The following is a 56445-nucleotide window of genomic DNA, read 5'->3' as shown; positions in this document are numbered from 1 at the left end:
CCGGTTCGCCTCGGCGGCGATCGGTGCCACCCGCAGTGCCGCCGGGGCGCTGCCGCTGGCGCGCTACCGGGCCGACCTGCAGGTTCCCGACCTGGTGCGCGCCGAGGTCGCGGTGCTCAAAACGTTGGCGGTGCAGTTCATCATGTCCGACGCCGGCCACCGCAACACCCAGGCCGAACAGCGTGCCCGCATCGCGGCGGTGGCCACCTGGCTGCTCGCCGGCGCGCCGGGCACCCTGGACCCGATCTTCGTCCCGGCGTTCGACGCCGCCGGCGACGACAGTGCGCGACTGCGGGTGATCATCGACCAGATCGCTTCCTACACCGAAAGCCGGCTGGAACAGATCGCGGCCGCAGTCGACTAGGTCACAACGGCGAGGCGCCGGGTGGGGCTGTGGATAGCCGGCACCGCGGCGCGCCGCGCGCTCTAGACTGGCCGGGTGGCTGGGCGCATCTCCGATCGTGACATCGCCGCCATCCGTGACAAGGTCCGCATCGACGACGTCGTCGGCGACTACGTGCAGCTGCGGCGCGCCGGGGCGGACTCGCTCAAAGGGCTCTGCCCGTTCCACGACGAGAAGAGCCCGTCGTTTCACGTCCGGCCCAACCACGGGCATTTCCACTGCTTCGGCTGCGGTGAGGGCGGTGACGTCTACGCGTTCCTGCAGAAGATCGAGCACGTCAGCTTCGTCGAGTCGGTGGAACTGCTCGCCGACCGGGTGGGCCACACGCTGACCTACACCGGCGCGACCAGCCGGGTGCAACGCGACCGGGGCAGCCGCAGCCGGCTGATCGCCGCCACCACAGCGGCATACGAATTTTACTGTGGGGCACTCGAATCGGCCGAGGCCGCCCCGGCCCGCAAGTACCTGACCGACCGTAACTTCGACGCCGCGGCGGCGGCGCAGTTCGGGTGCGGGTTCGCCCCGTCCGGCTGGGACACCCTGACCCGCCATCTGCAGCGCAAAGGCTTCGAGTTCAAAGAGCTCGAGGCCGCCGGGCTCTCCCGTGAAGGCCGGCGCGGGCCGATGGACCGCTTCCACCGTCGGTTGCTGTGGCCGATCCGCACCACCTCCGGAGAGGTCATCGGATTCGGGGCCCGCCGCGTCTTCGACGACGACCCGATCACCGCTAAGTACGTCAACACCCCCGAGACGGTGCTGTACAAGAAGTCCCACGTGCTGTTCGGTATCGATCAGGCCAAACGCAGCATCGCCCGCGGACATCAGGCGGTGGTGGTGGAGGGCTACACCGACGTGATGGCGATGCACCTGGCCGGTGTGACCACCGCCGTGGCATCGTGCGGCACCGCCTTCGGCGACGAGCATCTGGCGATGCTGCGCCGACTGATGATGGACGACAACTTTTTTCGCGGTGAACTGATTTACGTGTTCGACGGTGACGAGGCGGGTCGTGCCGCAGCGCTCAAGGCCTTCGGCGGGGATCAGAACCTGGCGGGTCAATCGTTCGTCGCGGTCGCCGACGACAACATGGATCCGTGCGACCTGCGGCTGGCACACGGCGACGCCGCCCTGCGTGACCTGGTGGCCCGGCGAAGCCCGTTGTTCGAGTTCGCGATTCGTACCGCGCTGGCCGAGATGGACCTCGACACCGCTGAGGGGCGGGTGGCTGCGCTGCGCCGCTGCGTGCCGATGGTGGTGCAGATCAAAGACCCCACGCTGCGCGACGAATACGCGCGCCAGCTGGCCGGTTGGGTCGGCTGGGACGACGTGGCCCAGGTGCTGCGCCGGGTGCGCGAACAGGCCCGCGGGGCTCCGCGGACGTCGCGACCGCGGCGCGGGCCGGCCGAACGTGCCGGCGACGACCCGGTGGACGCTCGGCCAAAGCGCCCCGACCCGCGGGATCCGACGTTGTGGCCGCAACGTGAGGCGCTCAAGGCCGCGCTGCAGTTCCCGGCGCTCGCCGGCCCGGTCTTCGACACCCTCACCGTCGACAGCTTCACCCACCCGGGCTACGCGGCGGTGCACGCGGCGATCGAGGCGGCCGGGGGGCTGGGCTCCGGGGTGGTCGGCGGCGCCTGGATCGACCTGGTCCGTCAGCACGCCACCACCGACGCCGCCGCCGGGTTGATCAACGAGCTCGGCGTCGAGGGCATCCAGGTCGACGAGGACCGGCTGCCGCGCTACATCGGCGGGGTGCTGGCCCGGCTGCAGGAGGTCTGGGTGGGCCGTCAGATCGCCGAGGTGAAATCCAAGCTGCAGCGCATGTCACCGATCGACGACGGCGACGAATACCACGCGTTGTTCTCGGACCTGGTCGCGATGGAGGCCTACCGGCGCAGCCTGCTCGCCCAGGCCAGCGGCGACGACCTGACCGCCTGAGCGGGTGCCGCTCAGTCGGCGCGTTGCGGTTCCGGCGCGACCACCGCGGTGGTCGGGTCGATCTGGGTCAACGTGACCATCCCGGTGTCCGGGGAGACCCGGTTGGCGATCTTGCGGCGGCTCGCCTCGATCACCGACCGGGTCACCGGCGAACCGGTGATGCCCCGATAGGTGCCGACGAGCTGCTCGTAGCGGCGGCGGCCGGCCTTGGTGCCGAAGACGTATCCGACGGCCAGCACGGCGAGATACCGGATCACGAAGGTCCCTCCCGAAAACGACGGTTGTGTCCATCCTGCCTCACGTCCGGCCATCCGTCGCGCGGGCCGCCGCGGGGGCACCGCCTCGCGGGCCGCCACGGTGGCCGCCGAAGGGGGTCGGCTTTGGCACGAAGCACCCCCGGTAGGCTAGAGTCAACCCCCGTGCCGCGGCCGCGCCGCGGGTGGGCAGTCCCCTGTAGCTCAATTGGCAGAGCATTCGGCTGTTAACCGAAGGGTTGCTGGTTCGAGTCCAGCCGGGGGAGCGTAAAACCCTACTGACCGGGAAAGTTCTGTCCCGGTTGCGGGATCGTCATCCCGATCGTGGTCGGCCCCGATTTGCGGGTCTGCTGCTGTTTGGCGGCCTGAGCGACCGCGTTGATCAGCGGGTTGGAGGCGATCATCTCGCGGCGCTCCTCCTCGCTCATCTCGTAGAACGCCCACACCCCCCACACCGCGGGACGCACGTACAAGGTGACCTTCTGGCGGCGCGGCGGCAGCACGGCGGGGACCTCCACGACGCGGTCGGCGACCACCCCGGCGCTCATGTCGCGGGCGATTTGGTCGGTGTCGGCCGATTCGTGCAGCTCGTAGGTGAGCGACTGGCCGCCCTTGCTGGGCGCCCCCTGTAAGGCCAGGAACCACGCCATCGGTTACTCCTTCGGTTGGCGGTCAACCACGCCAGCCTAAAGGGCGGCTGTTCAGTAGACGTCGCGAACATAGCGTTTCTGCGTCGCCAGCGTGCGGATGTAGTCGGCGGCGGCGCCGTCGTCGAGGCGCCCGTGCTCGACGACGATGTCGTGGAGGGTTTGCTGGACCTGGGGGGCCATCGATCGTGCGTCGCCGCAGACATACAGGTGGGCTCCGTTCTGCAGCCAGCGCCAGATCTCGGCCCCACGGTCGCGCATCCGGTGCTGGACGTAGATCCGTTCGGGCTGATCGCGGGAGAACGCCAGGTCGAGTTCGGTGAGGAACCCGTCGGCGTGCATCGCGGCGAATTCGTCGCCGTAGTAGAAATCGGTCGCAGCGTGACGCTCCCCGAAGAAGAGCCAGTTCGGTGCCGTGTGCCCGAGGGCCCGGCGGCGGCGCAGGAAGCTGCGGAACGGGGCCACCCCGGTTCCGGGACCGACCATGATCATCGGCGCGTCCGGGTCGACGGGCGGACGGAAGTGTCGGGTCGGATGCACGAAGATGCCGACAGCGGCGTCCTCGGCGTGATCGGCCAGATAGCTCGAACACACGCCCCCGCGCGCGACACCGTCGACGTCGTAACGCACCACGCCGACGGTGACGTGCACCTCGCCGGGGTCGTCCGCCGAGCTCGACGAGATCGAGTAGAGCCGCGGCCGCAGCGCGCTGGTGACGGCGAGCCACTCCTGAACCGGGGCCCGCACCGGCGTGCGGGCCACGACGTCGAGCGCCTGGCGTCCCCGCATCCATTCGGCGAGCGCGGCGGTGTTCGCCGGATGCGCCAACTCGGTCAGCTCGGCGTCGCTGCTGTGGTGTGCGAGGAACCGAACCAGATCCGCTGTGATGCGGGTGATTTCCAACCGTTCGGTCGCGGCCCTCCGCAGTGACATGGGGCCGGCGTCGCCGATCTGCACGGTGGCCGAACCGGACAAGCCGGTGGCCGCCAGCCACTCGTCGACCCGCGCGGCGGGGTTCTGCGGCCAGATTCCCAACGCATCGCCGGAATCGTAGGCGAAGGTGGCCTCCGGCACGGCGAAGGTGAACTGGCGTACCTCCTTGGTCGATCCCGGCCCGGTGAGCACCCTGTTGCCCACCAGGCGTGTCCGCAGCGGGGCGCCCCTTCGGTAGCGCGCCGGGGCCGCCGGGGCCGAGACCGGGGTGCCGGCGATCTGCAGTGCCGCACCGACGGCGCTCAGCCAGTCCGAGGCGGCCTGCTCGTAGTCGGGTTCGCAGTCGACCCGGTCGAGCAGGCGGGTGGCGCCGAGTTCGGCCAGTCGCGCGTCGAGGCTGCGGCCGTGACCGCAGAACGCGCCGTAGCTGGAGTCGCCGAACGCCAGCACCGCGTAACGGGTGCGATCCAACCGGGGAGCGTCCCGACGTTGCAGTGCGGCCCACAGCGCCGCCCCGTTGTCCGGCGGTTCCCCGTCCCCGGTGGTGCTGGTGATGACCAGCACGTCGCTCACCGCGGCCAGGGCGGCCGGGCTGAACTCGTCCATCGCGTGCAGGCCCACCGCCAGACCGGCCGCGGCGAGGTGGGCGGCACACGAGGCGGCGACTGTTTCGGCGGTGCCGGTCTGCGACGCCCACAACACCACGGTGGTGGGCGGGCTGGTCGGGGAATCCGCGGTGAGCCCGGACGGTTCGGCGGGCTCGGGCCCGGCGGCGACCGTCGCGGCGGGCACCGCGGGGCCGCCGGTGTCGGGGGCCGGGGCGGCCATCACCTTCGTCACGGTGACGGCGCAGACCTTGTACTCCGGTTGTTGGGACAGCGGGTCGACGGCGTCGTTGGTGACGGCGTTGATCGCCAGGTACTCGCCGAACGCGTCGTTCCAGTGGAAGGGGGCGAAGCAGTGACCGGGCTGCACCCGGTCGGTGGGCACCGCGGGCAGCACCGCGCGCCCGCGCCGGGACGCGACCTCGACGCGGTCGCCGGCGGTGATCTGCAGGCGCTTCGCGTCGTCGGGATGGATCTCGACGAACGGGTCCGGGTTGAGTTTGTTGAGCGTGGCGATCTTGCCGGTCTTGGTCATGGTGTGCCACTGGTGGGGGAGCCGGCCGGTGTTGAGCAGGAACGGATAGTCGCGATCGGGCAGTTCGTCGGGCGGCATGTGCGGGCGGGCATGGAACACAGCCCGCCCGGAGGCGGTCGGAAACGCCAACCGCGGAACACTGCCGTCGGCGCGGACCCGCCGGGTCTGGCTCGCCCCGTCGTTGAGGTAGCGGATCGGATGACGATCGGCGCCGTCGCCGGGCGGGCACGGCCATTGGATCGCGGCGGTGCGCAGCCGTGCGTAGTCCACGCCACGCAGGTCATATCCGGTGCGTGGATTGTGGAAGCGGGTGATCTCGGCGAACACCTCCTCGGCGCTGTCGTAGGCGAACGCGTCGGCGTAGCCCATGGCCGCGGCGACCCGCGCGATGAGCTGCCAGTCCGGAAGCGCGTCGCCGGGGGGATCGAGCGCCTTCTGCGTGAGGGTCAGGGTGCGCTCGGAGTTGACCATCACGCCCTCGCTCTCCGCGCCCAGGGCCGCCGGCAGCAGGACATCGGCGTAGGTGTTGGTCTCGGTCGCCGTGAACGCATCCTGGGCGATCACCAGCTCGGCGGCCTCCAAGCCGGCGAGCACCGTCTTGCGGTTGGCGACCGACGCCACCGGATTGGTACAGATGATCCAGCAGGCCTTGATCTGGCCGCGGCCCATCCGGCGGAACATCTCGATGGTGCCGCCGCCCGCTTCGGTGGGCAAGCGACCGCGGGGGAGCCCCCAGACGTCCTCGACGAAGGCACGGTCGTCGGGGTCGGTGGTGCTGCGCTGCCCCGGCAGGCCCGCCCCCAGATAGCCCATCTCGCGGCCACCCATCGCGTTGGGCTGCCCGGTCAGCGAAAAGGGTCCGCTACCGGGCCGACAGATCGCCCCGGTGGCCAAATGCAGGTTGCAGACGGCGTTGACGTTCCAAGTGGCGTGCGTGCTCTGGTTCAACCCCATCGTCCAGCAGCTCATCCAGTTGTCGGCCTCGCCGATCCAGCGGGCCGCGGTGCGCAGGTCGCCCTCGCCGATTCCGGTGATCGCGGCGACTCGCGCGGGCGGATACTGCTGGACGAAGTCGCCAATCACCTCCCAGCCGTCGGTGAATTCGGCGATGAACGCGTCGTCGGTGTGCCCGTTGTCGATGATCAACGCCAACAAGCCGTTGAGCAGCGCCAGGTCGGTGCCCGGGGCGATCTGCAGGAACAGATCGGCCTTTTCCGCGGTGGCGGTGCGGCGCGGGTCGACGACGATCAGCTTGGCTCCCGCCTTGACCCGGTCCATCATCCGCAGGAACAGGACGGGGTGACAGTCGGCCATGTTGGCGCCGATGACGAAGAACACGTCGGCGTGGTCGAAGTCCTCGTAGGAGCCCGGCGGCCCGTCGGCGCCCAGCGACAGTTGGTAGCCGCTGCTCACGCTGGCCATGCACAGCCGCGAGTTGGACTCGATCTCCCGGGTGCCGATGAATCCCTTGGCGAGTTTGTTCGCCAGATACTGTGCCTCCAGCGACATCTGCCCCGACACGTACAGGGCCACCGCGTCGGGGCCGTGCTCGGCGACGATCGCCCGCAGGCGCTGCGCGCAGTGGCTGATCGCGGTGTCGAGGTCGACCGGTTCGGTCGGTTCACCGCGGGCAGGTCGTAGCTGGGCGGTGGTCATCCTGCCGTCCGCGGACAGCAGCTCCGCGGTGGTCGCGCCCTTGGTGCACAGGCGCCCGAAGTTGGCGGGGTGGCCCGCGTCGCCACGGGACCGGTGCACCCGGTCACTGCCGGTGACCGGATCGGTGCCGACGGTCAACACCACGCCGCAGCCGACCGCGCAATACGTGCACACCGTCGAGACGGTGCGTGGCCCGCGCACCACCGACACGCCTTGATCCCCGCAGGGTTTCGTTCCGGTCACCACGGCTCATAGGATGTCGGCGGAAAATGTCGAGGCCGTTTCCGACGATGTCGCGTTCGTTTCCAATCGCTAAGCATTCGGGCGCCCGGCGGGGCGCGGGGCCGGGTCGTAGACTCGGGCGGATGAGATGGGCCATGCGATGGGGGATAACGGCGCTCCTGCTGGCCACGGCCGCGTGCGGTTGGCAGCCCGGCGGCACGGTCGCCCAGTCCCCGGACACCTGCGCCGCCGACGCCGGGCCGACCGCACAGACCGTCGCCGACGCGGTGGCCGCTGCGCCGCCGGTGGGTTCGCCGTGGACCGAGACCGGCCGCGATCACACCGGTGACTGCCGGCTGTACTGGGTGCAGTTCGCCCCCGCCGGGGCGACCGCCGCCAGCCCCGAACTGCTGTTGTTCTTCGACCGCAACACCGCGTTGGGATCACCCACCGACATCCCGCGGCCCTACACCTCGGTGGTCTCCAGCGGCGAGCACGTCGTCACCGTCCAATACCAGTGGATCGTCGGCGCGGAGCCCAACTGCTGTCCCACCGGCATCGGCACCGTGCGCTACCAGATCGGCGCCGACGGGGCGCTGGAGGCGCTCGACCCCATCCCGCAGCCGTAGCGGCCGCGGCCGCTCAGGCGTCGAGCATCGTGGCCGAGCGCAGCTGCTCGGGCACCCCGAACGCGTCGACGAGCGTTTCGGCGTGCGGACGCAGCTTGCGGCAGCGGTCGTTGATCCCGCGGGTCACCGCCTTGGCCCGCTCGGTGGACAGATACCGGTGCTCGATGTACCACGCCTTGTCGTCCTCGATGACGCTGAGCGCGTAGAGGTCGCACATCCACTCCAGGATCTCGCGGGCCGACTCGTCGGTGCAGGCGTCGATGCCGGCGATGAACGCCTCGAGAACGATACGGTCGATGTGCGCCGACGCCGCGTGCAGCACGTGATCCTGCACGGCGTTGAACGCCTCGAACTCCGACATCTCCTTGGCCTTGGACTGCAGCCGGCGCGCCACCGACGACAGCAGGTACTCCTCGCGGTCTTCGAACATGTGCATCTGGGTGCCCCGGTTGAACAGGCTGCCCTCCTCGTCGCTGTCCTGGCGCGAATCGAGGATCGTCTGCATGATCGTCTCGGCGGCAGTGCGTTTGAGCACCCGCTCACCGACGGTCTCGGCGGCGAACCGCACCCAGTCCACCGGGCTCATGCTGTCGATGTCGTCGGCGTAGGCGGTGAGCAGCTGCTTGGCGACCAGCTGGGTGAGCACATGGTTGTCGCCCTCGAACGTGGTGAACACGTCGGTGTCGGCGCGCAGCGCGATCAACCGGTTCTCGGCCATGTACCCGGCGCCGCCGCACGCCTCCCGCGACTCCTGGATCGCGCGGCTCGCGTGCCAGGTGTTGGCCGCCTTCAACCCGGCGGCGCGGGCCTCCAGCTCGCGCTGCTCCTCGGGGTCGGGCTCATCGCTGCTCTGCAGGTCGTGGCAGCGCGACACCAGCTCGTTCTGCGCGAACTGCAGCGCATAGGAGCGGGCGATCAGCGGGAACAACCGGCGCTGATGCACCAGATAGTCCATGATCAGCACCTCGTGGCCGTCGGCGGGGTCGCTGAACTGGCGGCGCTGCAACCCGTACCGGGTGGCGATGTCCAGAGCCACCCGGGCGGCCGCCGCGGCGCTGCCGCCGACGGTGACCCGCCCGCGGATCAGCGTGCCCAGCATGGTGAAGAAGCGGCGGCTGCGGCTCTCGATCGGCGAGTGGTAGGTGCCGTCGACGTCGACGTCGCCGTATTTGTTGAGCAGGTTCTCCCGCGGCACCCGCACCTTGTCGAACAGGATGCGGCCGTTGTCCACCCCGGGCAGGCCGCCCTTGTACTCGCAGTCGGAGGTGGTGACCCCGGGCAGGTCGTTGCCGTCGCCGTCACGGATCGGCACCAGCAGACAGTGCACGCCGTGGTCGACGGGCTCACCGTCCTCGTGGGTGATCAGCTGCGCGAACACCGCGGCGACGGTGGCGGTTTCGGCAGCCCCGCCGATGTAGTCCTTGCGGGCGCTGTCGGTGGGGGAGTCGATGACGAACTCGTGTGTCTGCGCGTCGTAGGTGGCGGTGGTCTCCAGCGACTGCACATCGCTGCCGTGGCCGGTCTCGGTCATCGCGAAACAGCCCAGCAACTTCAGATCGATCGTCGGTTTGACGTAGAGCTCGTGGTGGCGGGCCGTGCCGAGGTTCTCGATGGCCCCGCCGAACAGCCCCCACTGCACGCCGGCCTTGACCATCAGCGACAGATCCGACATCGCCAGCATCTCGATCATCGTGATCGCCGCGCCGACATCGCCGGTGCCGCCGTGCTCGGTGCGGAACCCGTCGCTGGCCGCCCCCTCGGCGGCCATCAGGTTCATCTGTTCGGCCACCTTCGCCCGGGCGATGGCTGTGGTCGGGGTGTAATGCGGGCGGAACACGTCGTCTTGCAGGCGCCGGCGCATCGCGTTCTTGGTGTCGCGCCACCGCCCGTCGAGGACGTCGCGCAGTGCATCGGTGGTGGTTGCCATGCCCGACCGTAACGTGCCGGACGCCCCGCGTGCAGCGGTCTGGGCCGCACCGGATTGAATGAAACCGGTGAGGCCCTTGGTGTCCCTGGCTCGGGTTGCGGTGCTGCTGGGCGCCGCCGCCCTCGCCGGCGGGCCGGCGCTGCTCGGCTGCACGCCGGTGGCCGGTCCCACCGGCCCCGCCGCGCTGCACTACCTCGGCCAGCGGCGGGTGTGGCCGGGAGCCACCGTCGCCGGCACCGTGGTGGGGGGCCTCTCGGCGATCAGCTACGACGCCGACCGCGACCGGTTCTACGTGCTCAGCGACGACCGCTCCCAGCACGACCCGGCGCGCTTCTACACCGTGCGACTCGGCCTGTCCGGCGCCGGCATCGACGCGGTCGAGTTCACCGGCGTGCAGGCACTGCGCGACGAGGACGGCCGGCCGTTCCCCGCGCCCGCCCTCGACGCCGACCCGCCGGTGGTGCCGCCGGACCCCGAGGGCCTCGCCTTCGACCCGCGACGCCGGCAGCTGTACTGGAGTTCCGAGGGGGAGCGCCGTCCGCCGGTCCTCGCCGACCCGTGGGTCCGGGTCGCCGGGCTCGACGGGGCCTACCGCGGGGCGTTTGAGCTGCCGCCGATGCTGGCGATGAGCTCGAAGCAGCGCGGCCCACGGCGCAACGCCGCCCTGGAGGGGTTGACGCTGAGCCCCGACGGCCGGTGGCTCTACGCCGCGATGGAGCGGCCCGGCTACGACGACGGCGATCCCCCCGACCGTCACCACGGCGCCCTGACCCGCATCACCCGGCTCGCCGTCGACAGCGGCCGACCGGTCGCCCAGTTCGCCTACCCGCTGGAACCCGCCACCGCCCCGGCGAACAGCAACGGGCTGACCAACCTGGTGGCCCTGTCCGACGAGTCGTTCCTGGTCCTGGAACGGGCGGGCTCGCGCCGCCCGGTGGTGCGGATCTTCTACGCCGAGATCGCCGACGCCACCGACACCCTGGCGGCGCCGTCACTGAGCGACCCGGCGGTCGTCCCGATGCGCAAAACGCTGGCCCTGGACCTCACCGCGGTGCCCGGGCTGAGTCCCCTGGACAACGTCGAGGGCATCACCGTGGGGCCGCCGCTGCCCGACGGGCGCCGCAGCGTCGTTCTGGTCAGCGACGACAACTTCTCCCCGCTGCAAATCACCCAGTTCCTGCTGCTGGCGCTGGACCCGCCGGACCGCTAGCGCCGGGGTTCAGTCCCGCCGCGGCGGCGCGGCGTGGTCGAGCACCCGGTGCAGCACCGCCACCGCCTCCCCGAGCACCCGACGCTCCTCGGGGTCGAGGTGGGCCAGGTGCGGGTCGATCGCGGCGGCCCGGTCGGCGCGCACCCGGTGCAGCGTGCGCAACCCGGCCTCGGTGATCTGGATGCGCACCGCGCGCCCATCGTCGGGATCGGTGGTGCGGGTGACCAGCCCGGCGTCCTCCAACCGGCGCACGTGAGTGGTCATCGTCGGCTGCGAGCAGTGGTCGGCGGCGGCCAGGTCACCGATGCGGGCGTCGCCGAGCGTCTCGATCGCCGCCAACAACCGGGCCTGCGCGCCGGAGAGCGGCATCGTGACCAACTGGGTGGCCAGCCGGTTGAGCCGGAAGATCACCGCCAGCAGATCGGCGCCGAGGCTGGTGTCGATGTCGGGAGAGCCCATGACTCCATATTGCATAGCTTTTCTAAATAAATCAATGGGGGTCGCCCTGGTCGGTGGGTCGGCGGCGGCTGGCACAATCGGGCAATGCACGAAACCGGCCGGGCGGCTGGGCCAGCACGGGCCGGATCGCTGCGCCCGGGCGAACTCGCCCAGGCTGCGGTGATGGCTGCGTTGTGCGCGGCGACCGCGGTGATCGCGGTGGTCGTGCCGTTCGCCGCCGGGCTGTCGCTGCTGGGGACCGTACCGACCGGGCTGCTGGCCTACCGGTACCGGTTGCGGGCGCTTCTGGCCGCCACCGTCGCCGCCGGGCTGATCGCGTTCCTCATCGCCGGACTCGGCGGGTTGATGACGGTGATCACCACCTCCTACATCGGCGGACTGACCGGCACCATCAAACGTCGCCGTCGGGGCACCCCCACGGTGGTCGCGGTCGCGCTGGTGGCCGGGGTGCTGTTCGGGGCCGCCGCGGTGGCCGCGTTGGCGGTGCTCTCCCGGCTGCGAAATCTGGTGTTCGCCGCGATCATGGCCAACGTCGACGGGCTCGCCTCGGCGATGCGCTGGTCGGCCGAACGCGCCGATTCGCTGGCCGAGGTCTCCTGGCTGCACTGGCTCAAGCCGCTGTGGGCCCTGGGCATGGGCCTGGAACCGGCCGCCGGTGGGCTGCAGCGGTTCTTCACCGTCGCGCTGGAATACTGGCCGGTGCTGCTGCTCGTGCACGGGGTGATCAGCATCGTGGGGGTCTCGCTGGTCGGCTGGTGGGCGCTGTCGCGGGTGCTGGAGCGCCTGCGTGGCGTGCCCGACGTGCACAAACTCGACGCGCCGGCCGAGAGCGGGCCGATCGGGCCGGTGCCGGTGCGCTTCACCGACGTGCGCTACCGGTATCCGCACACCGACCGCGACGCGTTGCGTCCGGTGAGCCTGTCGATCGACCCGGGTGATCACCTCGCGGTCACCGGACCCAACGGGGCCGGCAAGACCACCCTGATGCTGATCCTGGCCGGGCGCCAACCCACCGCCGGGCAGGTGGACCGGCCCGGCGCGGTCGGCCTGGGTAAACCCGGCGGCACCGCGGTGGTGCTGCAGCACCCGGAGAGCCAGGTGCTGGGCACCCGGGTCGGCGACGACGTGGTGTGGGGGCTGCCGCCCGGCACCCACACCGACGTCGAGCGGCTGCTGGCCGAGGTGGGGCTGGCGGGGCTGGCCGAACGCGACACCGCCAGCCTCTCCGGGGGCGAGCTGCAGCGGCTGGCGGTGGCCGCCGCGCTGGCCCGCGAGCCGGCGCTGCTCATCGCCGACGAGGTCACCAGCATGGTCGACCAGCAGGGCCGCGACGGCCTGCTGGGGGTGCTCGCCGGGCTGACCGACCGTCACGACACCGCCCTGGTGCACATCACCCACTTCGACACCGAAGCCGCCTCCGCCGACCGGATCCTGGCGCTGAGCCCGTCGCGCGACAGCACCGGCGCGCCGGTCGGGGACCTGATCGACACCACGCCGTCCCCGGGTGGGCCGCCGGTGTTGGAACTGCGCGGTGTCGGCCACGAGTACGGCAGCGGCACCCCGTGGGCCAACGTCGCCCTGCGTGATGTCAACCTGACCATCCACGACGGCGACGGGGTGCTCATCCACGGCGGCAACGGCTCCGGCAAATCCACCCTGGCCTGGATCATGGCCGGGCTGACCACCCCGACCACCGGCAGCTGCCTGCTCGACGGTGAGCCGGTCGGCGACCAGGTCGGGGCGGTGGGGTTGTCGTTCCAGGCCGCCCGGCTGCAGCTGATGCGCGGACGCGTCGGCGGCGAGGTGGCCGCCGCCGCCGGGTTCCCCGCCGACGACCGCGACCGGGTGGCCGCCGCGCTGGCCACCGTGGGACTGGACGCGTCGCTGGCCGACCGCAGGATCAACCAGCTCAGCGGCGGACAGATGCGCCGGGTGGTGCTCGCCGGGCTGCTGGCCCGCTCACCGCGGGCGCTGATCCTCGACGAGCCGCTGGCCGGGCTCGACACCGACAGTCAGCGTGGCCTGCAGAACCTGCTGGCGGGGCTGCGCCGGGACACCGGGCTGACCGTCGTGGTGATCTCCCACGACGCCGCCGGCATGGAGGGGCTGTGCCCGCGCACGGTCCACCTCGTCGACGGCACCGTCCACCCGGCGCCCGCCCACCAGGGCGGTGCGGCATGAGCGCGCGGACATCGCGCCCGCCCCGCCCGGTGGTGCTGCTGCGCCCGGTGCCGGGCACCTCCGTCGTCCACGAACTGTGGGCCGGAACCAAACTGCTGGTGGTCTCGGCGATCTCGGTGCTGCTGACGTTCTACCCGGGCTGGGTGCCGATCGCGGCGGTGGCGGCGCTGGTGCTGCTCGGGGCGCGTCTGGCGCACATCCCCGCCGGGGCGCTGCCCACGATCCCGAGACTGCTGTGGATCCTGTTGCTGATCGGCGGCGGGATGGCCGCTCTGGCCGGCGGCAGCCCGCAACTGGGGCCGCTGGAACTGGGTGGGCTGCTGCACTTTCTGCGGATCACCGCGCTGTCGCTGGTGCTTCTCGGGCTCGGCGGCATGGTGTCGTGGACGACGAACGTGGCCGAAATCGCACCCGCGGTGGCCACCCTGGGCCGGCCCCTGCGTCTCCTTCGGGTCCCGATCGACGACTGGGCGGTCACCCTGGCGTTGGCGTTGCGGGCGTTCCCGATGCTCATCGACGAATTCCGGGTGCTCTACGCCGCCCGGCGACTGCGGCCCACCCAGACACCGCGAACACGCCGGGAGCGCCGTCGCCGCCGCGCCACCGAGGTGGTCGACCTGCTGGCCGCGGCGATGACGGTCACGTTGCGCCGCGCCGACGAGATGGGTGATGCGATCACCGCCCGCGGCGGCACGGGGCAGATCTCGGCGCACCCGTCGGGGCCGACGAGGGCCGACTGGGTGGCGTTGGCGGTCGTGGCGACCGTCTGCGGCGCCGCCCTCGCGCTTGAGCTCACCGTCCTGGCCACCAGCAAGATGTAGGCGCACCTCAGCGCGACCCGGCGGCATTGGCGGCCCGCTGGGCGAGCGCCAGCGTGGCCGCCACGTCGGCCCGCCCCAGGAACATCTCGTCGAGATACGGGCCGAGCGCGGCGAACCCGGCGGCGAATCCCGCCCCGCCGGGTGCGGGGATGCGGGGGCCGTCGAGGACCGCGAAGAACGGGTCGACGTCCACGCCCCGGGCCGCCCAGTGCGCGAAGTACTCCCGCTGTGCCGCGGTCACCGCCGGGATCGCGGTGCCGTCGAGCCCCAGATAGCGGTTGCCCTCCCGGCTGCCGAGCCACCCCAGCACCGCCCGCACCGCGTCCGGGTGGGCGGTGGCGGCGTTGGCGGCCGCGGCGATGCCGTTGGTGACGCTGACCCGGCCGGCCGGACCGGCCGGCAGCAGCGCCACCCCCCAGTCGAAGTCGGCCTGCTCGGCGACGGCGGCCAGGTTGTAGGTGCCGGATTGGAACAGTGCCATGCGCCCGGCCACGAACTGGTTGCGGGAGAAGTCACCGTTGGTGTTGGTCTCCGACGCCGGTGGGGCGACGTGATCGTCGTTGATCAACCCCACCAGGTAGGAGAACGCGGTGACCGCCGCCGGATTGTCGAACATGAACGTGTCGTCGCGGCGGAACTGGCCACCGGCCGAACCGATGTAGTTCAGGTAGATCGCCTGCATGTCGTTGGCGGCGTTGTACCCCCACTGGCGCACCCGGGTCGGGTCGAAGCCGACGGAGTCGGCGCTGCGACCGGCGGCGTCGACGGTCAGCCGCGCCAGCAGCGGGCGCAGCGTGTCGGTGTGATCGGGCGCCCACCGCAGGGTCGCCAGATCGGCCGGGGTGATCCCGGCGGCGGCGAGCAACGCGGTGTTGTAGAACACCGCGATCCCGCCGTCGGTGAGTTGCGGCACCCCCCACAGCACACCGTGGCGGGTGAACTGCTCGACCACCGTGGGCTCCCAGCCGGTGCGCGCACCGGGGATCGCCAGCAGTTTGCCGTTGTCGGCGTAGTCGGCGAGGTAGGCCGCCGACACCCAGAAGATGTCGTCGGCGCCGCCGCCGGCCACGTCGGTGCGAAGCGAGTCGAAATAGTTCGCGTAGGCGACGACGTTGACGTGCACCTCGATGTCGGGGTGGGCGGCGGAGAACTCCCGCAGCGATTGCCGGTAGGCCTCGGCGGCGCCGGGGTCCCACAACCGCAGGGTCACCACCGTGGTGCCGCGGTGGGCACGTGAACCCAGGTCGAGCAGCACCGCCGCGCCCACCAGCAGCGACGCCAGCGCGACCACCGCCCCCGCGGCCACCGTGGAGAACCGCGGCCGGTGCCTACCCGCGTCGGCCCCCGGGGCCCGGCCGCCGGTCATTTCAGACCCGTGACGACGATGGAGCGCACCACCTGGCGCTGGAACACCACGAACAGCGCCAGCAGCGGGGCGATCGCGACCGTGGTGGCCGCCATCACCAGCGTCCACTGGGCGTTGTACTGCGACTGCATCCCGGCGGTGGCCACCGTGAGCACCCGCCACTTGGCGCCGCTGGTGATGACCAGCGGCCACATGAAGTTGTTCCACTGCGACACCACGGTGATCAGCGTCAACGTCACCAGGATGCCGCGGCTGGCCGGCACCACCACGTGGGTGAGCACGTCCAGGGTGTTCGCCCCGTCGAGGCGCGCGGCGTTGATCAACGCAGCGGGAATCGTCCGGAAATGCTCGCGCAGCAGGAAGATCGCATACGGCGAGCCGAACACGAACGGCAACACCAACGCCCAGAACGTGTTGCGCAGCCCGGCTTGGGCCATCATCAGATACAGCGGCACCACGGTGACGGTCGCCGGCACCATCAGCGTCGCCAGATACACCCAGAACAGGGCGTCGCGGCCGGGAAAACGCAGCCGGGCGAACGCGTAGGCGGCCAACACCGAAAACACCAACTGGCCCAGCGTGATCAGCGCGGTCATCACCGCGGTCACCGCCAGTGCCCGCCCGAACCCGGCGCCGGCCAGGTCGGTGTAGTTGGTGAGCACCGGCGGGCGCGGCCAACTCAACGGTGTGCCGCTGGCGAACTGGCGTGCCGAGGTCACCGAGGTCAACAGCGCCAACCCGAACGGAACCAGCGTGACCAGCGCCCCGGCGACCAGCGCCGCGTAGACACCGATGCGTCCGGCCACCGCCCGCACACCGCCGGTAACCCTAGGTGAGGTCATAGGAGATCCGCCGTCGGAAATACAGATGCTGGACGAGGGTGACGCCGACGAGGATGACGAACAACACCACCGACATCACCGCGGCCCGCCCGATGGCCGCCGCCCCGAACGCCTCGGCGTAGATGCGGTGGGCCACCAGGTCGGTGCGTCCGGCCGGGCCCCCGCCGGTCAGCGCGTAGACGGTGTCGAAAACCTGCGCGGCGCTGACCACGCCCGTCACCAGCACGAAAAACATTGTGGGCCGCAGCATCGGCAAGGTGACCCGGACGAACCGCTGCCAACCGCTGGCCCCGTCGATGATCGCCGCGGCGTGGATGTCGGTCGGGATGGCCAGGATCCCGGCGAGGAAGAACAGCGCCACGTAGCCGACGTTGGTCCACACGATCACCGCCGAGACCACCGGCAGCGCCAGGCCCGGATCGGTGAGCCACTCCACCCGGTGGCCCGCCACGGTGGCGACCGCCCCGTCGGTGGGCGCCAAAAGCCAGCGCCACAACACCGCGATCGCCAGCGGCGCACAGATCCACGGCAGCACATAGATGGTGCGAAACACCCCGCTGCCGGGCAATTGGCGGGCCAGAAGCCCCGCCGCCCCCAGTCCGAGCACGGTCTGGGTGGGCACCACGATCGCCACGAACACCGCCGTGACCGCCAGCGAGTTCCCGAACGTGGTGTCGGTGAGCACCGCACCCCAATTGTCCAGGCCGACATATCGGATCGGGCCCAACAGATCCCAGCGGTGCAGGCTCAGCCAGATCACCACCAGAATCGGCAGCAACAGAAACACGCCGACCCCGAACAGGCTCGGCGCCAGCAGCGCGTAGGCCAGACCGGTCGAGCGGGCTCCCGGTGCCGACGTGGTGCGGGACATAGCTGTATTAAAACCGGTGGCTACGGTGAAGGGGTGACACCGCAACGCGGGATCGACGCCGAATTCCTGGCGCTGCCCCGGACCCACCTGGCCGACGCGGCCCTCGCAGCGGCCACCGCCGCCGGGGCCAGCCACGCCGACCTGCGCATTCACCGCATCACCACCGAGACGATCGCGTTGCGCGACGCCGCGCTGGAGACCGCGGTGCGCACCCGGGACCTGGGACTGGCGGTGCGGGTGATCGTCGACGGCACCTGGGGCTTCGCTTCGCACGCCGAGCTCACCGCGGAGGTGGCCGCGGCGACCGCGCGCCGTGCGGTCGAGGTGGCCCGCACGCTGGCGGCGCTCAACCGGGACCGCGTCGAGTGGGCCGACGAGCCGGTCTACCGCGACGTGCAGTGGGTCTCGCACTACGACATCGACCCCTTCGAGGTGCCCACCGCGGAGAAGATCGCCGTCCTCGACGACTACTCGGGGCGGCTGTTGACCGCCGGTGTCGACCACGTCAGCGCCGCGCTGATGGCGGTCAAGGAACAGATCTTCTACGCCGACACCGCCGGATCCTCGATCACCCAGCAGCGGGTGCGGCTGATGCCGACCTGTGAGGCCACCGTCGTCGGCGGTGCGGGCACCGACGGCTTCGACTCGATGCGCACGCTGGCACCGCCGAGCGGGCGCGGGTGGGAGGCGGTGGCCGGCGACCGGATCTGGAACTGGACCGAGGAGCTCGCGCAGCTGCCCGGGTGGCTGGCGGAGAAGATGGCAGCGCCCTCGGTCGCCGCCGGGCCCACCGACCTGGTGATCGACCCGTCGAACCTGTGGTTGACCATCCACGAATCCGTCGGCCACGCCACCGAGTACGACCGTGCCATCGGCTACGAAGCGGCCTACGCCGGCACCTCGTTCGCCACGCCGGATCAGCTCGGGCTGTTGCGCTACGGATCGCCGGCGATGACGGTCACCGCCGACCGCACCGAGGAGTTCGGGCTGGCCACCATCGGCTACGACGACGACGGTGTCGCCGCGCAGCGGTGGGATCTGGTGCGCGACGGAATCTTCGTGGGCTACCAGCTCGACCGGGTGTTCGCCCACCGCCTCGATCACACCGGTGCGGCCCGCTCCAACGGCTGCTCCTACGCCGATTCCCCGCACCATGTACCCATCCAGCGGATGGCCAACGTGTCGCTGCAGCCGGGCCCGCAGGACCTGTCGACGGCGGACCTGATCAGCCGCGTCGACGACGGCATCTACGTCGTCGGTGACCGCTCATGGTCGATCGACATGCAGCGCTACAACTTTCAATTCACCGGCCAGCGTTTCTACCGCATCCGCGACGGGCAGCTCGCCGGCCAGCTCCGCGACGTCGCCTACCAGGCCACCACCACCGAGTTCTGGAATTCGATGGAAGCCGTCGGCGGGCCGTCGACATGGGTGCTCGGCGGCGCATTCAACTGCGGCAAAGCCCAACCCGGCCAGGTGGCCGCGGTCAGCCACGGCTGCCCATCGGCGTTGTTCCGCGGTGTCAACGTGCTCAACACCCGAGCGGAGGGCGGCCGATGATCCCCGCGGAACAGGTCACCGAGACGGCACTCGCCGAGGCGCGGCGCCTCGGCCGTGCCGACGAGACCATCGTGATCGTCACCGACCGTTCGGAGGCGTCGCTGCGGTGGGCCAACAGCTCGATGACCACCAACGGCGTGTCGACGGGGCGTGAGATCACCGTGATCGCGATCGTGCGCGACGGCACCGGGGCCCGGGTGGGGTCGCTGACCACCGCCGAGGTCGCGCCCTCCGCGCTGAGCGGTCTGGTCGCCGCGGCCGCCGACGCCGCGCACGCCGCCACCCCGGCCCGCGACGCCGCACCGCTTCTCGTCGACACCGGCACACCGCCGCACTGGGATGCGCCGGTGCCGCAGACCGGTGCGGAGATCTTCGCCGAGCTGGCCGCCACCCTCGGGCGTGCATTCACCGGTGCGTTCCCCGCCACCCTCTACGGCTTCGCCCGCCACGAGCTGGCGACCACCTTCCTGGCGTCGTCGACGGGGTTGCGCCGGCGTTTCACCCAGCCGACCGGCACCGTGGAGATCAACGCCAAACGTGACGGGGCCTCAGCCTGGGCGGGACACGCGACCCCGGATTTCGTTGCGGTGCCGACGGATTCGCTGCTCGACCAGTTGTCCACGCAGCTGGGGTGGGCGCGCCGCACCGTGGAGTTGCCGGCGGGGCGCTACGAGACGTTGATGCCGCCCACCACGGTCGCCGACATGATGATCTACCTCGGATGGTCGATGAGCGGCCGCGGCGCCCAGGAGGGCCGCACCGCGCTGTCGGCGCCCGGCGGCGGCACCCGGGTGGGGGAGCGGCTCAGTGACCTGCCGTTGACGTTGTATTCCGACCCGGCCGCCCCGGGGTTGGCCAGCGCTCCGTTCGTCACCGCGGCCAGTTCCTCGCAGACCCTGTCGGTGTTCGACAACGGATTGGACATCGCCCGCACGGACTGGATCCGCGACGGCGTGATCAACGCGCTGGGCTACCCGCGGGCCTACGCCGGCGAGTACGGCGCGCCGGTGGCGGTGGCCGCCGACAACCTGCTGATGACCGGCGGCGAGGCCAGCCTGGAGCAGATGATCGCCGGCACCGAGCGGGGACTGCTGTTGACCACGCTGTGGTACATCCGCGAGGTCGATCCGGCCACGCTGCTGCTGACCGGGTTGACCCGCGACGGCGTCTACCTGGTCGAAGACGGTCAGGTGAGTGCGGCGGTCAACAACTTCCGCTTCAACGAGAGCCCGCTGGATCTGTTGCGCCGCGCCGACGAGGCCGGCGCCCCGGCGGCGACGCTGCCGCGCGAGTGGGGGGACTGGGCGACCCGAGCGGCGATGCCGCCGTTGCGTATCCCCGATTTCCACATGTCGTCGGTGAGCCGGGCGCAGTAGCCGCGGTCTCAGCGCCGGGTGGCCGCTACCCCGCGGGTGATCGCCGCGGTGCCCGCCTTCATCAGCAGACGTTTGACTGTCGCCGCACCGGCCCCCGCGGTGGAGGCGATCCGGGACCGTTCCCGCGGACGAAACCGCAGCGGGTCGCCCTCACGCAGGTGCCCGGTGCGGGTGACCGTGCCATAGACGCCGAGGCAGTGGCGGGTGTGGGCGGCGATGGTGCGGGTGATGCGGCGATCCCGGTCGAGGTCGGGTTGGGCGTGTGAGGGCATCACGCAGCGCACCGTGGGCAACAGTGGGGTGATCTCGGCGGCCGGCGCGAACAGGGTGCCCCCGCACCAGTCGGTCTCCGGATACTCGGCGCCCTGCGGCGCGTCGACGAGAATCGTGGGCCGGAAACGCCGGACATCGAAGTCCGAGTCCGGTGCCAGACCGGTCATGGTCCGCAGCGTCTGTTCGGTGATCACGTGCACCGGGTAGGCGTCGACGTAGCTGCCGACCGGGGTGATGTAGCGGCTCAGTTCGGCGAGCTTTTTGACCGGGAACATCGACAGGTCCGGAAGCGGCTCGTCGTCGTCGAGACCGAAGTAGGCGTGCAGGTCGGCGGCACCGGCCATCGTCCCGCGGTACTGGCCTTTGTCCTCGACCGGGGGCAGAGCCCGCAGTTCGACGTCGCGGTCGAGGTAGGAGGACAGCGCCGCGTGGATCCCCGGATCGGAGCTGGAGAACTCCCGGCCGTCGGGCAGCCCGACGATCACCTCGGGGGCGTGGCCCGGCCCGGCCTCCGGTGGTGGCGGCTTCACATACCGCGCGGTGCACAGCAGCAGGCCGGCCAGCCGCTTGGCGCTGGTGGTGGCGTTGTTCTCCAGGTCGCGCACCGCCCAGGTGCGGTCGGCGTGCAAGCCCAGCGTTCCGACCTCGGCGGCGGTGATGCGCTGTCCGGCCATGGACTTCACCGGATACCGCCAGATACCGGTGATGCGCCCGATCGCGACCATCGCCGCGGAGCCTACCGCAGCCGCGCGGCGATCAGAAGTCGTCGACGTGGCCGAGGATCACCTGCGGGCGCGCGGGGGTCAGATAGCTGACCGCCCAGGACACCGTGGCACCCAACCGCTGCCACACCCCCGACAGCAACGCCGCGTGCACCCCGAGCCACGACACGAACGCCAGCGGTCCCTGCACCTGTAGCCGCCGCGGCCCGATCTCGGCGACCGCGGCGCCGCGGCCGATCATCGCCATGATCCCCTTGTCCAGATACCGGAACGGGGTGCGCGGGCGGCCGGCGAGGTCGGCGAGAATGTTGCGCGCGGCCCATTTCCCCGATTGCAGGGCCACCGAACCCAACTGCGGCAGCGGGCGTCCCTTGCGGTCGGTGATGTTGGCGCAGTCGCCGAGCACATAGACGCCCTCGAAACCGGGGACGGTGAGATCGGGGTCGACGTCGACGCGACCGCCCTTGCCCTGCGGCAACCCGGAGTCGGCGATCAGCTGCGGGGCTTTGAGCCCGCCGGCCCACACCACCACATTGCCGGGCACGTCGGTGCCGTCGCCCAAGGTCACCCCGTCGGGGCGCACCTGGGTGACTTGGACACCCAGGTGCAATTCGACACCCATTTCGTGGAGTTGCCGGTGTGCGTAGGACTGCGACTTCTCCGAAAACGGGCGCAGCACACTGGTGCCCATGTCGAGTAGGCGCACGCCGATATTGCGGGCGAAGTCCGCGGAGTAGGCCGCCGCGATCGCGGTGTGGACGTTCTCGGCGACCGCACCGGCCAGTTCGACACCGGTGGGACCGCCGCCGATCACGATGAGATCCAGGCTGCGTTTCATTCCGGTCGGGGAGTCCGCGTCGTCGAGGTCGGCGACCATACGAGCGCCCAGGCGGACCGCGTCGCGCAGACTGTAGAGCGGGTAGCTGTGGTCGCGGGCACCCTCGATGCCGAAGAAGTTGGCCTCCGACCCCATCGCCAGAACCAAGACCGCGGCCCGACAGACGGTGCCGTCGGCGAGGGTGACCGTCTTGGCCACGGGGTCGATGGCGGTGACCGTGTCGATGACGACGCGCACGTGACGGTGCCGGCGGAAGATGGCGCGCAGTGGACGCGCCACCTCCGAGGTCCCGATCTGGGCGGTGGCCACCTGGTAGAGCAGCGGCTGGAACTGGTGATAGTTGTTCTTGTCGATCAACAACACCCGCACTCCCTTGCGGGCCAGCCGCTGGGCGGTCGCCACGCCCGCGAAACCACCGCCGACCACGATGACGTCCTGGGTGATGGGGGCAGCATCGATTCGGCTCATAGCCTCGAGGTTAGCCTGAGCGCCTGCGCCCGGTGGCGATCCCCGACGACGCCCCGCAACCTTCGGGGGCGGCCCGGCCCGGCGTGCTCAGCCGGCGGCGGCGCTGCCCGTTCGAGCCACCAACGTGGCGAACTCCTCGTCGATGACGGCGGTGAGCGCGGCCGCATCGGCCACGTGCCGACGGTCGGCGGTCATCGACAGGCACAGGTTGTTCATCCAGGTGATGGCCAGCACGCTGGGACCCATCCCGTGGTAGAGCGGCCCGGCCGGATAGAAGCGGGGCGCCGGCAGATTGAGGAAGGTCGGATCGTCGGCGACGAAACCACTGGCGTTGGAGACGATCACGTTGCACGGCCAGGAGATCCGTTCGGCCAGACCGAACCGCTCGATGAGCCGGAAGAGCGCCGTCACCAGCCGTCCCGGGGCGTATTCGTTCCATTGGCGGAACAGGTTGACTCCCCGGCGCTCTTTGACCTCCTTGACCGCTCGGGCATGGTCGGCGATGGCCTGCAGGCGCTCGACCGGATCGGCGATGTCGTCGTTGAGGTTCACCCGCAGCACGGTGGTGGTTCCGACTCCCTCGGTGATGTAGTCGGAGGAGTCCGCGTCGCGCATCGCGTAGGGCACCGCGGCCACCAGCGGTGCCGAGACGGTCGCGCCGCGCTCCTGCAGGGCGCGACGCAGAGCAGCGGCCACGCAGGACAACAGGATGTGATTGATCGTGACGTCGAAGTGCTCGCCGACTCGGCGGAGGTCATCGAGCGGCAGGGTCGCCAGTGCGGTGGTCGATGTCCCCGACAGGGTGCAATTGAACACCGTGCGTGGAGCTTTGACCTGCAAGTGTTTGGTGTCGCGTTCGGCGCGCAGGGTGCGCCTCGACAGGGCGATGAGTGCGGGCAAGCGCCGAAGTCGCTGCGCCTTGCGCCTGGCCGCATCGGCGAGGATCGCCGAGGGCCGGTCGGGGAATGTGCTCTCCTGCGGGGGGAAGCGGGCCGGCAGGGAGCTCAGATCGCCGGGCATCAACATATAGCCGGTGGTCTCCATCGCCGATTCGCCGTCCACCAGCATGTGGTGCACGACGGTGATGACGTATCCGTACTCGTCGTCGTACCTGTCGCCGTTCCCGGGCGCGGTCGCACCGTCGTCGATCACATAGGTGTGCCACAGCGGTTTGGTCGGATCCAGGTGGGTGGCACGGACGCGGGCGAGGACCCGTTCGACACCGGCGAGTCCACCCGGTGACGGCATCGGCACCGTCGTCACATGTTCAGCGACGTCGACCTCGGCGACCGAGGCCAGCATGGGGCGGTCCGGGTTGAACCACGGGCTGTACAGCACCTTGCGGTACGCCGGTACCAGATGGATGCGGCTGGCCAATGTGGTGACCACGTGGTCGTAGAGGCTGGTGGTCAGCGCCGTACGGTCGACCACCGCGACCGCCACCCCGTTGCCGACCTGCAACCGGGTCTCTTGATACAGCTGCCAGGCATCCATGCCGCTGAGCCGTTCCACGCGTCGGGCCACGGCGCTCACCGTTGCCCGTCGCGGGACTTGGGTGGGTAGAACTGGCGGACCCAACGTCGGTACTTCCCGATCGGGCCGTCGGCGGGAATCAGTTTCGGGTGCTCGTAATAGATCTTGTCGTCCCAGATCAACTGGTCGCGGGTGACCTCGTAGGTGACGATCTGCAGGTACAGCCACCCGGTCAGCCGTTCGATCGGGCTCATGAGCGCACGCAGCACCCGGTTGCGGAATCGGCGCCGGGCGGCGACCCCGATGTAGATGTCACTTTTGCGCGGTGCGACTGGTGTGGCCAGGACCATCTGGCGCACCATCCAGAGCCGGGCGATGGTGAGCTCGACCAGGGAGAAACCCAACCCGATGAGCACCGATGTGAAGTGGAACGGCACACCACCGATGATCGGAACGGGTTTGGTGCCACCGTATTCGGTGTACAGGCGTGCGCCGTCGATCTCCATCGGTTTGGGGATGACGAAGTTGGTGAACTTGTGGATGGTGGCGAAATGCTGGTGATCCAGCCCGTTTTCGTTCACTTCCTGCGGGTGGGTGTTGAAGTGCAGTCGTCGCGTGGCGATCGGGTGCCAGTCGGGATCGGACTCGGGCAGGTCGAGGTCGAAGGCGGGCGACTGCCCGGCGGGGCCGTGGTACACCATGATCATCCCCAAGTGGACGCGGACCGGCAGTGTCGTCAGCGAGGCGCCGCGCGGAGGTTCCCCGCAGGGGGTGCTGACGCACTGCCCGGAGGCGGCGAACTTGAATTCGTGAAACGGGCACACGACGGTCTCTTTTTCCACGCGGCCGCGTCGACCGATGTGGGCGCCCAGGTGCGGGCAATACGGTTCGACGGCGGCGAGCACGCCAGACTCGGTCTGGAAGATGACGATCTCGTCGTCGAGGAAGCGGCGGGTGAGGATCCGGCCGGGCTTCAATTCCTTGGCGAATCCGACCGCATACCAGCTGTAGGGATACGGCGGATACGGGTCACCGCGATTGATGACATTGTGACTACTGACGTTATCATCGTTGGCAACGACGGTCATGGGAGCCCTTTCGCTGGGTCGGCACGGCGGCGGTCAAAACACCACTCCGGATGCGGGACGCCCGGATGTGGCGACGATCACCCCGACATAGAACACGTTCTAATTTGTTGTGGCAAGTTCGCCGGTGATCCCGGTCTTCTCCGGTCCAAATCCGCGCCGGCCGGGGCCGTTGACCGGCCCGTGCCGGGCGGCCGCTAAATTCGGGGCGGCCGTAACAGGTGTCTGCGAGGGGAGCGACATGACCGCACGCGTCGAACAACGGGAGTTCCAGGCCGAGGCCCGTCAGCTGCTGGATCTGATGATCCACTCGGTGTACTCCAACAAGGACTCGTTTTTGCGGGAGCTGATCTCCAACGCTTCCGACGCGCTGGACAAGCTGCGGTTGGCGGCGTTCCGGGACAAGGATCTGCAGGTCGACACCTCCGATCTGCACATCGCGTTGGAGGTCGACGCCGATGCCCGCACGCTGACCGTGCGCGACAACGGCATCGGCATGACCCGTGACGAGGTGGTGGATCTGATCGGAACACTGGCCAAATCCGGCACCGCCGAGCTCCGCACCCAACTGCGCGAGGCCCAGACCGAGGCCGCCTCCGAGGAGCTGATCGGACAGTTCGGTATCGGCTTCTACTCGGCGTTCATGGTCGCCGACAAGGTCACGCTGGTGACCCGCAAGGCCGGTGACGAGGAGGGCACCCGGTGGGAGTCGACCGGCGAGGGCTCCTACACCATCGAGACTCTGCCCGCGGACGACGCGACACCCCAGGGCACCGCTGTCACCCTGCATCTCAAACCGGTGGACGCCGAGGACGGGCTGCACGACTACACCGCCGAGTTCACCCTGCGCAACCTGGTGAAAAAGTACTCCGATTTCATCGCGTGGCCGATCCGGATGGCCGTCGAGCACCGCATTCCCCCTACCGAGGAGGGCGGCGAGGAGACGGTGACCACCGAGGTCGAGACCATCAACTCGATGCAGGCACTGTGGGCACGGCCCAAAGACGAGGTCTCCGCCGAGGAGTACACCGAGTTTTACAAACACATCGCTCATGCCTGGGATGAGCCCCTCGACGTCATCGCTATGCGCGGTGAGGGCACCTTCGAATATCAAGCGCTGCTGTTCATCCCGTCGGTTGCGCCGTTCGATCTGTTCAACGCCGATGCGCGGTTGGGGGTGCAACTGTATGTCAAACGGGTCTTCATCATGGCTGACTGCGAAGACCTCATGCCTACCTACCTGCGATTCGTCAAAGGCGTCGTCGACGCACAGGACATGTCGCTCAACGTCTCCCGCGAGATCCTGCAGCAGGACCGCCAGATCGCCGCGATTCGCCGGCGGCTGACCAAGAAGGTGCTTGCCGCGATCAAGGACCTGCAGACCGGCCGCCCCGACGATTACCGCACCTTCTGGAACCAGTTCGGCCGGGTGCTCAAGGAGGGGCTGCTCGCCGACGTCGAGAACCAGGACCTGCTGTTGAGGGTGTCCTCGTTCGCCTCGACGCACAGCGACGAGGAGTCCACGACCCTCGCCGACTACGTCGAGCGGATGAAAGACGGCCAGGAGCAGATCTTCTACGCGACCGGCGAGACCCGCGAGCAACTGCTCAAATCGCCGCACCTGGAGGCGTTCAAGGCCAAGGGCTACGAGGTGCTGTTGCTCACCGACCCGGTCGACGAGGTCTGGGTGGGCATGGTCACCGAGTTCGACGGCAAGCCGCTGCAGTCGGTCGCCAAGGGGGAGGTGGACTTAGACACCGAGGAGGAGAAGACCGCCCACGAGGCGGAGCGCAAGGAGCAGGAGAAGGAATTCGCCGAGCTGCTGAGCTGGCTGCACGACACGCTCGGCGAGCACGTCAAGGAGGTGCGGCTGTCCCACCGGCTCACCGACTCTCCGGCGTGTCTGATCACCGACGCCTTCGAGATCACCCCGGCGTTGGCTCGCATCTACCGGGCGTCGGGCCAGGAGGTGCCGGCGGGCAAGCGGATCCTGGAGCTCAACCCGGGCCATCCGTTGGTGACCGGTCTGCGCACTGCCCACGCCGAGCGCGCCGACGATCCGGCGGTCGCCGAGACCGCCGAGTTGCTGTACGGCACCGCGCTGTTGGCCGAGGGCGGGGCGCTGGAGGACCCGGCCCGTTTCGCCGAACTGCTCGCCGACCGGTTGGCCCGCACGCTGTAGCGCGGACTCAGCCGGTCGGGGCGGGTGCCGGGCGCGATCGCAGTGCCTTGATCCACCCGTAGACGCTGATGCTCAGCCAGAACGCCTCCATGATCGCCGAGGCGAGGTTCCAGTGGAACCACAGCGAGAAGATGATCATCAACGAGCCGACAGCGTTGAGCAGTGAGAACAGCGGGATATCCGGGCTGACCCGGTCGGTTTGAAGCAGGAAGTACATCACGGTGACGACGACGACGCCGACGACGCCGACGAGGTCGGACATGAATCCGATATTCACGGTTGACAGCCCCCCAGATGGTATTTGCCGAGTTTCTTCTTTACTTGTTCGAACTGAGTCATTGCGTCCCAAAAGGTTTCGAGAAAGTGCGACATTATCAGTAGCGGATGGGTGGCGGTGCCGGCGTAGGTGACCGAAGCGTCGTGGAACCAATGCTCGTAGAAGCCGCGGTCGGTGACCGCGGCGGTCGCCATCCGAAACGAGTCGTAGACGCTGGGGTCGGCCGATTTGCGGTAATTCTCCCTCTCGAAACGGTTGGCGGTGCGACTGGCGTCGAGAGCCCGCCGGGGGGCCGATTCGTTGACGTTGTCGACGAGTGCCGACAGGTACGGGGGGTCACCGCCGCACCACAGCGAGAACGGTTCCAAAGCCTCGTGGAGGAAGTCCAGGCGTGGATCGAACGGGTGATAGTTCACGTGCAGCGGCCAGAGATAGATGCTGACCAGATAATTCGCGACCCGCCGACAGTATGCTCGGTCACTGTCCTCCGCGAGGGTTTCGAGGAATTGAGCGACGGTGGCGAAGTAGCGGGTTGCCGCCGCGGACACAGACCGATCGATACACGGATTCTCGGTCCGCGCGGTGATCAGTCGATGCGTTCGATGAGCCCAGTATTCGTAGTTGAAGCTGTCCGCCATGGCCGTTCCCCAGTTCACGATGCGGTCGGACACGTTCGCGAGGGACATCGGGGAACGGCGGCCGATGGCGAATGACGGATCCGTGTACAGGGCGATGTGATGGATGTAGTCGTGAATTGACCGCTCCCACACCGCGTTGTACAAGTCGGCGATATCCACGAACCCGGTGGAGCGCAAAAGCGACAGTATCTCCGGGTCGAGTGTGGTCACGCTGAAGGCAACTCCGCATCCGGAGTGGTCCAACTCGCGCCGGCGTTCGACCCTGATGAACCCCCAACTGTTGGTGAAGCCGTCGAACACATACGTCCGGGGGAATGAGAATGTCAGGTCTCTGGCGGCGGGGAGGCGCTGTATCACCTCCGATGCGACCGTCCTGTCGGTCAGGTGGGCCTTGGCAGCGTTGGCCCGATCGAACAGGGCTTCGGAGACGACGTGGTTGCGGGAACAGTAGAGCACGCCGCTGAGGTCGGGGGCGAGTTCGAACGCCTCGGTAAGACGCGCGGCGTCGGCGGAGTAGGGGGCCAGCAGCGTTGCCCATGCATCCAGATAGGGGTTGGCATGGTGGAGTTCTTCGGTGATCAAGGACTGAAACGGCCGCGTCTTCACTTCCTGGAGGAATTCGGAGAACTCCGAACCCTCGTGAAACTCATGGGCGAAGACGTCATGGACGACGCGTCCCACCATCAGATCGACTTCAGATCGGAAAGCCTGGGGATGGCCGCGAAGTACTCTTTGCGCACGTCGCTCTGCTGGAATGCCCCCTTGAGTTCCGTGGTCCGGGTGACGGCATTCACATCCTCGATGCCACGCATTTTGACGCACAGATGCTCGGCGTCGACGGTGACCGCGACGTCGTCTGTTTCGACCAGCTCGGCGAGGGTCTCGGCGATCTGGATCGTCAACCGTTCTTGAACTTGGGGTCGGCGCGCGAGGTGGCGGGCGATCCGGTTGAGTTTTGACAGTCCGATCAGCCGACCTGCCGGGATGTATGCGATATGGCACCGGCCGATGATGGGCACGAAATGGTGTTCGCAGGTGCTGATTATCGAGATGTTGGCCTCGCAGAGTGGCTCGGAGTACCCGAACTTGTTGTCCTGAGTGGTGATTTCGGGGAAGCGTCGACGATCGAGGCCGTCGAACACCTCGTTGACCAGCATTTTGGCGAAACGATGTGGTGTTCGGGTCAGGGAATCGTCGTGAATGTCCAGGCCCAACGCGACCATGATGTCTCGGAAGCTGTTCTCGATCGCGGTGATCTGGGCGTCGGGGGTCAAGGCGGTGCCGATGTAGGGGTATGTCCGCGACGCCGGTTTCGTCGGCCGACTCGGAACGAGTGCGGTGACCTGATGATGTCCGTTGTTGATCATGGGTGCTCCGTCAGTCGATCTGGTTGGATTGAGCCTCGGCGAAACAGTTCTCCGTCTCGCGTACCTCGACTTTGGTGATGGTCACGTCGGTGTGGTCGAGAACGCTGGGGCAGACTGTGCCGAGCAGGTAGCTGGCGATCTCCTCTGCCGTCGGGTTGAAGGGGCAGATGAACGGCTCCTTCGCCCCGGGCATGGTTTTGAGCGCGGTGATCGTGTCCGTGTCGTCGCTGGACACCAGAAACGTGTGATCCCAGTTCTCGTCGATCCAGGTGCCGACCGCGGACTTCAGCACCGAGAAGTCGATGACCCGGCCGACGGAATCGAGATGCGGCGCCTCGGCGGTGACGTAGACGAGGTAGTTGTGACCGTGCGCGGTCGCGCACTTGCTTTCGTGCCCCATGACCCGATGACCTGCGGAGAAGTGCAGGCGTCGTGTGCAGGTCCGTCTGTCGGTAGTACTCATGTATGCCCCTACTGTGTCGAGTAAACCGTAACGCTACGGTATGAACCGTAGCAATGCTACAGCAGAAGGTACAATATGTAGCGCAAGGATTGCGGGCCCGGCGGCATGGGCCGCGGGACGAGGCGCGGGCGCTCTCACCCTGGACGCCGGCCAACAAGTTGTGACCACCGGTCAGGGGGGTGCGGTTCACCGCTGCCGCGGGAGACGATGGACCACGACACCCGGGGCGGACACCCGGTGGAGAGGGGAGCATGTGATGAACCGTGACGCCGTCCGGGACCGCGGGGCGAAGCTGATGAACCTGGCCCATCGGGTGGTTCTCACCGTCAGCGGTAATCGGGTTCTGGCCAAACCTTTCGGGATGCCGGTGGTCGAACTCCACACCGTGGGCCGCAAGTCCGGTCTGCCGCGGTCCTGCTATCTCACCGCGCCGATGCACGACTCCGAGCGCGTCATCCTGGTCGCCTCGAAAGGCGGTGACGACCGCAACCCGGACTGGTACCGCAACCTGCAGGCCAACCCCGATGCCGAGCTCGTCATCGACGGCGCCCGGCGAGTCGTGCACGCGCGCACGGCGACCGTAGACGAGCGAGCCGAGTTGTGGCCGCAGATCGTTGCCGCCTACCGCGGGTACGGGCAGTATCAGACCCGGACCCAGCGGGAGATTCCGGTGGTCATCTGTGAACTGCGGAGCTGATCGCGCCCGGGTCCCGGTGGGATCCGGCTCGAGTCAGCGCCCCAACGCGGAGACGACCGCGGTTGCCGTCGCCTTCGCCGAACCCGGGTTCTGTCCGGTCACCAGCCGCCCATCGGTGACGACGTGGGAGGCGAACGGGATCAGTCCCTTGCGGTAGCGGGCGCCGCGTTGTTTCATCTCGGCTTCGGCGTTGTAGGGCACCAGCTTGGTGACCCGGGCCAGCACCTCCTCGATCCACGCGAACCCGGTGAGCTCACGCCCGGCGACCAACAGGGAGCCGTCGGAGAGTCGGGTGTTGAGCAGACCGCAGTAGCCGTGGCACACCGAGGACACGACGCCGCCGTGCTCGAAGATCTCGCGGGTAATCCGCTGCAGGCCTTCGCTGTCGGGGAAGTCGTACATCACCGCGTGGCCGCCGGTGAAGTAGATCGCATCGAAGTCGGTCCCGTCGATTCCGTCGGGGGAGGCCGTCTCGGCGAGCAGCGCCATCTTCGCCCCGTCGGCCTTCCACGCTTTGGCGCTCTTATCGAAATTGGGGAATTTCAGCGAGCGCGGCTCAAGCGGTACGGACCCGCCCGCCGGGCTGACGATCTGCTGCTCGTAGCCGGCGTCGGTGAAGACGTCGTAGGCGTGGGTCAACTCCGAGAGCCACAGCCCGGTCGGGTGGGTGGGGTTGTCTTCGGTGGGGTTGTCTTCGGGTGGGTTGTCATAGTGCGCGACATTGGTGACGACGTGCAGGATGCGTTTGGCCATAGGTCAAGGATTCCGGCGTCGACGGGTGGGCGCCACCTGCTGGCCATTTCGCACAACTAGATGGCCAGCAAGCACCTGTCATGAGCGGGGCGCCGCCTCTACCCTTGACGGATGCGTTCGGCGCGCACGACAACCGCCTGCCCCCGGATGAGGTCGATGTGAGTACCCACGATGTTCTGCGCTCGCCGGCGGGGCTGGCGCTGCTGGTGGATCTGGGCGTGGAGCACGGCTTGGAGCCGGCCGAGGTGTTGCGGGGGACACCGCTGACGCGGCAGATCCTCGACGACCTCGACGCCGAGGTGCGGCTTCGCGACGAACTGTGCGTCATCGGCAATTTGGTGGACACGCTGCGCGAGGTTGACGGCCTCGGCGTCGAGGCGGGGCTGCGCTGCCACGCCGCGTCACCGGGTATCTGGGGGCTTGCGCTGATGAGTTCGCGGACACTGGGCGAGGCGGCGGCGATGGGGATGTCGCTGGTCTCGCTGAGTTTCTGCCTGTGTCGGCTCGACGTTGCCGGTGATCCCACCGACGGCACGATGCGACTGGTTCTCGACCCGTCGGCGTTGCCGGCCCGCATCCGTCGATTCGCTGTCGAACGTGACAGCACCGGGATCCAGACGCTTCACCGTGACCTGCTCGGGGCCTCCGATGCCCCGATCCGGGTCACCTACACCATGGCCCCGCCCGCCGCGGACATGGTGCAGCGATACCGCGCGGTTTTCGGTACCGAGCCAGAGTTCGATGCGGAGCAGAACTGCCTCATCATCGGCCCCGAAGCGTTGAACCGGCCGCTGCCGCAGGCCAACGACTATGCCCGTTCGTTGGCCGAACGTGAGGCGCGCAACCTGCTCCGGCAGAGATCGGCCCGTGCCGGTGTCGCCGGGGTGTTGCGCGAGTTGATGTTGACCAGCCGGTCACCGGCGGTGCCGCTTGACGACGCCGCGCGTCAACTGGCCGTCAGCCCGCGCACCCTGCGCCGGCACCTCGCCCGGGAGGGTGCTTCGCTGCGGGCCCTGCAGGACGAGGTGCGCGAGGCACTCGCCGAGGAGATGCTCCGCGACCCGGACCAGTCGGTCGCCCACATCGCCGAGCGCCTCGGCTACCGGCAGGTGTCGAGCTTCACCCAGGCATTCCGGCGTTGGAAAGGTGTTGGTCCCCGCGACTACCGGCAGGCGAACAACCAGAGCCGCGACGACAATGATTGACCTGCATGCGAAAAGGTCGGCGGCGAGTCTGGCGGTGATGCTGGACTGGGCGGCCGGTCAAGGGGTGACACCACAACAGTGTCTTGCCGGCACCGCGACGACACCGGCGCTCGTGCGCAGACCGGCCGCTGAGGTCAGCGGTGAGCAAGAACTCACCGCCATCGCGAACATCCTGGCCGCCGTGGGGGACCGGCCGGGGCTGGGACTGCAGGCCGCGGCGCACTATCCGATCACCGCCTTCGGCGTCTGGGGATACGCCATCCTCACGAGCGCGACCTTGGGTGAGGCGATCGATGTCGCCGTCAGATTCGTGCGCCTGAGCTATGCCTTTTGCGTCTTCGAGACGCGCCGGCTCGGCGACGAGCTGTCGATCGTGATCGATGCGCGTGCCGTCCCGGCAGCGGTGCGCCGGTTCGTGGTCGAACGTGACGCCGCGGCGATTCCGACCCTCTACCGGGAGATCTTCGGTGAATCCCCGCCGCGGCCGGCCCGCGTGGCGTTCGCTCTCCCGGACCCGGGTCCCGACCTCGGCATCTACGAGCAGTTCTTCGGCACGGCACCGGTGTTCGACGAAGCGGAGACATCGGTCACCCTGTGTGCTGCGCAGTTGAACGTCGCCCTGCCGCAGGCCAGCCCCCACACCGCCAAACTCGCCGAGCAGCAATGCCGGATGCTGCTCGAACGGCGTGAGGCCCGGACCGGTCGTGCCGGCGTGGTGCGTGACCTCTTGCTGGCTGATCCCGCTCACCCCCCGAGCTTGGCGCACGTGGCGCAGCGGCTCGCCACCAGTTCCCGCACGCTGCGTCGGCAACTGGAAGCGGAGGGAACGTCGTTTCGTCGTCTGCTCGACGAGGTGCGCCATCACCTCGGTACGGAGTTGCTCCGCAACGGCATGACTGTCGAGCAGGTGGCGGGACGTCTCGGATACACCGATGTGAGCAACTTCTCCCACGCCTTTCGGCGGTGGCGAGCGGAGAGCCCACGCGACTATGTGGCCCGGGAGAACACGACCAGTCCGTTGCGGGGGACCGCGACGTGGCACCGCAGATGAAGGGATGACGAACATGCACGCGATCACGCTCGACGGTTTCGGCGATCCAGACGTCATGGCGTGGACCGAGGTCGACGATCCAGGGCCCCCGGGCCCGGGTGAGGTGACCATCGACGTCGTCGCGGCCGGGGTCAACCGTGCCGATGTGATGCAACGTCAAGGGTTCTACCCGCCCCCGGCGGGGGCCAGCGAGACGCTCGGGCTGGAGGTCTCCGGGGTCATCGCCGCCGTGGGCGCGGAGGTGACGGGCTGGTCCCCCGGGGACGCGGTGTGCGCGCTGCTGGCCGGCGGTGGGTATGCCCAGCGGGTGACCGTGGCCGCCAGCCAGGTGCTGCCGGTGCCGGCGGGGGTCAGCGTCACCGCCGCTGCGGCGTTGCCGGAGGCCGCGGCGACCGTCTGGTCGAACGTGATGATGGCCGGAGGGCTGCAGCAGGGGCAAACGCTGCTGATCCATGGTGGGGGAAGCGGGATCGGCACGCACGCCATCCAGGTGGCTCGCGCGATCGGCGCCGCGGTGGCGGTGACCGCCGGGTCGGCGGCCAAACTTCAGCGCTGCCGCGAACTCGGGGCCCAGACCCTGATCAATTACCGCGATCAGGATTTCCCCGCGGTGGTCAACGCCGAGCACGGCGGCGCCGACGTCATTCTCGACATCATGGGCGCCAGCTACCTCGCCAAGAATGTCGAGGCCCTCGCCGAGAACGGTGACCTGACGATCATCGGGCTGCAAGGCGGGGCCAGCGCTGAACTCGATCTCGGCGCGATGCTGTTCAAGCGGGCGTCGCTGCACGTGACCAACCTGCGTCGGCGACCCGAGCGGGGGTCCGGCTCCAAGGGCGAGATCATCAGCGAACTGCGGGACCGGCTGTGGCCGCTGATCGCCGAGGGAGCGGTGGGACCGGTCGTCGGCGCGGAATTCCCGATCACCGAGGCGGCCGAGGCGCACCGACTTCTGGATTCCGGCGAGACCGTCGGCAAAGTACTGCTGACCATTCCCGACCGAGCGGCAACCGACCCCAGCTACAGGACGAGGTGACCGTCATGGCACCGCAGCTCACCGAGGTCGAGTTCGCTGGCCATACCGTCAAGGTTCCCAAGGGCGGGTATTACGACCGCTACCGGTCGAACCCGGACCTCGACGAGGTGGCGCACGATGCCGCCGTGGGAAACATCGACTGGTTCCGCCGTATACCGAAGGTCCAGGTGGAATCCCGCGTCGGGCCGATCTGGGCGCCGAACTTCTATTACCGCGCGAGCATCGTGCAGGCAACCATGCTCGCGCCGTTCGACCGACTCGCCGCGATGCTTCCCGAACCCCTTGAGCCGCTGCGAGCGTTTCCCGGTTTCGGGGTGGTGGCCCTAACTTTTTTCAGCTACGCGGTCTGCGACAACGACCCCTACGACGAAGCTTCCGTGGCCGTCGTCATCCGGAAGCCCGGTCACAAGGGAGCGGTGAGCAGTCTGCTGCCCGAGGTTGAACTGGTCAGCGCCTTACGGCGCAGAAAGTTTTACGCTCACGTGTTGGCACTGCCCGTCACCACCGAGATCGCCCGGGTCCGCGGCGTCGAGGGATATCAGTTGCCCAAGTGGCGCACTGACATCAGCCTGGACCTCGAGGACGGCGTGCAGGCCGAAATCGCCGGTCACGCAGGCCAACCCGATGTGAGCCTGCATACGCCGCGACCGGAGTTCACCGATGTGCCGTCACAAACCCGGATGGGAACCAACACGATGATCCATCTGGTCGACGGGCGATGGCACCAAACCTCGGTGCAATCGAACACCTTGTCCTTCGCCCAGCGGAGCCTGCCGCGCGACGTCACCCTCACCAGGCGCGGCGGCCCGCTCAGCGACCTGCTCGACGGACTCGGCGCCGCCCGAATCCTCAGTCTCGACGTCACCGAACACGCGCAACTCGTGCTGCACTTACCGCGTCCGCTGACCATCGCCGGTTAGCTGTCGCGCCCCCGTCGCACCACGGTGTGACCCGCTTGCTGCGCGGGCGCTAATGTCGAGGTCGTGCAGCGGAGCGATGTTGCGTGGTCGAACACGAAGAGCCCATATCCACAGGCTTGCTGACACGGGGGCGGTAGCTCAGTTGGTTAGAGCCGCGGACTCATAATCCGTTGGTCCCGGGTTCAAGTCCCGGTCGCCCCACACTGTTCCTTGGCTCGCCTGCCAGCATGACCTTTCAGTGGCGAGTCAGTTGGTCGGTTCGCACGCGATTCCATCGCCCTCACGGTCAAGGCCGTAGATGTCTTCACCGACGACATACACCGGGCCAGACACGTACTCAGGACCATTACCGTTACCGCCTGCGCAGTCCACGTCGCTGGCAATCGGAACACAGGCGCCCTCGTAATTGGGGTCGCAGTCAGGTCCGTGTTGCAACGGCATCGGATCGGCGTTGGCTGCTGGAGCAAAGGCGAGCACGAGGACATAGGCAATTGCCGCCATTGTTAATTTCCGCACAACGGCAAAGGTAGCTCAACCAGTGCCGCCTTTGTGCTGATTCGACCCACCCGGGATGGCACCGACCCGTGAATCCGACACGTCGTCAGCCGTCGGCGTCACCGACCCGGACCGCGGTGACCGCGAAGCGTTCCACGTCGGTGACGTGCCCGCCGGTCGAGGCGACCAGGGTGAGCACCCCCGGCTGCGCGCCGCGCGCCGTCACGCGCGCCGACCAGCGGGAATTCTCGCCACCGGCCGGGGCGCAGGAGAACTCGCCGAGCGGCTGCGGTTGGGTGCTCTGACGGACCTGCAGATGGATGCACTCATCGACGCCGGTGATGACACCGCCGGCCTCGATCACCGGGCCGGCGACACTGCCGTAGGCGGGGGTGTCGAGGGTCAGAACCTCGTCGTCGGTGCCGACGACCTGCCACGGCGCCTCGGGCGTGGAACCGAAGCGGGCCAGGTGGATCGTCGCCGCCGGTGCCGGCGAGTGTCCGGGCACCGGGTAGCCCAGTGTCACCCAGGTCTCCATGCTGGGGCGGGTGGGGCTCTCACGGGTTTCGACGACCTCGTCGACTTCGGAAAACCCCAGGTAATCCGTGGTGAACCGGCGCGCGGTATCGGCCGCGTCGGCGTGCCAAGCGGTCTGCTCGGTAGGGCCCTCCCGGCGCCAGCGGTCGGCCTCGGCTTGGGAGTTGAACGGCCACAATGGGGGATAGGCGAACGTGTCCGGGGTGTCTGCGGCCGCCGGCGGCAGCGCCGGGGCGAGCTCACGCCCGGCAGGACCTGGTGCCCACAGCAGACCCGTCGCCACCGCGACGACGACGACCGCCGCGGCGGCGAACGATCGCACCGACGTGGCCATGTCCGGCATGCTAACCACCGGTTGCGCTGAGCGCGCTCGATGGTCGCAGCTGCGCCCAAAAACCCGCCCTTTAGCTGCGGATTCGACAACAGGGCAGGGGAACCCGCAAAATTAGTGGAGTGAACTTCGAGTTATTTCTCCTGATTATCGTGGTAATCACCGCACTCGGGTTCGATTTCACCAATGGTTTTCACGACACCGGCAACGCCACCGCCACCGCGATCGCCAGCGGTGCGCTCAAACCCAAGGCGGCTGTAGCACTGTGCGCGTCGCTCAATTTGATCGGCGCGTTTCTGTCCACCCAGGTGGCGGCCACCATCGCCAAAGATCTGGTGGTCACCCATCTGGTGACGTTGGAAGTGATGTTCGCCGGGCTCATCGGCGGGATCGTCTGGAACCTGATGACCTGGCTGTTCGGCATCCCCTCGAGTTCGTCGCACGCCCTGATCGGCGGGGTCGTCGGCGCGATGATCGTCGCGGTCGGAATCCACGGCGTGCTGTGGGGCGGGGTGGTGTCGAAGGTGCTGATACCGGCGGTGGTGGCGGTGCTGGCTGCGGTGATCATCGGCACCGTGGCCACCGCCCTGGTGTATCGGCTCACCGCCGGGCTGTCGCGTAAACGCACGTTGCGGGAGTTCCGCCGCGGCCAGGTCTGTTCCACCGCGCTGATCTCGTTGGCCCACGGCACCAATGACGCCCAGAAAACGATGGGCGTCATTTTTTTGGCCCTCATCTCCTACGGCGCGGCCAGCAAGACTCAGACCCTGCCGCCGATGTGGGTGATCGTGTCGTGCGCGCTGGCCATGGCCGCGGGTACCTACCTGGGCGGATGGCGCGTGATCCGCACTCTTGGCAAAGGACTCGTCGACATCGAGTCTCCGCAGGGGATGGCCGCAGAAACCTCATCGGCGTCGATCATCCTGCTCTCCAGCCACTTCGGTTACACCCTGTCGACCACCCAGGTGGTCACCGGGTCGGTGCTCGGCGCCGGGGTCGGCAAACCCGGCGCCGGGGTGCGGTGGGGTGTGCTGCGCGGCATGGCGGTGGCCTGGCTGATCACCCTGCCGCTGGCCGGGGCGGTCGGGGCCGCCAGCTACACCCTCATCCACCTCATCGGCGGCTATGCGGGCGTAGCGGTTGGCATGGCCGTGCTGCTGACGGTCGCCGGCCTCATCTGGCTGAAGTCCCGCAAGGTCCGCATCGACCACACCAACGTCACCGCCGACTGGGGAACCAGCCTCACCGACGGTCTCGGTGTCGACCGCGGACCGATCCCCGCTCCCGACGTCCTGGTTGACGAGCCGGGGGTCACCGATCCGATCCGCGCCTAGGAGCGACCCGCCATGACCACTTGGTTCGACTACGTCGCCACCGCCAAAATCCTGTTCTTCGGGCTGCTGGCCGGCGCTACCCTGCCGGCGCTCTTCGCGCTCGGCGTACGCCTGGGGCCGGCCGGTGCCGGCGAGCCGGGGTCAGAGCCGAGCCGCCCTTCCACCCAGACGGTGCTGCGCTGGGCGGTCTTCGCCCTGCTGGCGGTGATCGTCGTCGCCGGGGTGCTGTTCATCGCCCGCGACTTCATCGAGCACCGCATCGGCTGGCAGTGGGACGATTGGAACGACTGGGACGACGTCTTCGATTTCGACGACTGACCGCAAGGAGCCGACGATGCACCGCCACCGTTACCGCGCCGCGGTGCTGCTTGCCGCGACGCTGAGCAGCCTCACCGCCTGCACGGGCACCGACGAGGCGGGCACCGCACCGCCTCCGGCGTCGAGCGCGTCGGACGTCGCCGCGGCACCGGACTTCGACCAGACCGCGCTTGCTGTGCTCGATGAGGTGGTGCGCGAAGACTGCACCGCGGTGCACGCCCGCTTCGACGACGCCATGAGCAACGAGTTGTCCGCGCGGAAACTGTGCGATGCCTGGTATGCCTACCAGGACGAGTTCGGCGCGTACCGGTCGCACGGAACGCCGGAGCCGGCCACCCGCGGGGAGCTGACAGTAGTCAGCGTTCCGCTGCAAATGGCCCGCCGCGACGGTGAATTCCGGGTGACGTTTCACCCCGATGACCGCATCGCCGGGCTGTACTTCCTGCGCACCGGGGTGCCGATTCCGCCGGGTTGAGCCGAACAGGAGCGCCGATCCACCGTCGCTCGTCGCCCCGGGCGCGGTAGGTGCCTATGCTCGGTCTATGCGCGAGGAGAACGGTCGTGGCGACGTGGCCATGATCGGGGCGAACCTGGAATCTGACACCGATGAGTTGGCGCGCCGAGTGGTCACCGCCATCCGAGCCGAGATCGACTTCTACCGCAGCAACTGCATCATCGATGATGCGGAATTATTCACTGCGGCAACGGACCTCCTCACTTCAGTGTCGTCGGCGCTACGAGCGGACACACCGTTTGACACATCACAAGCCGAAGAGATCGGTCGGCATCGTGCGACAGTCGGCGTGCCGTTGACCGCGCTGATGGATGCGTTCCGCATCGCGGGGCACCACCTGTGGGCGGCGACGGTCGAGGTCGGCGACCGGCACCCCGAGATCCCTCATGCGGCGGTGTTGACGACCAGTTCCCGGATCTGGGAGGCCCTGGACCGCTACACGGAAGCGATGACCTCCGCCTACCACGCGCAGGCCACCTACCAGGTCATCGAGAACGCCGCCGAACGTGCAGCCCTGGTCGAAGCGCTGCTACAAGGCAGGCCCCTCGATGATTACGGCGTGTGGGAGGTCGCCCAGTTACTCGGCATTCCCGCCACCGGCCCCTACGTCGTCGTGGCCGCCGAACCCCGGCGGGTTGGCCAACACGCGTTGCCGGGGGTGGAGTCGATGTTGCGCAGTGTGGATGTCAGCTCTGTGTGGAGGTTGCTCCCCGACGTTCAAATGGGTGTCGCCCATATTGTTTCGGACACGGTGATGGAGAAGACCGTTGCACTGCTCGGACGGGCGGCGACAAGCAGTGTCGGTGTCAGTCCGCGGTATCAGAACCTGACCGACACCGCCCGATCGCTGCGGTATGCGCGGGTCGCAATGGCCTCCGATCAAGAACCGGGCCACCATGTCACGGTTTTCGACGATTCCGTCCTCGGGGTCGCCGCCGTCAGTGCGCCCGACGTGACACAGAAGCTCGCCGACATCGCCCTGGGGTCGTTCCGCGATCTACCCGCCGACGAGCAACGCACGCTTCGTGACACCTTCACGGTGTGGCTGAACAACGACGGTTCGGTGGCCAGGGCCGCCGAACAGCTGTTCTGCCATCCGAACACCGTCCGTAACCGGTTGCGCCGAATCGAGGAACACTCCGGGCGCTCGATCGATATCCCGCGCGAGCTGGCCGAGTTGTGTCTGGCCTTCGAGGTGGTCAAGAACTTCACCCGGATCGGCGCCGAGCCGGCGCCGTAATCGCCACGGCCCAAGGCGGGCGGACCCGATCACCGCCGCGTGGTGCAAGTACACGCAGCGGTGATCGGCCCGTCGCGGCTGGACGCGTTAGCCGCGAGCGTGCAGGGGGCCGTGCCCGGGCCAGTGGCGCGGTGGGCTGCCGTCACAGGGCGTTGACCGCGCTGCGCAACCGCAGGGCTTTGCCGATCTGCAGGACACCGATCGCAACCAGCCAGGCGCCGGCCACGATCGCCAGGATCACGATCGAACTGAACGGGTATGCCAGCAAGATGAGACCGCCGAGAACGGTCACCACACCGGTCGTGATCTGCCAGCCACGCCCGGGCACCTCCGGATGATCGACGGCCACGCCGACCTCTGCCACGCCTTGGAAGATGAACCCGACCCCGATCCAAATAGCCAGGAACAACACCCCGGAGCCGTCATCGAAGTCGCGGAAGGTCAGCACCCCCAACACCACCGAGAGCGCACCGCTGATGAACAGCATCGCCCGCGTCCCGACGGACTCGCCGATGCCGAATGCGGCGACGATCGACACGACCCCCGAGACCAACAGATAGACGCCGAAGAGCACAGCGGCCACGGTGATCGACTTGGTCGGCCACACCACGGTGATCCCGCCGAGCACCAGGGCTGCGATACCCCACACCAACGCGGTTCGCCACAACGCCTGCGCCACGGCGCCCGGCGCGCGCGTTTTTGACGTCAATGCAACATTCATGAAGTCCTCATCGAGTTGTTTATGACACTTCTAGCTAATTAGATAACAGTCAATAAAATGAGCTAGTAATTAAAGTTCATCCGTGTTTATCCTATGTCGTTCACTCATCCGCCCGGCTATTCCCGCGTACACGATGTGGCTCCTGACGTTGTGGGCGGGCACAACGCGGGCCCCGGGTGCGGCCTCGCCGTCGGTGGGTCGGCCGATCCCGGCGATCGGGGTGAGCTGTGGGCCGCCGCGGTAGTCACGGCGGCCCACAGACCCAGCGTTTCCCGACGGGATCATCGGTAAACCGCGCTCAGAGCGCCGGCTGACCCGGGGTTAGCGACCGGCCGCAGCGTCGTCGGCCTCGGCCTGGGCGAGCTCGGCTTCCACGGCGGCCCATTCGGCGACATCGAGGAAGTACAGGGCAAGTGCGGCCGCTGCTTCGGCGTCCTCGGCGGCTCGCTCGGCAGCCCGCTCGGCCTTGCGTTCCTTGCGCCGCGACTTCAGTGTCTCGATCTTCTCGTCGCTGGTGGCCTTCAAATCCCGCCACCAGTTCTGGGCGGCGTCCTTCTTGTCGCCCACACCGGTCTCGAACGCGTTCAGGTCGCTGCCGATGGTGGACTCCAACTCGTCGCGTCGCTTCTGCAACTCGGTGCGGTTCTTGTCGCGCAACGCGACCGCGGAGTCCTCGATCTTTTTGGTCCGGACTGCCAGGTCGGACAACACTTGCGACAGGGGTTTCATCTACAGCGTTCCTTTCACAGCACGCACCCGGCAGGATTTATCCGGGTGATTAATTATCATTCGCGACCATATCAGCAAATGTAAATTCCTGCGAAACAATCGCAACGGCACGCGGCGCCGCGGGTTCGATAAGCCGCGGGTTCTCTTGGTCATCGCCGGAAATGTCCCGGCGCTCGGACCCGGGCGCCGGTGGCGAGAAGGCGGTGGTTAAGCCGCCGCCGAGGCGGCGTGCTCGTCGATCAGGCGGGCGAGTTCGGCGGGAGCCTCGTCGGGGATCCAGTGGCTCACCCCGGGCAGGGTCACCAGCCGCCACGGGGCTGCGACGAACCGCTCGCTGAGCTCGTGGCCCTTCACTCCCACCGCGGTGTCTCCGTCACTCCACACTTGCAGGGTGGGCACCGTAATCGGTCGGCGCAGCGCCGCCATCGAGGGCAGGGACCACGGCAGCGCCCGGTAGTAGTTCAGCGCTCCGGTCGCGGTGTCGCCCTGCTGCATCATCTGGATGTCGCGGCGTGCCGCCGCCGGTGACTGCCCGGTGCGGGTCAACATGGTCTGGAAGAACCCGTTTTCTTTGCGCATCAACCGTTCTGGCAGCCACGGCAGTTGAAACATCCCCATGTACCACGATTTCGCCAGCTGATTGCTGCGCAGCATCGACAACACGAACGCCGTCGGGTGCGGCACTGACACCGCGGTCAGCGAGCGCAGCCGCTGCGGGTGGGTTGCGGCGACACCCCACGCCACCGCAGCGCCCCAGTCGTGTCCGACCAGGTGCACCGGTCCGGTGCCGGCCTGATCGATGAGTGCTGCGATGTCATCGGCGAGTTCGGACAGTCGGTAGTGGCGCCGGCCCCGCGGGGTCGCCTGCCGTGAATAGCCGCGCTGGTCGGGGGCGAAGGTGCGATAACCGGCACTGTTGAGCCGCTCGGCCACCGCGGCCCACGACGACGAGTCCTGCGGGAACCCGTGCAGCAGCACCACCGGCGTCCCGTCGGCCGGCCCGGTGTCGCGGACCCGGAACGACAACTCGCCGCGGCGAAATCCGGTCATGCGGATGGCATCGGTCATGAGGGCTCCTTCTGAACGGATGCGAACAGGGCGCGGCGCGACCGGCCGTCAACCGACGGTGGCGGTCGGCGCCAGTTTCTCCCCGGCCTTGAGGTACCGCCCGGTCTGCCTGCGGTGCCCGTAGCCGTCGATGAACGCCCCGTCGCGAAACACCACCGTGCCGGCGATCCCGGTGGCCACCACCGCGTTGTCGCTGCGGTTGACCATCCGCGACAGTCCGCCGAAGAATCCGGCGGGCTCTTCGTGGTAGGCGGCCAGCGTGTCATCGAGCCCCTCGGGGTCGACGACGACGAAATCGGCGCGGTCGCCGCGGCGCAGGAACCCGGCGTCCAAGCCGAACCAGCTGCCCAACTCGCCGGTGAGTCGGTGCACCGCGGTCCCCAGTGGCAGCACCGGTTCGCCGGCCAGATCGGCGTCGCGCATCCGCTTGAGGAACCGCAGCCCGAAGTTGTAGAACGCCATGTTGCGCAGATGTGCACCCGCGTCGGAGAAGCCCATCTGCACATTGGGGTCGCGGGCGATCTTGTCCAGAACGCCGGGGCGGTGGTTGCCGACCGTCGTGGTCCAGCGGACATTCTTCTCGCCGTTGTCCACCAGCACATCCAAGAACACATCCAGGGGGTGCTCGCCGCGTTCGTCGGCGATCTGCCCGAAGCTCTTGTTGACCAACGTCTCATCGGGACACTCCACGATCAGCGCTTCGTGGAAGTCCTTGTGCCACATGCCGGGCATGTGACGTTTGAGCATGAACTCCCGGCGGAACTTGCGCCGGTAGTCCTTGTCGGCCATCAACGCGTTGCGTTGCAGTTGGTCACGCAGGTGCAGCGCGGCAGTGCCGGCACCGAATTCCTCGAAGACGGGCAGGTCGATCCCGTCGGAGTACAGCGTGAACGGCACCGGCAGATGCTGGAAGCGGACCTGTGAACCGAACACCGCGTTGCCGATCGCCGCCGCCCCGCGCAACACCAGATGCGCGCCCGGCGCGGATTTGCCGTCGGCGACCACCAGCAGGCTGATCGGAACCTGTTTGCGTCGCGTCCGATACGACCCCGACGCCGCGAAGAACATCACCGCGGTCAACGGGTTCTTGATGTTCGGGGCGCTTTGCATGATCCGGCCGTGGCGGCGCAGCACATCGATGAGCATCCACCGCTCATGCCACCACGCGTAGGTGGAGGGCAACGCCCGAGAGCGATAGCGATCACCGTCGAGTTTGTCGATCGGGGAGTCCATCCCGGACAGCCCGAGCATGCCGGCATCGAGGGCCTCGTCGAGGCGGGCGGTCATGGTCTTGAGCTCACCCGGTGTCGGCAGCGCCCAGGTGTTGGTGGCCCGGCCGAGACCCATCACCGAGGTGCGCAGATCCGAATGCCCCAGAAACGACGTCACATTCGGCCCGAGCGGCAGCGCGTCGAGGGCCTTGACGTAGCCCTCGGGGCCGTCCCAGGTGCGGAACTCCTCCAGGGCGCCGAGAACGTGGGCACGCGGCACGGCCTCCACCCGGCTGAACAGGTCGGCGACATCCTCGGTTTCGGCGTACACCGACGACATCGAACAGCAACCCAACGCGATCGTCGTGACACCGTGACGCACCGATTCGTCAAGGCCAGGGTTGAGCAGCACCTCGGCGTCGTAGTGGGTGTGGATGTCGATGAACCCCGGCAGCACCCACTTGCCGGCGGCGTCGATCACCTCCGGACAGTCGGTCTCATCGAGTTCACCGGCGCTGACCTCGGCCACCCGGCCGTCGCGGATACCGAGGGTGGCTTGCCGTGGTTCGGAGTCGGTCCCGTCGAACCACAGGCCGTTTCGCACAATGAGGTCGAACATGATGGCACCCCTTCAGCTCGGGTCGCGAGAAGGACCCACCACTGTGTCTAGCACGGACCACCGGGGTTAAAAAGTGGTCCAGGTCACAGCGATGGTCGGGGCCTGCCGCCGGCGCCGGTTTCCTATCATCGCGGCATGGCGGTCGACGGGGGTGCAGCGGCGAGGTCACCGGCGTTCACCGCCGCCGAGATCACCCGCTATCACCGGGCGGGATGGTGGTCGACGACGACACTGTCGGCTGCGGTACGGCGCAACGCCGAGCGGACCGCGGACCGGGTGGCCTACCGCGACCACGGCGGCGCGGCCCTGAGTTGGGCGCAGTTCGACGCCGCCGCCGAGGCGTTGGCACGTCAGTTGGTCGGTGCCGGGGTGCGCCCGGGGGACCGGGTGGCGGTCTGGCACGCCGACACGGTGGGCGTCCACGTGCTGTTCGTGGCGATCGAACGCGTCGCGGCGGTGGTGGTGGGTCTCGGCGTGCGCGCCGGTCCGCGTGAGCTCACCGCGATCCTCGCCGAGACCGCCCCGGCATTCCTGGTCACCGACCCGCCGCGGGCGCAGGCCGCCGTCCCGGTCGCCGCCGCTGCGGGCACCCGTTCGCTGGTGGTGCGCGACTTGCGGATCGCCGCTCCGTCGCTCCCGCTGCCGCCGCCATTGGGCGCCGACGACGTGTTCTTGATCAACTCCACGTCCGGTACCACGGGGCTGCCGAAGTGCGTGGTCCACACCCAAAATCGGTGGTACTACTTCCATCAGAAGGCGGTGGCCAACGCCGATCTGCGCGCCGAAGACGTGTTCTTGCCGGTGATCCCCACCCCGTTCGGGTTCGGGTTGTGGACCAGCCACACCACGCCGATCCACCTCGGGGCCCGAACGGTGCTGCTCGACCGGTTCAGCGCCGCGGCGACCTGGGCGGCGATCGCCGAACATCCGGTGAGTGTCCTGTGTTGCGTCAGCACCCAGCTGACCATGATGATGGCCGATCCCGCTCGCGGGGACCACGATCTGAGCTCGCTGCGGGTGGTGTTCACCGGCGGGGAGGCGCTACCGTTTCACCCGGCGGCGGCGTTCGAAGACCTCACCGGTGCAACTATTCTGCAGTTTTACGGGTCCAACGAGACGGGTCTGCTCTCGGGCACCACGGTGGCCGATCCGCGTCAGCGGCGGCTGGCCACCGCGGGCCGCGTGGTGCCGGAGATGGCGGTGCGGCTCTTCGACGGCGACGACGACGTCACCGCGACCGGCACCGGCCAGCCGGCCTGCCGTGGGCCGGCCACCAGCCTCGGCTACCTCGGCGGTGTCGATCACGATGCGCTGTTCACCGCCGACGGATGGATGCGGATGGGCGATGTCTGCCACCTCGATGGCGAGGGCTACCTCACCGTCACTGGCCGCAGCTCGGATTTCATCGTCCGCGGCGGCAAGAACATCAGTGCCGCGCAGGTCGAAGACGCCGCCAGCGCGCACCCGGCCGTGGCGGTCGCCGCCGCGGTCGCCATGCCCGACCCGGTGTTCGGGGAGAAGGTCTGCCTCTATGTAGAACGCGTCGAACCCGTAGAACGCGCCGAACCCGTCGAGGGCACCGAGGTCGGCGAGTACGCCGACCCACTCGATCTGGAACGGCTCAACGCGTTCCTGTTGTCGGCCGGGGCGTCGAAGGAAATGCTGCCCGAACGGCTCATCGTGATGGCGCAGTTGCCCCGCTCCTCGGGCGGAAAGATCGCCAAAGGAGTGCTGCGCGAGGACATCCGCTCCCGCACCGCGCCGCGTTAGCCGGTGATGCGGTCGGCGACGAAGTCGGCGGCCTCCTGCGGCATCGGTGAGTTGGCGTAGCCGAGGTGGGCGAGCATGTTGCCGCCCTCGACGCACACGATGTCGTCGGGAATGCAGAAGTCGATGCTCTCGGCCCGGTACGCCTCGGCCAGCACCGGCACGGGTCCGCCCCAGTTGTCGACGGCGTAGCTACTGGTGGGGGTGCCGAACAGCGTCACCGCCGCGATGTGGTCGGCGGCGTCGGCGGGAAGCCGCTCGCTGGTCAACTCGGTGACCATCGCGCCCTGCGAGTAGCCGCCGAGCACGATCTTGGTCTGCGGGCACGCCGCGATCGTCGACTGCACATGGGCGGTGGCGTCGACCGCGCCCGCCTCGGCGCTGGTGCGGTAATCGTGGGTCGCCGGATAGTTCACCGGATACAGCTCGATCGACTGGTCGGGGACCCGCGCGCGCAGCGCGTCGATGAACGCCTGCCCGACCCCGCCCGGACCGACCGGTTCACCGGATCCGCGTGCGAAGACCACCTCGGTCTGCGGGCAGGGCTCGGCCGTGGCGAGCGGGACCCCGGTAGGGAGGCCGATCAGGCCTCCCATCAGCACGGCACCCCCCAGGACGCCGATCACGCCGTTACGTCTCATGTCGTAGATACTGGCATGGACCCGCCGGGCCCGATCACCGAACCCGGGGGGACGGGAGGAGAGACAGCGATGGCCAACGGTGCCCAGGCACTGATCACCACACTCGTCGACTGCGGGGTGCAGGTGTGTTTCGCCAACCCTGGCACCTCGGAGATGCATTTCGTGGCCGCCCTCGACGCCGTTCCGCAGATGCGCGGTGTGCTCTGCCTGTTCGAAGGGGTGGCCACCGGCGCCGCCGACGGCTATGCGCGCATCGCCGGCGCACCCGCGGCGACGCTGCTGCATCTGGGGCCGGGACTGAGCAACGGGCTGGCCAACCTGCACAACGCCCGCCGGGCACACAGCCCGGTGGTCAACATCATCGGCGACCACGCCACCTACCACAAGAAATACGACGCACCGCTGGAATCGGAGATCGAGCCGCTGACCGCGTGGACGCACGGCTGGACGCGGCGCACCACCGGCGGCGAGGAGGTGGGACGCGATGTCGCCGAGGCGGTCGCCGCGGCGGCGAGCGCCCCCGGGCAGATCGCCAACGTGATCTTGCCCGCCGACATCTCCTGGAGCGACGGCGCCACCGCCGGGGTGCCGGTGCGTGCGGGCCGGCCCAGCGACCCGGACCCGACCGCACTCGCCGAGGTCGCCGCGGTGCTCACCGGTGGCGATCCGGTCTGCCTGCTGCTCGGTGGCCCAGCCACCGGGGCGGCGGGTCTGGCTGCCGCCGACCGGATCGCCGTGGCCACCGGGGCGCGCACGCTGGTGGAGACCTTCCCGGCGCGGCTGACGCGCGGGGCCGGGGTCCCGCCGATCGAGCGGCTCGGCTACCTGGCCGAACAGGCGGGTAGCCAACTCGACGGGATCAAGCATCTCGTCGTGGCCGGCACTCGAGCGCCGGTGACGTTCTTCGCCTACCCCGACAAACCCAGCGACCTGGTTCCCGACGGGGCGGCGGTGCACACCCTGGCCGGCCGCGACACCGACGTGGTCGCCGCGCTGCAGCAACTGGCCGAGATCGTGGCACCCGGCACCGCGGCGCGCGGGGCTTCGGCGGCGGTGCCGGAACTGCCGACCGGTGCGCTCACCGTCGAAAACTGGGTGCAGGTGATCGGTGCGCTGCTGCCCCCGCAGGCGATCATCTCCGACGAATCCAACACCTCGGGCCTGCTTTTGGCGGCTGCCACAGCCGGATCGCCGCAGCATGATGTGCTGGCCTTGACCGGTGGGGCGATCGGTCAGGGCCTGCCGGTGGCGGTGGGCGCGGCGATCGCCGCACCGGACCGGCCGGTGGTCGCGTTGCAGGCCGACGGTAGCGCCGCCTACACGATCTCGGCGCTGTGGACGATGGCGCGCGAGCAACTCGACATCACCGTGGTGCTGCTCAACAACAGCGCGTACGCGATCCTGCGGATGGAACTCGCCCGGGTCGGTGCTGACGGTGGCGGACCCAAGGCCGCGGACCTGTTGGATCTCCGACGACCGGAGATGGATTTCGCCGAGATCGCCGCGGGTTTCGGGGTGCCGGCGACGGTGGCGGTCAGCTGCGAAGACCTCGCCGACCAATTCGCCGCGGCCCTCACCGCACCCGGCCCACACCTGATCGACGCACGGATCCCGACGGTTCTCTGAGGTGGCGGGCGCCCGCCTGCGGGCTCACCTGCGTTGCGCGGGTGCTCCTTCGGCGATCTTGCGTGTCGGCGACGGCGTCTTTCCGGAGTTGGCTTTCATCGCCATGGCCGTGGTCAGCCCCGCGATCGCGAAGCACAGCACCACGTAGACGAGGTTGCCGGTCGGGTTGCCGTCGGCGGTGCGGCCACCGACCGCCCCGAAATAGTCAGGCAGCGCGGCCAGCCACAGCAGCGCCATGACACCGAGATACACCGCGGCGTAGCCGACCATGAGTCGGTCGGTATAAGCGCTGGAGGTCAGCCCGCCGCCGAGGTGGGTGGCGCCGTGGATGCGCAGCCGCTCCCACTGGCGGTAGAAGATCACCGCGGCGATCACCGCAACGGCGATCAACTCCAGCAGGTAGGCGTAACCCTGCAGGCGGCCGCCGGAGGCCCACTGGGTGATCGTGGCGGGCAACGGCAGGATCGCGGTGCCCAGCGAGGCGAGCACGCCGACCGCGACGGTGCGCCACACCAAACTCGGTGCGCTCAAACGCTTTCCGAGATCGACGTTGCGACCGACGAACCACTGCACACAGAATGCCAGCGACAGCGGCCACAGTGCGGCGAACACCACCACGCTGCCCATCGGCACGGAGGCGAAGAACGGCTGGTTCATCGGGTTGTCCAGCGACCATTCCCACCAGCGCAGCTGGGGGCCGATGTGGTCGAAGATCTCGTAGAACGCGTGGTGAACCAACCCGACGCAGATCGCCCCGGCCAACGTGCCGTAGCGGCGGAAAATGCCGAGAACCCGGACGATCTCAAACGAGATCGTCGCCATGAACGGGTAGATCGCCACGATGTACAGCGGCAACCGCCCCCAGAGGAATTCCACCGTGAACAGGTTGTGGGCGAACATCGTGTCGACGTGATCGGCGATCCCGAAGGCGCCGGGGAAATACAGCGGCGGTTCGATGATCAGAAGGTAGGCGATCGCGCCGAACCACAGCACCAGGTTCGTCGCGTCATGGTGGCGGCGGTAGCGCCCGATCGCGTACACCAGCGCTAAAACCGCGCCGAGGATGATCGTCACCTCCAACACCGGCATCGTCCAGTTCTCCAACGCGAACGGGTTGCGGACCTCGATGAGGCCGCCGGTGTCAGCGCAGGTGAAACCCATTGCCGTGGCGAGCTCTTGGAAGGTGTCCGTACACAGGTCGGGCATTGCGGTCCTCACCTCGGGGGTTCTAGTTGGGGGCGGCGGTGGCGGCGGTGTACCACTGGGTGACGTCGTAGCCGTCGTTGTAGCGATCAAACCATCTGTCGGCCAAGACCGGCAGCTTTTCGTTCGCCGGGTTGTGATAGGGCATCTGGCTGCGGAACACTCCGGCGAGCGCGGTGAGTTGTTCGCGGACCGGCAGGTGGCCGAAGGCGTTGTCGACCGGTCCGTGGTCGGCCGGTTTGCGCACCGGCAACCGGTCGAGCGCCATCTTCTTGTAGCGGTAGGGGACGAACGTCGACATCGCGTCGACCTTGCGGTCGGCGAAAGGCACATGGGTGTTGAACCCCTGCGCGGCGATCCGCAGGGTGGCCATGACGTGTTTGAACACCGAGGGCGCCACCCGCATCCGGTAGAAGGGATTGCCGACCACGTGGTCGTAGATGATCAACGCAGAACTGCGGTGTTCGACCTCTTCGACGAAGTGCCACAAGAACAGTGAGGCAACCCGGTCATCGCCAGGGGCGAACAGGGTGTCGTCGTGGTCGAGCATCAGCTTGAACACCGGGGTGAACGTGGCCTCCAGATCGGCGGTGTAAGCCAACCGGTATTTCATCGGGGTGTTGTCGGTGAGATCGTCGAACGCGGCGAGGACCTCGTTGAAGGTCTCCTTCAACCCCGGATAGGCCTTGATCAACCCCTTGACGTGCTGGCGGTGTGCCCAGGAGTGCTGGCCTTCCTGGCGGACGAACGCGTCGGCCTCCTCGGCGATCGCCGGATCGGTGATGACCTTCTGTGCCTCGGGGATCATCGCGCTGATCATGTTCTCGAACGCGACGGCGAGGAACGACACCGAGTTGGCCATCGCCGAGAACGCGGGGTTGGACTCGTTCCACAGGAACGGGACCGGGTAGTTGGCGAACCCGAAACGCATCTTGCGCACTTGGAGATCGGTCATGGCGTGGGCATCCTCGAATCACAACATACAATCACACACGAATACGGATGTCTGTATGATTGCAAGCGGCCGGTCGGCAGTCAAGCCGCCGTCCGGGGAAGGGCGGAGCGCAACCGATGGCACGTAGACGCGGATGGGGCGGGCACCCGCCGAAGACCGACGACGAGGCAACCGCCCGCATCGTCGCCGCCGCCGTCGACCTCATCGACACCACCGGCGCCGCGGTCACGATCGCCGATGTGGCCGGCTCGTTGGGGGTGATCCGCCAGACCGTCTACCGCTACTTCCCGACCGCGGATGCGTTGATGCGCGCGGCCGCGATCGCCTCGGTGGATGGATTCTTCGACCGCCTCACCGAGCACGTGCGCGGCATCACCGACCCCGCCGAGGCGCTCACCGAGGGCACCCTGTACACGCTCGACGCGGTTCGTGCCACCCCGCATCTGGGGATTCTGCTCTCGGGCACCTCCGGTCACGACCACACCGGTGACCTGGCCTCCGAGGAGGCCCGAGATTTCGGGATGCGGATGATCGACCGGTTCGACGTCGACTGGGAGGCTTACGGCTTCACCGACGTCGACCTGCATGAGCTGGTCGAGTTCACACTGCGGATCATGCTGTCGTTCTTCGTCGCCCCGGACGCACCCGCGCGCACGGCCGAGCAGTTGCGCGGTTTCCTGCGGCGCTGGCTCGGTGGGGCGATCGAGGCCCGCCAGTGCGTCACGGCGCAGAACTGAGGCGCGGCGGCGGCATGTTCTCGCCGGCCGGCGATCGCCGGTGATCGCGACACGGTCACAAGCCGATCTCGATTCGACCGTCAGAAAGCTCACCTGTCACTTCCGTCGCTAGGGTCGCAGGGGTAACTCCGGGGTGGGCCGGTACGGACGGATGCGCGTGAAGGACGACATGACGAGGTATCGGCGGCTGGGTTCGGCAGCGCTGGTGGCCGCACTGGTGCCGGTGATCCCCATCGCCTTCGCCGCCCCCGCCCAGGCCGATCCGTGCTCGCCGGGGTGGGAGCCCCGCGCGCAATCGCGGATGTTGCCCCAGCAGGCACCGCAGCAACGCCAGCTGGTGCCGCAGCTGCCGGTCACGCACCTGCCGATCGGGCGTAAGCCGGCCGCTCCGGGCACGGTGCCGCCCGACCCCTACGAGGGCGTGGTGCGTCCCAGTGCGGCGGTGCTGCCCGACGGCAGCACCTACCCGATCCCGGACGACCCGGCCACCGCCGACCCGCCGCCGGGGATCACCCCGGCGCCCGCGGCTCCGCGGGCAGCGGCGCCGGCCGCCGTGGCCACCGAAGCGGCGACGGTGGCCGGCTGGCTCACCGGACCGCAGACGAACTCCTACTCGAGGTTCACGATCTCCGGTGCCGACCTCGGGATCCCGTGGGACAACGGCGGCGCCGGCGGCAAACACCAGATCCTCTACGCCTTCGGCGACACCTTCGGCAACTGCGGTGTGCCCGGCCAGCAGTGGCGCAGCAACACCTTGTTCCGAAGCAATGACCTCAGCCCCGTCAACGGCATCACGGTGCCCGATCCCGCCTACGGCAATCCCGTGGCGGGCTCGCCGGTCAGCGGGCCGGGGTCCAACTTCTCCCGGCAGGTGATCGCTAGTCTCAACCTGGTGCAAAACGAGGTGACCGTCATCCCGACCGCCGCGATCTCCGTGGGCACCACCCAGTACGTCAACTTCATGTCGATCAGCGCCTGGGGCCAGCCCGGATCGTGGTCGACGAACTTCTCCGCGGTGGCGGTCTCCAACGACAACGGCGAGACGTGGACGGTTCCCCAGTCGAGCATCCGCCCGTCGATGTTCTTCGCCGTGCCCAGTGTGTTCTTCATCTGGGGCGAGCAGAACTTCCAGCAGAACGCCTACCTGCGCAGCGGCGGCTACGTCTACCAGTACGGCACCACCCCGGGCCGGGGCGGCTCGGTCTTTTTGGCCCGGGTTGCCGAGAACGAGATCACCAACCGGTGGGCCTATGAATTCCACACCCCGTTCGGATGGCTGAAGTGGTTCTCGTTCTTGGCGATTCAGGTCGTCGCCGACCGGGCCAGCGAGCTGTCGGTGGCCTACAGCGAGCACCTCGGCAAGTTCATCATGCTCTACACCAACACCCTCAACAACGTGGTGATGCGCACCGCCGACAACCCCGAGGGCCCGTGGAGCAGCACCACCACGCTGGTGCAGTCATCGACGATGAACACCGGGATCTACGCCCCCTACATCCACCCCGGCTCACCGGCGATCACCGGGGAGGGCAACGAGCTGTACTTCACGCTGTCGCAGTGGTCGGACTACAGCGTCGCGCTGATGCGCGTTGCTCTGCCGTAGCCGTGGTGGGTCAAAACCGCGTCCTCATCCGTTCGAGCACCCCCGGCACCGCATCGAACCTGACGGTCTCACCGGCCAGCGAGGTCACAGTGCCGCAATAGGTGCCGCTGAGCTGGGTGTAGTCGATCGCGGCAGCGAGCAGATTGACCTTCACGTCCTTGCGCCAGTCCGGGGTAAAGGTCACGTCGAGTCGGCCGTCCCGGTCGCGCACCCGCCCCGGTGGGGCTGGATCGCTGAACCCGCAGTCGAACTCGATGCCCGCCAATGGCTCGACCTGTCCGGGCACCCAGTTCGACGACTCGTCGTCGGCATCACTGAACTCTGCGCGGTCGACGAAACTGGACCCGACGATGCCACCGGCCGCCCGGGTGGCGAACGTGCCCCAGGTCCAGGAGGTCGAATAGGGGAAATGGGAGCGGTTCTCGTCGATGATCGCGAAATCGCGTTCCGGGTCGAACCGGTACCGGTGCTCGCCGAGGGTGAGCGTGCCCTGTACCGGGAACGGCTGTTTGAACGTGTAGTAGTCGATGCTGGGGGTGATCTTGGCGCTGATGCTCAGCGCCGGCGCCGCCTCCCGCAGGTGGAGCGTCAAGGTCCCGCTGATCGCCGGTCCGGACGCGTCGGCCGCGCAGTCGAACTGCACCGTGCCGGTTCCCGCCCTCTCGTCGAAGTCGTAGCGCAGCAGATAACCACGCTTGGCCACCGTGCACGTCCCGCCGTGCAGCAGTTCGTCGGGCAACGTGACGCCACCGCCGCGCAGCGTCACGGCCTTCTCCGCCGCGCCCCCGGTCGACCGATCACGGACGAACAACTCCGAGGACGCCAGATATTTGGCGTCCTGCATGATCATTGCGCCGGAGAGCTGCGGATGGATCAACGTGAACCCGACCCATTCTTTGAGGCGCCATCGGTGCCACAGTCGCGCGATACCCCGGTAGGCGTCGAGGGGATTGGTGTCACGGAACCGCTGGGCGAATCGCCCGTAGCGTCGAACGCCGCCGCCGACCAGGTGATCCGGGGTGAGCATAGGGCCGACCCTAACGGCGCGGACCGGGCGTCCGGTCCGAATCACCCAACTGTCGGCTCAGTCCGTCGGCTGACGTTTGACCATCACCACCGCGGCCAGCGGGATCCGCACCGGCTCGGGCGTTACGGCCATCTTGGCGGCCACCGCCTGCTCGAGCCGGTCGGCGAACTCGCTGACCCGCGGATCGCGGCGACCGCCGTCCAGCCCGACGCACAACGCGGGAAACAGTGACGCGCGGGCGAACGCCGCCCACTGCGCGCCGAACGCCGCCGTGTCCTGGTCGCGCTGGTACTGCGACCAGAACCGGTCGCCGGCGTCGAAGATCCCCAAGTGTTCGATGGCCAGGCCCTCGAACCGATCGTGCGGGGCGAACGGGGCGCGCAGATCCTTCTCGCTGCGCACCACGATCGGGATCGTCATGCGCCGCACCTCCTCGGTGCTGATCAGGGTGGCGCCGACCAGGTCGTGCAGCCCCGCCAGGATCGCCTCGACCAACGGCTGGTAGCCGTATTCGCCGTCGTCGCCGACCGCGGCGGTCAACACCAGCAGGCGCCCGCCGGGGCGCAGTTCGCGACCCCGAAACGCCAGGAAGTTCTGCCAGTCGGCCGTCGCCTGCCGCGCATAGGCCGACCGGGCCGCGTCGTCGGTGCTGTAGGCGACGAACACGTGATCGCGCAGTTCGGAGGGCACGGTGCGCAGCCACATCACCGCCCACGAGGTCCAGCCCAGGGTCACCGCGTTGGACGGCAGGATCTGGTCGTAGAACGACCGGCCGATCGCCGCGGAGAACGTCGCGGGGTCCTTCTGCAGATAGCTGTCGGCGTCGTCGGCGATGGTGTGGAACAGCGCGTTGAAATCGTTGTCCGGCAGGTCGGTGTGGGCCACCATGATCGCGTGCTCGAGGCGGGTGCGCTCCCGGATCGCGTCGATCGCCGCGCCGATCGGCAGCATCGAGTTGTACCCGGTGGCCGCCCCGTAGTCGGCGATGACGATCGGTTGCGGCGGGGTGTAGAGGGGCACGGCCTGAGCTGCCTGTTTGAACAGCGCGACAGCGCGTGCCAGCCCGGCGGTGTCCAGGCGCGCCGACGGCAGATACGAGGCGCTGCCCGGCTGGTCGGGTCGCACGACAATGCTGGACTCCGGCACGCTTCCCTCCGATCAGGTCACCGCCACACACCGTCGACGGTAGTCCCCGCCGCCGTCTGGCGGGGACGAAGGTCAGTGCCCGCGGGCCACCCAGTCGTCGTAGTTGACGATCTCGTCGCCGATGGTGGTGGAGTCCCCGTGGCCGGTGTAGACGACGGTCTCGCCGGGCAGCGTCCCGAGCCGCTCGGAGATCGACGCCAGGATCGTGGGGAAATCCGAGAACGACCGGCCGGTCGCCCCCGGCCCGCCCTGGAACAGGGTGTCGCCGCTGAACACCGCGTTCAACTCCGGGGCGTGCCAGCACACCGAACCGGGGGAGTGCCCCGGGGTGTGCAAACCGCGGATCTCGATGCCGCCGACCTGCAGAACCGTGCCGTCCTCGACGGCGTGGAACGGCGCGTCCGGATGGGTCATCCGCCACAGCATCTCGTCGGCCGGATGCAGCAGCACCGGGGCGTCGAGGGCCTCGCCGAGTTGCGGGGCGACCGTGATGTGGTCGTTGTGGCCGTGGGTGCACACCACCGCCACCACGTTGCGGCCGGCGACCGCGGCGGTGATGGGGTCCGCATCATGGGCGGCGTCGAACACGATCACATCGGAGTCGTCGCCGACGACCCAGATGTTGTTGTCGACATCCCAACTGCCGCCGTCGAGTTCGAAGACACCGCTGGTGACGATGCGCTCGATGTTGCCGATGCTCACAAGATCACCACCGAACGCAGCACCTCACCGGAGTGCAT

The 56445-nt window shown here is 68.5% G+C and carries 51 protein-coding genes, 2 tRNA genes and 2 pseudogenes (2 of these 55 running past the window's edge); 25 read left to right on the top strand and 30 right to left on the bottom strand.

The annotated features are described in order from the left end of the window. The 3 genes and pseudogenes from B8W67_RS02465 to B8W67_RS21640 all read left to right on the top strand — a co-directional run. On the top strand, positions 1-364 hold the final stretch of the coding sequence (locus B8W67_RS02465) for a deoxyguanosinetriphosphate triphosphohydrolase (protein ID WP_275329508.1). 899 nt of this gene lie to the left of the window's left edge; the window shows 364 of its 1263 coding nt (coding positions 900-1263); its start codon lies beyond the left edge, outside the window; the stop codon is at positions 362-364. Positions 365-439: 75 nt separating this feature from the next. Next, positions 440-1801 (top strand): annotated as a pseudogene (gene dnaG / locus B8W67_RS02460) (DNA primase); the annotation flags it as partial. 42 nt (positions 1802-1843) lie between these two features. Beyond that, positions 1844-2341: pseudogene (locus B8W67_RS21640) on the top strand (DNA primase); the annotation flags it as partial. Between the two features lie 11 nt (positions 2342-2352). Here B8W67_RS21640 and B8W67_RS02455 read toward each other — a convergent pair. Next, positions 2353-2598, bottom strand: a complete 246-nt coding sequence (locus B8W67_RS02455; protein ID WP_069391540.1) for a hypothetical protein — start codon at positions 2596-2598, stop codon at positions 2353-2355. 190 nt (positions 2599-2788) lie between these two features. Between B8W67_RS02455 and B8W67_RS02450 the strand changes: the two genes are divergently transcribed. Beyond that, positions 2789-2861: transfer RNA gene (locus tag B8W67_RS02450), tRNA-Asn, on the top strand. Positions 2862-2870: 9 nt separating this feature from the next. On the opposite strand, the gene B8W67_RS02445 is transcribed toward B8W67_RS02450, so the two are convergent. Beyond that, positions 2871-3245, bottom strand: coding sequence for a hypothetical protein (locus B8W67_RS02445; protein WP_069391539.1), 375 nt, complete (start codon positions 3243-3245; stop codon positions 2871-2873). Positions 3246-3296: 51 nt separating this feature from the next. Then, complete coding sequence (locus B8W67_RS02440; RefSeq protein WP_085302173.1) at positions 3297-7172, bottom strand: bifunctional nitrate reductase/sulfite reductase flavoprotein subunit alpha; 3876 nt, start codon at positions 7170-7172, stop codon at positions 3297-3299. Positions 7173-7336: 164 nt separating this feature from the next. Between B8W67_RS02440 and B8W67_RS02435 the strand changes: the two genes are divergently transcribed. Beyond that, complete coding sequence (locus B8W67_RS02435) at positions 7337-7822, top strand: LppP/LprE family lipoprotein (protein WP_234806639.1); 486 nt, start codon at positions 7337-7339, stop codon at positions 7820-7822. A 13-nt stretch (positions 7823-7835) separates the two neighbouring features. On the opposite strand, the gene B8W67_RS02430 is transcribed toward B8W67_RS02435, so the two are convergent. Continuing rightward, on the bottom strand, positions 7836-9749 hold the full coding sequence (locus tag B8W67_RS02430) for an acyl-CoA dehydrogenase family protein (RefSeq protein WP_085302139.1): 1914 nt from the start codon (positions 9747-9749) through the stop codon (positions 7836-7838). A gap of 67 nt (positions 9750-9816) precedes the next feature. On the opposite strand from B8W67_RS02430, the gene B8W67_RS02425 reads away from it, so the two are divergent. Beyond that, positions 9817-10959 carry an esterase-like activity of phytase family protein gene (locus tag B8W67_RS02425; RefSeq protein WP_234806638.1) on the top strand — a complete coding sequence of 381 codons (1143 nt, stop codon included), beginning with the start codon at positions 9817-9819 and terminating at the stop codon, positions 10957-10959. Between the two features lie 9 nt (positions 10960-10968). Here B8W67_RS02425 and B8W67_RS02420 read toward each other — a convergent pair whose 3' ends face one another. After that, on the bottom strand, positions 10969-11418 hold the full coding sequence (locus B8W67_RS02420) for a MarR family winged helix-turn-helix transcriptional regulator (protein WP_372507480.1): 450 nt from the start codon (positions 11416-11418) through the stop codon (positions 10969-10971). A gap of 84 nt (positions 11419-11502) precedes the next feature. On the opposite strand from B8W67_RS02420, the gene B8W67_RS02415 reads away from it, so the two are divergent. Both B8W67_RS02415 and B8W67_RS02410 read left to right on the top strand, forming a co-directional pair. Further along, a complete protein-coding gene (locus B8W67_RS02415; protein ID WP_085302135.1) occupies positions 11503-13599 on the top strand; it encodes an ABC transporter ATP-binding protein in 2097 nt (698 codons plus the stop codon). Further along, entirely contained in the window at positions 13596-14420 is an 825-nt protein-coding gene (locus B8W67_RS02410; RefSeq protein ID WP_069391533.1) for a CbiQ family ECF transporter T component, read from the top strand. The genes B8W67_RS02415 and B8W67_RS02410 overlap by 4 nt, the downstream gene beginning before the upstream one ends. Positions 14421-14427: 7 nt before the next feature. Here the strand turns inward: B8W67_RS02410 and B8W67_RS02405 are convergent, their stop codons facing one another. Genes B8W67_RS02405 through B8W67_RS02395 form a run of 3 tightly spaced genes read right to left on the bottom strand, consistent with a single transcriptional unit; the run spans position 14428 to position 17499 of the window. Further along, entirely contained in the window at positions 14428-15786 is a 1359-nt protein-coding gene (locus B8W67_RS02405) for an extracellular solute-binding protein (RefSeq protein WP_085302133.1), read from the bottom strand. Next, positions 15783-16628: a carbohydrate ABC transporter permease gene (locus B8W67_RS02400; protein ID WP_085302131.1), complete on the bottom strand. Its 846-nt coding sequence runs from the start codon at positions 16626-16628 to the stop codon at positions 15783-15785. The genes B8W67_RS02405 and B8W67_RS02400 overlap by 4 nt, the downstream gene beginning before the upstream one ends. Further along, entirely contained in the window at positions 16615-17499 is an 885-nt protein-coding gene (locus tag B8W67_RS02395) for a carbohydrate ABC transporter permease (protein WP_085302129.1), read from the bottom strand. Before B8W67_RS02395 ends, B8W67_RS02400 begins: the two co-directional genes overlap by 14 nt. Positions 17500-17532: 33 nt before the next feature. Between B8W67_RS02395 and B8W67_RS02390 the strand changes: the two genes are divergently transcribed. Further along, positions 17533-19059, top strand: a complete 1527-nt coding sequence (locus B8W67_RS02390; protein ID WP_085302127.1) for a TldD/PmbA family protein — start codon at positions 17533-17535, stop codon at positions 19057-19059. Continuing rightward, entirely contained in the window at positions 19056-20435 is a 1380-nt protein-coding gene (locus tag B8W67_RS02385) for a metallopeptidase TldD-related protein (protein WP_085302125.1), read from the top strand. Before B8W67_RS02390 ends, B8W67_RS02385 begins: the two co-directional genes overlap by 4 nt. An 8-nt stretch (positions 20436-20443) precedes the next feature. Here B8W67_RS02385 and B8W67_RS02380 read toward each other — a convergent pair whose 3' ends face one another. From B8W67_RS02380 to B8W67_RS02365, 4 genes are all read right to left on the bottom strand, one after another. After that, a complete protein-coding gene (locus tag B8W67_RS02380; protein WP_085302123.1) occupies positions 20444-21433 on the bottom strand; it encodes an MOSC domain-containing protein in 990 nt (329 codons plus the stop codon). Between the two features lie 31 nt (positions 21434-21464). Beyond that, positions 21465-22736, bottom strand: coding sequence for an NAD(P)/FAD-dependent oxidoreductase (locus B8W67_RS02375; protein WP_085302121.1), 1272 nt, complete (start codon positions 22734-22736; stop codon positions 21465-21467). An 87-nt stretch (positions 22737-22823) separates the two neighbouring features. Then, the gene (locus B8W67_RS02370) at positions 22824-24260 is read right to left on the bottom strand and encodes a wax ester/triacylglycerol synthase domain-containing protein (protein ID WP_133056030.1); all 1437 of its coding nucleotides are present in this window, start codon (positions 24258-24260) and stop codon (positions 22824-22826) included. A 5-nt stretch (positions 24261-24265) separates the two neighbouring features. Continuing rightward, the gene (locus tag B8W67_RS02365; protein WP_085302107.1) at positions 24266-25297 is read right to left on the bottom strand and encodes a Rieske 2Fe-2S domain-containing protein; all 1032 of its coding nucleotides are present in this window, start codon (positions 25295-25297) and stop codon (positions 24266-24268) included. 238 nt (positions 25298-25535) lie between these two features. On the opposite strand from B8W67_RS02365, the gene htpG reads away from it, so the two are divergent. Then, positions 25536-27476, top strand: a complete 1941-nt coding sequence (gene htpG, locus B8W67_RS02360; RefSeq protein ID WP_085302105.1) for a molecular chaperone HtpG — start codon at positions 25536-25538, stop codon at positions 27474-27476. Positions 27477-27483: 7 nt separating this feature from the next. On the opposite strand, the gene B8W67_RS02355 is transcribed toward htpG, so the two are convergent. From B8W67_RS02355 to B8W67_RS02340, 4 genes are read right to left on the bottom strand one after another with little or no spacing between them, the layout of a single operon-like run. Continuing rightward, positions 27484-27738, bottom strand: a complete 255-nt coding sequence (locus B8W67_RS02355) for a CBU_0592 family membrane protein (protein WP_133056029.1) — start codon at positions 27736-27738, stop codon at positions 27484-27486. A gap of 11 nt (positions 27739-27749) precedes the next feature. Further along, positions 27750-29075, bottom strand: coding sequence for a hypothetical protein (locus B8W67_RS02350; RefSeq protein ID WP_085302093.1), 1326 nt, complete (start codon positions 29073-29075; stop codon positions 27750-27752). Next, positions 29075-29758: a GTP cyclohydrolase I FolE gene (gene folE / locus B8W67_RS02345; protein WP_069391520.1), complete on the bottom strand. Its 684-nt coding sequence runs from the start codon at positions 29756-29758 to the stop codon at positions 29075-29077. Before folE ends, B8W67_RS02350 begins: the two co-directional genes overlap by 1 nt. Positions 29759-29768: 10 nt before the next feature. Then, entirely contained in the window at positions 29769-30221 is a 453-nt protein-coding gene (locus B8W67_RS02340; protein ID WP_069391519.1) for a 6-pyruvoyl trahydropterin synthase family protein, read from the bottom strand. A 256-nt stretch (positions 30222-30477) separates the two neighbouring features. Here B8W67_RS02340 and B8W67_RS02335 point away from each other — a divergent pair, with 256 nt between their 5' ends. Beyond that, positions 30478-30918, top strand: a complete 441-nt coding sequence (locus tag B8W67_RS02335; protein WP_069391518.1) for a nitroreductase family deazaflavin-dependent oxidoreductase — start codon at positions 30478-30480, stop codon at positions 30916-30918. A gap of 33 nt (positions 30919-30951) precedes the next feature. Here the strand turns inward: B8W67_RS02335 and B8W67_RS02330 are convergent, their stop codons facing one another. Then, positions 30952-31671, bottom strand: coding sequence for a type 1 glutamine amidotransferase domain-containing protein (locus tag B8W67_RS02330; RefSeq protein WP_069391517.1), 720 nt, complete (start codon positions 31669-31671; stop codon positions 30952-30954). A 158-nt stretch (positions 31672-31829) separates the two neighbouring features. Here B8W67_RS02330 and B8W67_RS02325 point away from each other — a divergent pair, with 158 nt between their 5' ends. From B8W67_RS02325 to B8W67_RS02305, 5 genes are all read left to right on the top strand, one after another. Then, entirely contained in the window at positions 31830-32876 is a 1047-nt protein-coding gene (locus tag B8W67_RS02325) for an AraC family transcriptional regulator (protein ID WP_234793842.1), read from the top strand. After that, entirely contained in the window at positions 32869-33927 is a 1059-nt protein-coding gene (locus B8W67_RS02320) for an AraC family transcriptional regulator (protein ID WP_069391516.1), read from the top strand. Before B8W67_RS02325 ends, B8W67_RS02320 begins: the two co-directional genes overlap by 8 nt. A 13-nt stretch (positions 33928-33940) precedes the next feature. Continuing rightward, positions 33941-34963, top strand: coding sequence for an NAD(P)H-quinone oxidoreductase (locus tag B8W67_RS02315; protein ID WP_069391608.1), 1023 nt, complete (start codon positions 33941-33943; stop codon positions 34961-34963). 5 nt (positions 34964-34968) lie between these two features. Continuing rightward, positions 34969-35883, top strand: a complete 915-nt coding sequence (locus B8W67_RS02310; protein ID WP_069391607.1) for an acetoacetate decarboxylase family protein — start codon at positions 34969-34971, stop codon at positions 35881-35883. Between the two features lie 127 nt (positions 35884-36010). After that, positions 36011-36084: transfer RNA gene (locus B8W67_RS02305), tRNA-Ile, on the top strand. 45 nt (positions 36085-36129) lie between these two features. Here B8W67_RS02305 and B8W67_RS02300 read toward each other — a convergent pair. Then, positions 36130-36384 (bottom strand): hypothetical protein, encoded by a 255-nt coding sequence (locus B8W67_RS02300; protein WP_084228582.1) that lies wholly within the window; start codon positions 36382-36384, stop codon positions 36130-36132. Between the two features lie 100 nt (positions 36385-36484). Then, positions 36485-37249: a hypothetical protein gene (locus tag B8W67_RS02295; protein WP_109561692.1), complete on the bottom strand. Its 765-nt coding sequence runs from the start codon at positions 37247-37249 to the stop codon at positions 36485-36487. A 119-nt stretch (positions 37250-37368) separates the two neighbouring features. Between B8W67_RS02295 and B8W67_RS02290 the strand changes: the two genes are divergently transcribed. The 4 genes from B8W67_RS02290 to B8W67_RS02275 all read left to right on the top strand — a co-directional run bounded on the left by B8W67_RS02290 (position 37369) and on the right by B8W67_RS02275 (position 40652). Beyond that, on the top strand, positions 37369-38580 hold the full coding sequence (locus B8W67_RS02290) for an inorganic phosphate transporter (RefSeq protein ID WP_084228578.1): 1212 nt from the start codon (positions 37369-37371) through the stop codon (positions 38578-38580). A gap of 12 nt (positions 38581-38592) precedes the next feature. Beyond that, complete coding sequence (locus B8W67_RS02285) at positions 38593-38898, top strand: hypothetical protein (protein WP_069391515.1); 306 nt, start codon at positions 38593-38595, stop codon at positions 38896-38898. Positions 38899-38914: 16 nt separating this feature from the next. Continuing rightward, entirely contained in the window at positions 38915-39373 is a 459-nt protein-coding gene (locus B8W67_RS02280) for a DUF3887 domain-containing protein (RefSeq protein WP_069391514.1), read from the top strand. Between the two features lie 67 nt (positions 39374-39440). Continuing rightward, complete coding sequence (locus B8W67_RS02275) at positions 39441-40652, top strand: PucR family transcriptional regulator (RefSeq protein ID WP_163797004.1); 1212 nt, start codon at positions 39441-39443, stop codon at positions 40650-40652. Positions 40653-40794: 142 nt separating this feature from the next. Here B8W67_RS02275 and B8W67_RS02270 read toward each other — a convergent pair whose 3' ends face one another. The 4 genes from B8W67_RS02270 to B8W67_RS02255 all read right to left on the bottom strand — a co-directional run bounded on the left by B8W67_RS02270 (position 40795) and on the right by B8W67_RS02255 (position 45000). Further along, positions 40795-41373, bottom strand: a complete 579-nt coding sequence (locus B8W67_RS02270) for an HdeD family acid-resistance protein (RefSeq protein WP_069391513.1) — start codon at positions 41371-41373, stop codon at positions 40795-40797. A gap of 321 nt (positions 41374-41694) precedes the next feature. After that, a complete protein-coding gene (locus B8W67_RS02265) occupies positions 41695-42102 on the bottom strand; it encodes a hypothetical protein (protein WP_085302087.1) in 408 nt (135 codons plus the stop codon). 207 nt (positions 42103-42309) lie between these two features. Then, positions 42310-43170, bottom strand: coding sequence for an alpha/beta fold hydrolase (locus B8W67_RS02260; RefSeq protein WP_069391511.1), 861 nt, complete (start codon positions 43168-43170; stop codon positions 42310-42312). Between the two features lie 48 nt (positions 43171-43218). Next, entirely contained in the window at positions 43219-45000 is a 1782-nt protein-coding gene (locus B8W67_RS02255; RefSeq protein WP_069391510.1) for an N-acyl-D-amino-acid deacylase family protein, read from the bottom strand. A 135-nt stretch (positions 45001-45135) separates the two neighbouring features. On the opposite strand from B8W67_RS02255, the gene B8W67_RS02250 reads away from it, so the two are divergent. Then, entirely contained in the window at positions 45136-46770 is a 1635-nt protein-coding gene (locus B8W67_RS02250; RefSeq protein ID WP_085302085.1) for a class I adenylate-forming enzyme family protein, read from the top strand. Here B8W67_RS02250 and B8W67_RS02245 read toward each other — a convergent pair. After that, positions 46767-47408, bottom strand: a complete 642-nt coding sequence (locus B8W67_RS02245; RefSeq protein ID WP_085302083.1) for a cutinase family protein — start codon at positions 47406-47408, stop codon at positions 46767-46769. The genes B8W67_RS02250 and B8W67_RS02245 overlap by 4 nt on opposite strands. A 69-nt stretch (positions 47409-47477) precedes the next feature. Between B8W67_RS02245 and B8W67_RS02240 the strand changes: the two genes are divergently transcribed. Beyond that, positions 47478-49034, top strand: coding sequence for an acetolactate synthase large subunit (locus B8W67_RS02240; protein WP_069391507.1), 1557 nt, complete (start codon positions 47478-47480; stop codon positions 49032-49034). 24 nt (positions 49035-49058) lie between these two features. Here the strand turns inward: B8W67_RS02240 and B8W67_RS02235 are convergent, their stop codons facing one another. Together B8W67_RS02235 and B8W67_RS02230 are read right to left on the bottom strand one after the other, a co-directional pair. Beyond that, positions 49059-50240, bottom strand: coding sequence for a hypothetical protein (locus B8W67_RS02235; protein ID WP_084228574.1), 1182 nt, complete (start codon positions 50238-50240; stop codon positions 49059-49061). 22 nt (positions 50241-50262) lie between these two features. Next, positions 50263-51192 carry a metal-dependent hydrolase gene (locus tag B8W67_RS02230; protein WP_069391505.1) on the bottom strand — a complete coding sequence of 310 codons (930 nt, stop codon included), beginning with the start codon at positions 51190-51192 and terminating at the stop codon, positions 50263-50265. Positions 51193-51308: 116 nt separating this feature from the next. On the opposite strand from B8W67_RS02230, the gene B8W67_RS02225 reads away from it, so the two are divergent. Together B8W67_RS02225 and B8W67_RS02220 are read left to right on the top strand one after the other, a co-directional pair. Next, positions 51309-51929 carry a TetR/AcrR family transcriptional regulator gene (locus B8W67_RS02225; RefSeq protein ID WP_069391504.1) on the top strand — a complete coding sequence of 207 codons (621 nt, stop codon included), beginning with the start codon at positions 51309-51311 and terminating at the stop codon, positions 51927-51929. A 169-nt stretch (positions 51930-52098) separates the two neighbouring features. Further along, entirely contained in the window at positions 52099-53532 is a 1434-nt protein-coding gene (locus tag B8W67_RS02220; protein WP_069391604.1) for a glycoside hydrolase family 183 protein, read from the top strand. A 10-nt stretch (positions 53533-53542) separates the two neighbouring features. Here the strand turns inward: B8W67_RS02220 and B8W67_RS02215 are convergent, their stop codons facing one another. The 4 genes from B8W67_RS02215 to B8W67_RS02200 form a co-directional block, all read right to left on the bottom strand. After that, positions 53543-54559: a DUF2804 family protein gene (locus tag B8W67_RS02215; protein WP_085302081.1), complete on the bottom strand. Its 1017-nt coding sequence runs from the start codon at positions 54557-54559 to the stop codon at positions 53543-53545. Between the two features lie 57 nt (positions 54560-54616). Further along, entirely contained in the window at positions 54617-55705 is a 1089-nt protein-coding gene (locus tag B8W67_RS02210) for a class I SAM-dependent methyltransferase (protein ID WP_085302079.1), read from the bottom strand. A 72-nt stretch (positions 55706-55777) separates the two neighbouring features. Continuing rightward, entirely contained in the window at positions 55778-56401 is a 624-nt protein-coding gene (locus B8W67_RS02205; protein ID WP_234793846.1) for an MBL fold metallo-hydrolase, read from the bottom strand. A 2-nt stretch (positions 56402-56403) separates the two neighbouring features. Beyond that, a protein-coding gene (locus B8W67_RS02200) for an S-(hydroxymethyl)mycothiol dehydrogenase (protein ID WP_069391500.1) crosses the window boundary here: on the bottom strand, positions 56404-56445 show its end. The gene runs 1044 nt beyond the window's last position; only the last 42 of its 1086 coding nucleotides appear in the window; the start codon falls outside the window, past its right edge; the stop codon is at positions 56404-56406.

The sequence above is a fragment of the Mycolicibacillus koreensis genome (assembly GCF_002104795.1).
GTDB classification, from domain to species: Bacteria; Actinomycetota; Actinomycetes; order Mycobacteriales; family Mycobacteriaceae; genus Mycobacterium; species Mycobacterium koreense.
This window is presented reverse-complemented; position numbering and strand designations above follow the sequence as displayed.

Coding starts and splice junctions, on each gene's coding strand:
- B8W67_RS02405 (WP_085302133.1), bottom strand. CDS start 15,786: ATGACCGGCGGCCGGGCCCCGGGGGCCGACGCGGGTAGGCACCGGCCG.
- B8W67_RS02315 (WP_069391608.1), top strand. CDS start 33,941: ATGCACGCGATCACGCTCGACGGTTTCGGCGATCCAGACGTCATGGCG.
- B8W67_RS02375 (WP_085302121.1), bottom strand. CDS start 22,736: ATGAGCCGAATCGATGCTGCCCCCATCACCCAGGACGTCATCGTGGTC.
- B8W67_RS02295 (WP_109561692.1), bottom strand. CDS start 37,249: ATGGCCACGTCGGTGCGATCGTTCGCCGCCGCGGCGGTCGTCGTCGTC.
- B8W67_RS02445 (WP_069391539.1), bottom strand. CDS start 3,245: ATGGCGTGGTTCCTGGCCTTACAGGGGGCGCCCAGCAAGGGCGGCCAG.
- B8W67_RS02255 (WP_069391510.1), bottom strand. CDS start 45,000: ATGTTCGACCTCATTGTGCGAAACGGCCTGTGGTTCGACGGGACCGAC.
- B8W67_RS02410 (WP_069391533.1), top strand. CDS start 13,596: ATGAGCGCGCGGACATCGCGCCCGCCCCGCCCGGTGGTGCTGCTGCGC.
- B8W67_RS02350 (WP_085302093.1), bottom strand. CDS start 29,075: ATGGTGGGACGCGTCGTCCATGACGTCTTCGCCCATGAGTTTCACGAG.
- B8W67_RS02355 (WP_133056029.1), bottom strand. CDS start 27,738: ATGTCCGACCTCGTCGGCGTCGTCGGCGTCGTCGTCGTCACCGTGATG.
- B8W67_RS02415 (WP_085302135.1), top strand. CDS start 11,503: ATGCACGAAACCGGCCGGGCGGCTGGGCCAGCACGGGCCGGATCGCTG.
- B8W67_RS02400 (WP_085302131.1), bottom strand. CDS start 16,628: ATGACCTCACCTAGGGTTACCGGCGGTGTGCGGGCGGTGGCCGGACGC.
- B8W67_RS02230 (WP_069391505.1), bottom strand. CDS start 51,192: ATGACCGATCTCCAAGTGCGCAAGATGCGTTTCGGGTTCGCCAACTAC.
- B8W67_RS02245 (WP_085302083.1), bottom strand. CDS start 47,408: ATGAGACGTAACGGCGTGATCGGCGTCCTGGGGGGTGCCGTGCTGATG.
- B8W67_RS02385 (WP_085302125.1), top strand. CDS start 19,056: ATGATCCCCGCGGAACAGGTCACCGAGACGGCACTCGCCGAGGCGCGG.
- B8W67_RS02330 (WP_069391517.1), bottom strand. CDS start 31,671: ATGGCCAAACGCATCCTGCACGTCGTCACCAATGTCGCGCACTATGAC.
- B8W67_RS02235 (WP_084228574.1), bottom strand. CDS start 50,240: ATGCCCGACCTGTGTACGGACACCTTCCAAGAGCTCGCCACGGCAATG.
- B8W67_RS02225 (WP_069391504.1), top strand. CDS start 51,309: ATGGCACGTAGACGCGGATGGGGCGGGCACCCGCCGAAGACCGACGAC.
- B8W67_RS02420 (WP_372507480.1), bottom strand. CDS start 11,418: ATGGGCTCTCCCGACATCGACACCAGCCTCGGCGCCGATCTGCTGGCG.
- B8W67_RS02395 (WP_085302129.1), bottom strand. CDS start 17,499: ATGTCCCGCACCACGTCGGCACCGGGAGCCCGCTCGACCGGTCTGGCC.
- B8W67_RS02270 (WP_069391513.1), bottom strand. CDS start 41,373: ATGAATGTTGCATTGACGTCAAAAACGCGCGCGCCGGGCGCCGTGGCG.
- B8W67_RS02280 (WP_069391514.1), top strand. CDS start 38,915: ATGCACCGCCACCGTTACCGCGCCGCGGTGCTGCTTGCCGCGACGCTG.
- B8W67_RS02220 (WP_069391604.1), top strand. CDS start 52,099: ATGACGAGGTATCGGCGGCTGGGTTCGGCAGCGCTGGTGGCCGCACTG.
- B8W67_RS02300 (WP_084228582.1), bottom strand. CDS start 36,384: ATGGCGGCAATTGCCTATGTCCTCGTGCTCGCCTTTGCTCCAGCAGCC.
- B8W67_RS02285 (WP_069391515.1), top strand. CDS start 38,593: ATGACCACTTGGTTCGACTACGTCGCCACCGCCAAAATCCTGTTCTTC.
- B8W67_RS02240 (WP_069391507.1), top strand. CDS start 47,478: ATGGCCAACGGTGCCCAGGCACTGATCACCACACTCGTCGACTGCGGG.
- B8W67_RS02310 (WP_069391607.1), top strand. CDS start 34,969: ATGGCACCGCAGCTCACCGAGGTCGAGTTCGCTGGCCATACCGTCAAG.
- B8W67_RS02340 (WP_069391519.1), bottom strand. CDS start 30,221: ATGAGTACTACCGACAGACGGACCTGCACACGACGCCTGCACTTCTCC.
- B8W67_RS02335 (WP_069391518.1), top strand. CDS start 30,478: ATGAACCGTGACGCCGTCCGGGACCGCGGGGCGAAGCTGATGAACCTG.
- B8W67_RS02380 (WP_085302123.1), bottom strand. CDS start 21,433: ATGGTCGCGATCGGGCGCATCACCGGTATCTGGCGGTATCCGGTGAAG.
- B8W67_RS02365 (WP_085302107.1), bottom strand. CDS start 25,297: ATGACCGTCGTTGCCAACGATGATAACGTCAGTAGTCACAATGTCATC.
- htpG (WP_085302105.1), top strand. CDS start 25,536: ATGACCGCACGCGTCGAACAACGGGAGTTCCAGGCCGAGGCCCGTCAG.
- folE (WP_069391520.1), bottom strand. CDS start 29,758: ATGATCAACAACGGACATCATCAGGTCACCGCACTCGTTCCGAGTCGG.
- B8W67_RS02435 (WP_234806639.1), top strand. CDS start 7,337: ATGAGATGGGCCATGCGATGGGGGATAACGGCGCTCCTGCTGGCCACG.
- B8W67_RS02215 (WP_085302081.1), bottom strand. CDS start 54,559: ATGCTCACCCCGGATCACCTGGTCGGCGGCGGCGTTCGACGCTACGGG.
- B8W67_RS02260 (WP_069391511.1), bottom strand. CDS start 43,170: ATGACCGATGCCATCCGCATGACCGGATTTCGCCGCGGCGAGTTGTCG.
- B8W67_RS02265 (WP_085302087.1), bottom strand. CDS start 42,102: ATGAAACCCCTGTCGCAAGTGTTGTCCGACCTGGCAGTCCGGACCAAA.
- B8W67_RS02275 (WP_163797004.1), top strand. CDS start 39,441: ATGCGCGAGGAGAACGGTCGTGGCGACGTGGCCATGATCGGGGCGAAC.
- B8W67_RS02250 (WP_085302085.1), top strand. CDS start 45,136: ATGGCGGTCGACGGGGGTGCAGCGGCGAGGTCACCGGCGTTCACCGCC.
- B8W67_RS02320 (WP_069391516.1), top strand. CDS start 32,869: ATGATTGACCTGCATGCGAAAAGGTCGGCGGCGAGTCTGGCGGTGATG.
- B8W67_RS02430 (WP_085302139.1), bottom strand. CDS start 9,749: ATGGCAACCACCACCGATGCACTGCGCGACGTCCTCGACGGGCGGTGG.